At 66.6% G+C, this 57,671-nt stretch carries 48 protein-coding genes (1 of these 48 running past the window's edge); 28 read left to right on the top strand and 20 right to left on the bottom strand.

Annotated features, from left to right (window positions below):
* Window positions 1–29: 29 nt before the first annotated feature.
* Window positions 30–482: a hypothetical protein gene (locus tag AC13F7_RS05880; RefSeq protein WP_481468259.1), complete on the top strand. Its 453-nt coding sequence runs from the start codon at window positions 30–32 to the stop codon at window positions 480–482.
* Between the two features lie 132 nt (window positions 483–614).
* Here AC13F7_RS05880 and mtnC read toward each other — a convergent pair whose 3' ends face one another.
* From mtnC to AC13F7_RS05855, 5 genes are all read right to left on the bottom strand, one after another.
* Complete coding sequence (gene mtnC, locus AC13F7_RS05875; protein ID WP_482999553.1) at window positions 615–1,313, bottom strand: acireductone synthase; 699 nt, start codon at window positions 1,311–1,313, stop codon at window positions 615–617.
* A 3-nt stretch (window positions 1,314–1,316) separates the two neighbouring features.
* Window positions 1,317–1,880, bottom strand: coding sequence for a 1,2-dihydroxy-3-keto-5-methylthiopentene dioxygenase (locus AC13F7_RS05870; RefSeq protein ID WP_481468256.1), 564 nt, complete (start codon window positions 1,878–1,880; stop codon window positions 1,317–1,319).
* Between the two features lie 117 nt (window positions 1,881–1,997).
* Window positions 1,998–2,639, bottom strand: a complete 642-nt coding sequence (locus AC13F7_RS05865; protein ID WP_346468395.1) for a methylthioribulose 1-phosphate dehydratase — start codon at window positions 2,637–2,639, stop codon at window positions 1,998–2,000.
* A gap of 209 nt (window positions 2,640–2,848) precedes the next feature.
* Entirely contained in the window at window positions 2,849–4,276 is a 1,428-nt protein-coding gene (locus AC13F7_RS05860; RefSeq protein ID WP_482999552.1) for an amino acid permease, read from the bottom strand.
* Window positions 4,277–4,345: 69 nt separating this feature from the next.
* Complete coding sequence (locus AC13F7_RS05855; protein ID WP_482999551.1) at window positions 4,346–5,824, bottom strand: amino acid permease; 1,479 nt, start codon at window positions 5,822–5,824, stop codon at window positions 4,346–4,348.
* Window positions 5,825–6,010: 186 nt separating this feature from the next.
* Between AC13F7_RS05855 and AC13F7_RS05850 the strand changes: the two genes are divergently transcribed.
* Window positions 6,011–6,592, top strand: a complete 582-nt coding sequence (locus tag AC13F7_RS05850) for an NUDIX hydrolase (RefSeq protein WP_482999550.1) — start codon at window positions 6,011–6,013, stop codon at window positions 6,590–6,592.
* Between the two features lies 1 nt (window position 6,593).
* Here the strand turns inward: AC13F7_RS05850 and serA are convergent, their stop codons facing one another.
* The gene (gene serA / locus AC13F7_RS05845; protein WP_481468248.1) at window positions 6,594–7,835 is read right to left on the bottom strand and encodes a phosphoglycerate dehydrogenase; all 1,242 of its coding nucleotides are present in this window, start codon (window positions 7,833–7,835) and stop codon (window positions 6,594–6,596) included.
* A gap of 204 nt (window positions 7,836–8,039) precedes the next feature.
* Here serA and AC13F7_RS05840 point away from each other — a divergent pair, with 204 nt between their 5' ends.
* The 4 genes from AC13F7_RS05840 (at window position 8,040) to AC13F7_RS05825 (ending at window position 12,438) form a co-directional block, all read left to right on the top strand.
* The gene (locus AC13F7_RS05840) at window positions 8,040–9,428 is read left to right on the top strand and encodes an FAD-binding oxidoreductase (protein WP_482999549.1); all 1,389 of its coding nucleotides are present in this window, start codon (window positions 8,040–8,042) and stop codon (window positions 9,426–9,428) included.
* Between the two features lie 61 nt (window positions 9,429–9,489).
* Window positions 9,490–9,786 carry a DUF2388 domain-containing protein gene (locus AC13F7_RS05835; RefSeq protein ID WP_293982950.1) on the top strand — a complete coding sequence of 99 codons (297 nt, stop codon included), beginning with the start codon at window positions 9,490–9,492 and terminating at the stop codon, window positions 9,784–9,786.
* Window positions 9,786–11,600, top strand: a complete 1,815-nt coding sequence (locus AC13F7_RS05830; RefSeq protein ID WP_482999548.1) for a DUF7844 domain-containing protein — start codon at window positions 9,786–9,788, stop codon at window positions 11,598–11,600. The genes AC13F7_RS05835 and AC13F7_RS05830 overlap by 1 nt, the downstream gene beginning before the upstream one ends.
* A 103-nt stretch (window positions 11,601–11,703) precedes the next feature.
* Window positions 11,704–12,438 (top strand): MliC family protein, encoded by a 735-nt coding sequence (locus AC13F7_RS05825; RefSeq protein ID WP_482999547.1) that lies wholly within the window; start codon window positions 11,704–11,706, stop codon window positions 12,436–12,438.
* Window positions 12,439–12,483: 45 nt separating this feature from the next.
* Here the strand turns inward: AC13F7_RS05825 and AC13F7_RS05820 are convergent, their stop codons facing one another.
* From AC13F7_RS05820 to AC13F7_RS05790, 7 genes are all read right to left on the bottom strand, one after another.
* Entirely contained in the window at window positions 12,484–12,960 is a 477-nt protein-coding gene (locus AC13F7_RS05820; RefSeq protein ID WP_482999546.1) for a hypothetical protein, read from the bottom strand.
* The gene (yeiP, locus tag AC13F7_RS05815; protein WP_019182972.1) at window positions 12,935–13,501 is read right to left on the bottom strand and encodes an elongation factor P-like protein YeiP; all 567 of its coding nucleotides are present in this window, start codon (window positions 13,499–13,501) and stop codon (window positions 12,935–12,937) included. Before yeiP ends, AC13F7_RS05820 begins: the two co-directional genes overlap by 26 nt.
* Before the next feature lie 68 nt (window positions 13,502–13,569).
* Complete coding sequence (locus tag AC13F7_RS05810; RefSeq protein ID WP_482999545.1) at window positions 13,570–14,340, bottom strand: SDR family NAD(P)-dependent oxidoreductase; 771 nt, start codon at window positions 14,338–14,340, stop codon at window positions 13,570–13,572.
* A gap of 52 nt (window positions 14,341–14,392) precedes the next feature.
* Complete coding sequence (locus tag AC13F7_RS05805; RefSeq protein WP_482999544.1) at window positions 14,393–16,981, bottom strand: sensor domain-containing protein; 2,589 nt, start codon at window positions 16,979–16,981, stop codon at window positions 14,393–14,395.
* A complete protein-coding gene (locus AC13F7_RS05800; protein WP_482999543.1) occupies window positions 16,978–17,871 on the bottom strand; it encodes a hydroxymethylglutaryl-CoA lyase in 894 nt (297 codons plus the stop codon). The genes AC13F7_RS05805 and AC13F7_RS05800 overlap by 4 nt, the downstream gene beginning before the upstream one ends.
* A 168-nt stretch (window positions 17,872–18,039) precedes the next feature.
* Window positions 18,040–18,426: a VOC family protein gene (locus AC13F7_RS05795; protein WP_481468230.1), complete on the bottom strand. Its 387-nt coding sequence runs from the start codon at window positions 18,424–18,426 to the stop codon at window positions 18,040–18,042.
* A gap of 11 nt (window positions 18,427–18,437) precedes the next feature.
* Complete coding sequence (locus AC13F7_RS05790) at window positions 18,438–19,226, bottom strand: enoyl-CoA hydratase-related protein (protein ID WP_259260981.1); 789 nt, start codon at window positions 19,224–19,226, stop codon at window positions 18,438–18,440.
* A 114-nt stretch (window positions 19,227–19,340) separates the two neighbouring features.
* Here AC13F7_RS05790 and AC13F7_RS05785 point away from each other — a divergent pair, with 114 nt between their 5' ends.
* The 10 genes from AC13F7_RS05785 (at window position 19,341) to recJ (ending at window position 30,933) form a co-directional block, all read left to right on the top strand.
* Window positions 19,341–19,598: a FeoA family protein gene (locus AC13F7_RS05785; protein ID WP_481468228.1), complete on the top strand. Its 258-nt coding sequence runs from the start codon at window positions 19,341–19,343 to the stop codon at window positions 19,596–19,598.
* On the top strand, window positions 19,595–21,454 hold the full coding sequence (gene feoB / locus AC13F7_RS05780) for a ferrous iron transporter B (RefSeq protein ID WP_481468226.1): 1,860 nt from the start codon (window positions 19,595–19,597) through the stop codon (window positions 21,452–21,454). Before AC13F7_RS05785 ends, feoB begins: the two co-directional genes overlap by 4 nt.
* Complete coding sequence (locus AC13F7_RS05775; RefSeq protein WP_482999542.1) at window positions 21,454–21,708, top strand: DUF6587 family protein; 255 nt, start codon at window positions 21,454–21,456, stop codon at window positions 21,706–21,708. The genes feoB and AC13F7_RS05775 overlap by 1 nt, the downstream gene beginning before the upstream one ends.
* Window positions 21,709–21,760: 52 nt before the next feature.
* Window positions 21,761–22,501 carry a 4-hydroxy-tetrahydrodipicolinate reductase gene (gene dapB / locus AC13F7_RS05770; protein ID WP_482999541.1) on the top strand — a complete coding sequence of 247 codons (741 nt, stop codon included), beginning with the start codon at window positions 21,761–21,763 and terminating at the stop codon, window positions 22,499–22,501.
* 229 nt (window positions 22,502–22,730) lie between these two features.
* Entirely contained in the window at window positions 22,731–23,861 is a 1,131-nt protein-coding gene (gene carA / locus AC13F7_RS05765; protein ID WP_481468222.1) for a glutamine-hydrolyzing carbamoyl-phosphate synthase small subunit, read from the top strand.
* Complete coding sequence (locus AC13F7_RS05760) at window positions 23,858–24,415, top strand: hypothetical protein (protein ID WP_482999540.1); 558 nt, start codon at window positions 23,858–23,860, stop codon at window positions 24,413–24,415. The genes carA and AC13F7_RS05760 overlap by 4 nt, the downstream gene beginning before the upstream one ends.
* Window positions 24,416–24,469: 54 nt before the next feature.
* A complete protein-coding gene (carB, locus tag AC13F7_RS05755) occupies window positions 24,470–27,712 on the top strand; it encodes a carbamoyl-phosphate synthase large subunit (protein ID WP_482999539.1) in 3,243 nt (1,080 codons plus the stop codon).
* A gap of 8 nt (window positions 27,713–27,720) precedes the next feature.
* On the top strand, window positions 27,721–28,185 hold the full coding sequence (gene greA, locus AC13F7_RS05750; RefSeq protein WP_179459625.1) for a transcription elongation factor GreA: 465 nt from the start codon (window positions 27,721–27,723) through the stop codon (window positions 28,183–28,185).
* 5 nt (window positions 28,186–28,190) lie between these two features.
* The gene (locus AC13F7_RS05745; RefSeq protein WP_482999538.1) at window positions 28,191–29,111 is read left to right on the top strand and encodes a phosphoglycerate mutase; all 921 of its coding nucleotides are present in this window, start codon (window positions 28,191–28,193) and stop codon (window positions 29,109–29,111) included.
* A gap of 157 nt (window positions 29,112–29,268) precedes the next feature.
* Entirely contained in the window at window positions 29,269–30,933 is a 1,665-nt protein-coding gene (gene recJ / locus AC13F7_RS05740) for a single-stranded-DNA-specific exonuclease RecJ (protein ID WP_483000096.1), read from the top strand.
* A 15-nt stretch (window positions 30,934–30,948) separates the two neighbouring features.
* On the opposite strand, the gene AC13F7_RS05735 is transcribed toward recJ, so the two are convergent.
* A complete protein-coding gene (locus AC13F7_RS05735; protein WP_482999537.1) occupies window positions 30,949–31,995 on the bottom strand; it encodes a DUF1176 domain-containing protein in 1,047 nt (348 codons plus the stop codon).
* A 148-nt stretch (window positions 31,996–32,143) separates the two neighbouring features.
* On the opposite strand from AC13F7_RS05735, the gene AC13F7_RS05730 reads away from it, so the two are divergent.
* Complete coding sequence (locus AC13F7_RS05730; protein WP_482999536.1) at window positions 32,144–35,023, top strand: VIT domain-containing protein; 2,880 nt, start codon at window positions 32,144–32,146, stop codon at window positions 35,021–35,023.
* Window positions 35,024–35,095: 72 nt separating this feature from the next.
* Here the strand turns inward: AC13F7_RS05730 and AC13F7_RS05725 are convergent, their stop codons facing one another.
* Window positions 35,096–36,301: an acyltransferase family protein gene (locus AC13F7_RS05725; RefSeq protein WP_483000094.1), complete on the bottom strand. Its 1,206-nt coding sequence runs from the start codon at window positions 36,299–36,301 to the stop codon at window positions 35,096–35,098.
* 175 nt (window positions 36,302–36,476) lie between these two features.
* On the opposite strand from AC13F7_RS05725, the gene AC13F7_RS05720 reads away from it, so the two are divergent.
* The 5 genes from AC13F7_RS05720 (at window position 36,477) to AC13F7_RS05700 (ending at window position 43,730) form a co-directional block, all read left to right on the top strand.
* Window positions 36,477–37,346, top strand: coding sequence for a LytTR family DNA-binding domain-containing protein (locus AC13F7_RS05720; RefSeq protein WP_482999535.1), 870 nt, complete (start codon window positions 36,477–36,479; stop codon window positions 37,344–37,346).
* Between the two features lie 97 nt (window positions 37,347–37,443).
* Window positions 37,444–38,569 (top strand): peptide chain release factor 2 gene (prfB, locus tag AC13F7_RS05715; RefSeq protein WP_179459037.1). Its coding sequence is split into 2 segments (ribosomal slippage): window positions 37,444–37,518 and window positions 37,520–38,569, totalling 1,125 coding nucleotides; the frame shifts between segments, so codons are not numbered across the junction.
* A gap of 126 nt (window positions 38,570–38,695) precedes the next feature.
* Window positions 38,696–40,213, top strand: coding sequence for a lysine--tRNA ligase (gene lysS / locus AC13F7_RS05710; protein WP_121036697.1), 1,518 nt, complete (start codon window positions 38,696–38,698; stop codon window positions 40,211–40,213).
* Between the two features lie 201 nt (window positions 40,214–40,414).
* Complete coding sequence (gene rpfG, locus AC13F7_RS05705) at window positions 40,415–41,554, top strand: cyclic di-GMP phosphodiesterase response regulator RpfG (RefSeq protein ID WP_346470567.1); 1,140 nt, start codon at window positions 40,415–40,417, stop codon at window positions 41,552–41,554.
* A 1-nt stretch (window position 41,555) separates the two neighbouring features.
* Window positions 41,556–43,730 (top strand): ATP-binding protein, encoded by a 2,175-nt coding sequence (locus AC13F7_RS05700; RefSeq protein WP_482999534.1) that lies wholly within the window; start codon window positions 41,556–41,558, stop codon window positions 43,728–43,730.
* 62 nt (window positions 43,731–43,792) lie between these two features.
* On the opposite strand, the gene AC13F7_RS05695 is transcribed toward AC13F7_RS05700, so the two are convergent.
* The 3 genes from AC13F7_RS05695 to acnA all read right to left on the bottom strand — a co-directional run bounded on the left by AC13F7_RS05695 (window position 43,793) and on the right by acnA (window position 49,499).
* Window positions 43,793–44,662, bottom strand: coding sequence for a crotonase/enoyl-CoA hydratase family protein (locus AC13F7_RS05695; protein WP_482999533.1), 870 nt, complete (start codon window positions 44,660–44,662; stop codon window positions 43,793–43,795).
* A gap of 158 nt (window positions 44,663–44,820) precedes the next feature.
* The gene (locus AC13F7_RS05690) at window positions 44,821–46,497 is read right to left on the bottom strand and encodes a long-chain fatty acid--CoA ligase (RefSeq protein WP_346470570.1); all 1,677 of its coding nucleotides are present in this window, start codon (window positions 46,495–46,497) and stop codon (window positions 44,821–44,823) included.
* 245 nt (window positions 46,498–46,742) lie between these two features.
* Window positions 46,743–49,499, bottom strand: a complete 2,757-nt coding sequence (gene acnA, locus AC13F7_RS05685; RefSeq protein WP_482999532.1) for an aconitate hydratase AcnA — start codon at window positions 49,497–49,499, stop codon at window positions 46,743–46,745.
* 283 nt (window positions 49,500–49,782) lie between these two features.
* Between acnA and AC13F7_RS05680 the strand changes: the two genes are divergently transcribed.
* From AC13F7_RS05680 to acnB, 3 genes are read left to right on the top strand one after another with little or no spacing between them, the layout of a single operon-like run.
* Complete coding sequence (locus AC13F7_RS05680; protein ID WP_019182937.1) at window positions 49,783–50,007, top strand: AbrB/MazE/SpoVT family DNA-binding domain-containing protein; 225 nt, start codon at window positions 49,783–49,785, stop codon at window positions 50,005–50,007.
* A gap of 7 nt (window positions 50,008–50,014) precedes the next feature.
* Window positions 50,015–50,413 (top strand): type II toxin-antitoxin system VapC family toxin, encoded by a 399-nt coding sequence (locus AC13F7_RS05675; RefSeq protein ID WP_019182936.1) that lies wholly within the window; start codon window positions 50,015–50,017, stop codon window positions 50,411–50,413.
* Between the two features lie 49 nt (window positions 50,414–50,462).
* Entirely contained in the window at window positions 50,463–53,048 is a 2,586-nt protein-coding gene (gene acnB / locus AC13F7_RS05670; RefSeq protein WP_482999531.1) for a bifunctional aconitate hydratase 2/2-methylisocitrate dehydratase, read from the top strand.
* A 58-nt stretch (window positions 53,049–53,106) separates the two neighbouring features.
* Here the strand turns inward: acnB and AC13F7_RS05665 are convergent, their stop codons facing one another.
* Entirely contained in the window at window positions 53,107–53,475 is a 369-nt protein-coding gene (locus AC13F7_RS05665; protein ID WP_482999530.1) for a hypothetical protein, read from the bottom strand.
* A 145-nt stretch (window positions 53,476–53,620) separates the two neighbouring features.
* Window positions 53,621–54,877, bottom strand: coding sequence for a LysR family transcriptional regulator (locus AC13F7_RS05660; RefSeq protein ID WP_482999529.1), 1,257 nt, complete (start codon window positions 54,875–54,877; stop codon window positions 53,621–53,623).
* A gap of 101 nt (window positions 54,878–54,978) precedes the next feature.
* Here AC13F7_RS05660 and AC13F7_RS05655 point away from each other — a divergent pair, with 101 nt between their 5' ends.
* The 3 genes in view from AC13F7_RS05655 to dctA are tightly spaced (at most 42 nt apart) and all read left to right on the top strand, a layout consistent with a single transcriptional unit that may run on beyond the window.
* Window positions 54,979–55,650: a 4-carboxy-4-hydroxy-2-oxoadipate aldolase/oxaloacetate decarboxylase gene (locus tag AC13F7_RS05655; protein ID WP_482999528.1), complete on the top strand. Its 672-nt coding sequence runs from the start codon at window positions 54,979–54,981 to the stop codon at window positions 55,648–55,650.
* Window positions 55,643–56,698, top strand: a complete 1,056-nt coding sequence (locus tag AC13F7_RS05650; protein ID WP_482999527.1) for a 4-oxalomesaconate tautomerase — start codon at window positions 55,643–55,645, stop codon at window positions 56,696–56,698. Before AC13F7_RS05655 ends, AC13F7_RS05650 begins: the two co-directional genes overlap by 8 nt.
* A gap of 42 nt (window positions 56,699–56,740) precedes the next feature.
* Window positions 56,741–57,671 carry the 5' portion of a C4-dicarboxylate transporter DctA gene (dctA, locus tag AC13F7_RS05645; RefSeq protein WP_481475757.1) on the top strand. Its footprint extends 383 nt past the window's final position, so 931 of the gene's 1,314 nt are visible here — the first part of the coding sequence; the start codon lies at window positions 56,741–56,743; its stop codon lies off the right edge, out of view.

Genomic DNA, 57,671 nt, shown 5'->3' with positions numbered 1-57,671 from the left:
TCCAACGTATCGTTGAACAGGCCACGCACGTGTTTGCAGCAGACCAACGCATCATCCAGACCAGGTGGCAGGAAGAAGCGTATCCCCGTCGGGATTCACTTGCTTTCGCGAATGGATTTTACTGCCTGTTCGAAACGTCCGAGCATCACCCGGGGGTGATGGAGAAGACATGGATTCCAGCGTCGGATGCGTGGCAGGTGGGCGCCCATGGTTGTGAGGGGCTGGCAATACTGAGTGCCATCACGCTGTCGACAGACACGCTCATCACCTGTGGCGAGTGCTGCGCCGCAGGTGAAGATGGCTTTATCGCAGCGAGCGAGGCCGCGACCAATAGGCTGATCTGGCTGCTGGTGCTGAGCCGAACGGACCCGTTCGTCGCGCTGGCGCTGGAGGACGATCTCATCCGCGCCACCTCGTCGAGCGGCACAACGGTCCTCATCCCGTTGCACCGCCCGGACCAGCTATCCATCGCTTGGGGATGAAGAGGCTGGGTGCCGCAATCGCGCGGAAGGCATCCACGCATGAATCATGCTACGTGCCCGGCGGCAGCCGCTCTGCGCATGGCGATGCGTTCATTGGATTGGCGCCCCATGGAGCCGCGTGGATGTACCCGGTTACAGCGTGATCTGCTGGAAATTCTCGACGCGGTCGTGGCCGTGCGTGGCTTCACCACTGCGCGGCAACGGGTAATCCTCAAGCCGATCCAGCAGACGTGTCTGCAGGCCGGCCTCGCGCGCAGCATCCAGCTCTTCCACCACGTCGGACAGGAACACGATCTGGCTGGCCGGCACGCCGATCGCCTCGACGATCCGGCGGTAGCTGTCTGCCTCACGCTTGCCGCCGACTTCGGTGTCGAACCAGCCCGAGACCAGCCCGGTCAGGTCGCCCGCTTCGCTGAAGCCGAAGAACTGCTTCTGCGCCGGCACCGAGCCGGAGGAATACACGTACAGTGGCTTGCCCTCGGCATGCCAGCCCTTCAGCACGGCGGCCACTTCCGGGTAGAAGTGCGCTTTGTAGTCGCCATTGCGGTAGCCGGCTTCCCAGATCATGCCCTGCAGCGCCTTGAGCGCGGTGTGCTTGCGGTCCTGGTCGATCCAGCCCTGCAGTGTCTCCACGACCAGGCTGTCCTGGCAGGCCCCACCGATCTCGACCGCCACCGCGTCCAGCCAGCGACGCACCTGCGGCTCCTGGCCATGCGCGGCGACGAACGCCGGCAATGCCTTGCGCGCATACGGGAACAGCACGTTCTTGACGAACGAAATGCTGCTGGTGGTGCCCTCGATATCGGTGAGGATGACGGTCGGATGCGGCATGGATCAGTCGGCCTGGTGCTGTGCGGGGTGGTAACGCGGGAAGGTCTGGGCGATGTCGCTGCCGGTGAAATGGCCGACCCAGCCATCCGGCTCGGTGAAGAAGCGGATCGCCACGAAGCTCGGTTCCTCGCCCATGTCGAACCAATGGGTGATCCCATCGGGCACGGCGATCAGGTCGTTCTTGACGCACTCGATCTCGTAGACCTTGCCGTCCACGTGCAGGGTGAACAGCCCCGAGCCGGCGACGAAGAAACGGACTTCATCTTCCTTGTGGAAGTGCTCATCCAGGAACTTCTTGCGCAGTTCGGCGCGGTTGGGATTGTCCGGCGCGATCGACGCGACGTCCACGCTCTTGAAGCCGTGCGTAGCGACCAGGCGGTCGATATCGACCTTGTAGGCGGCGAAGACCTCGTCCTGGCTGGCGCCCGGCGCAACCTCGTGGGCCGCCTGCCAGCGCTCGAACGTGACGCCGATCTTCTTCAGTTCGGCAGCGATGGCCTCGCCATCCCGGCTGTCGAACAGCGGGACATCCGGGGCGGTGTCATCAAAGATACGGAGTCGGCTCATGGCGGCGGCATCGAGGCGAAGAGGGGAAGGAAAGGGTACCAGTGCGGCGCCGGAGTGGGGGCGACGCACTGATGCCGATGCGCGGAATACAGATTCTCTTCAGGAATCTGAGCGTGATCAGCCGCGCAGCTTGCGCAGTTCCAGCTCACAGTGGAGCAGGAACTCGAAGGCTTCCATGTGGCGGCGCGCCTCGGCCATGGTGCGGCCCCATGCGTACAGGCCGTGGCCGTCGATCAGATAGCCCCACAGCGGCTGGGTGTCGAGCAGGGCATCGACCTGTGCCGAGAGCACGTCCATGTCCTGGGTGTTGGCGAACACCGGCACATCGACCGCCATCTCGTGGGTGCTGTTGCCGTGGAAGGCCTTGAGCAGCTCATAACCCTCCAGGCGGATATGGCCCTGCGGCGCATACAGGCGCGAGGCGATGGTCTGCACCGGCGAATGGGTGTGCAGCACGCAGCCGATCTCCGGGAACCGGCGGTACAGCTGGGTGTGCAGCAGCGTCTCGGCGGAGGGGCGCAGCGGGCGGCCGACGGCCTGGCCGTCGAAATCCACCACCATGATGTCGTCCTCCACCAGCCGGCCCTTGTCCTTGCCGGACACGGTGATCGCCGCGTGGCGGTCATCCAGGCGGTGGGAGAAGTTGCTGCTGGTGGCCGGGGTCCAGCCGGCGTGGGCCAGCTCGCGGACGTTGTCGATCAGCAGCTGGGCCAGTTCGCTCAGGCGCGCGGTGTCGTACGGGAAGGTGGGGGTGCTCATGCCGGTCATTTTAGCTAGGTCAACGGCTAAAAGCAGGTTCTATGCTTGGCCGGACGGGGTGGGGTTTGCGGGGGGCGCCGCAAGTACGTCCTTGTAGGCTTATGTCTCCAGGGATGGATTCACGGCGTCCCCCGCGAACCCTCACCACCCCGCCAAACCTAGGTCAGCAGCAGAGCCGAGTCTTCTGCTCTTGATCTGAGACGCAGACCTTACTTCCCGCGCAAGCGGCTGTGGCGGTAGCCATAACAGAAGTAGATCGCGAAACCGCCCAGCGTCCAGAAGCCCATCAGCATCCAGTTGTGGGCCGTCATCGCCGTCAGCAGCGCGATGCAGCTGAGCACGCCCAGGCTGCAGATCAGCCATGCCATCGGCATCCGGAACGGACGCGGCAGGTCCGGTTGGGTGCGGCGCAGGATCAGTACGCCCGCGCAGACCGCCGCGAACGCGATCAGCGTGCCCATCGAGGTCAGCTCACCGAGAACGTCGAGCGGGAACACCGCCGCCAGCAGCGCGATGCCGATGCCGGTGATCACGGTGTTGATGTGGGGGGTGCGGTACTTCGGGTGGATTTTGGTGAACAGCGGCGGCAGCAGGCCGTCGCGGCCCATGATCATGAAGATGCGCGGCTGCGCGATCACCATCACCAGCACCACCGAGGACAGCCCGATCAGCGCGCCGATCTCCACGACCACGCGCAACCAGCCCAGCTGCGGATGCGCCGCTACCGCGGTCACCACCGGCTCGTCCGTGCCCAGCAGCTGGTACGGCACCAGCCCGGTCATCACTGCCGCCATGGCGATGTACAGCACGGTGCAGATCACCAGCGAGAGCAGCATGCCGATGGGCATGTCGCGCTGCGGCTTGTGCGATTCCTGCGCCGCGACCGAGACCGCCTCGAAACCGATATAGGCGAAGAACACCATCGCTGCGCCGCGCAGCACGCCGTCGAAGCCGTACTTGCCCGGGCCTTCGTTGTCCGGAATGAACGGCGTCCAGTTGGCCGGGTCCACATACTTCCAGCCCACCACGATCACCAGCAGGATCAGTGCGGTCTTGAGCACCACCATCGCCATGTTCATCGCGGAGGACTTGCTGATGCCCACGTAGCACAGCCAGGTCAGCAGCAGCACCAGCACGGCGGCCGGAATGTTGGCGATGGCGCCGGTCGGGCGCAGCTGGCCATCCAGTGGCGCACTGACCAGCGCCGCCGGTAGGTGGATATCGAAATGGCTGAGCAGGCTCAGGAAATAGCCGGTCCAGCTGACCGCCACGGCCGAGGCGGACACGCCGTATTCCAGCACCAGCATCCAGCCGATGAACCAGGCCGAGAGCTCGCCGAACGTGGCATAGGTATAGGTGTAGGCACTGCCGGAGACCGGGACCATCGCCGCGAACTCGGCATAGGCCATCGCGCAGAACGCGCAGCAGATCGCGGCCAGCACGAACGACAGCATGATCGCCGGGCCGGCGTGGTTGGCCGCGGCCTGGCCGGTGATCACGAAGATGCCGCCGCCGATCACCGCGCCGATGCCCAGCGCGGTCAGGCCCCAGGGGCCGAGGGTACGGCGCAGGCTCAGGCCGTTGGCGTCTTCATGGGCGGCGTGCGGATGCTTGGTGGCCCACAGTTGCTTGAACATGGTTTGGTTTTTCTTCTCAGGCGCGACGTATCAAACGACCGGGCCGGCACTGGGCCGGCCCGGCAGCACTCAGGCGTTCTTCTTGTTCAGCTTGCTGTGGCGGATGCCGTAGCCGAAGTAGATGCACAGGCCCAGCAGGGTCCAGGCCACGAACAGATGCCAATGCACCACGAACGCCTGGTAGAACAGGAACAGACAGGCCAGCGCGCCCAGTGGGCAGATCACCCACACCAACGGTACGCGGAACGGGCGCTCCAGCTCCGGACGGGTGTAACGCAGGATCAGCACGCCGATGCAGACCGTGGCGAAGGCGAGCAGGGTGCCCATCGAGACCAGCTCGCCGAGCACGTTCAGCGGCACGGTGCCAGCCAGGGTGGCGGCGATGGCACCGACGACGATCGTGCTCCAGTACGGGGTACGGAAGCGCTTGTGCACCTTGCCGAAGATCTTCGGCAGCAGGCCGTCGCGGGAGATCGTGTAGGCGATGCGGGTCTGGCCCATCATCATCACCAGCACCACCGAGGACAGGCCGGCGATCGCACCGATTTCCACGGCGGTCTTCAGCCAGGACAGCGTCGGATAGGGCTCCAGCGCGGTGGCGACCGGCTTGTCGGTGCCCAGCAGGTGGTACGGCATCATGCCGGTGAGCACGGCGCAGACGATGATGTAAACGATGGTGCACACCGCCAGCGACCCGAGCAGGCCGATCGGCATGTTGCGCTGCGGGTCCTTGGTTTCACCGGCGGCGGTGGAGACCGCATCGAAGCCGATGTAGGCGAAGAACACGATGGTCGCTGCACGGAACACGCCGCTCCAGCCGAACTCGCCGGGAACGCCGGTGTTTTCCGGAATGAACGGGGTCCAGTTGGCCGGATCCAGGTGTGCCGCACCAAAGCCGATGAACAGGCAGATCACGGTGACCTTGATCGCGACGATGATCGCGTTGACGAACGCCGACTGGGTCACACCGACATACAGCAGGCCGGAGACGGCCGCCACGATCAGTACCGCCGGCAGGTTGAACAGCTTGCCGGAGGCGATGAACTCATGGCCGGTCCAGGCAATGGGCGCGGCGCTGAGCGCATCGGGGAACGGCATGTTCAGCGTGGTGGTGATGAAGCTGATCAGGTACGCCGACCAACCCACCGCGACCGAGGCCGAGGCGAAGAGATACTCCAGCACCAGACACCAGCCGATGAACCAGGCCATGCCTTCGCCGAGGGTGGCGTAGGAGTACGAGTAGGCGCTGCCGGAGACCGGCATCATCGCCGCGAATTCGGCGTAGCACAGGCCGGCCAGTGCGCAGGCGAAACCGGCAAACACGAACGAGAGCATGACGGCAGGACCGGCATGGTTGGCCGCGGCCTGGCCGGTCAACACGAAGATGCCTGCACCAATCACCGCACCAATGCCGAGCAGGATGAGGTGTTTCGCTGTGAGGGTCCGTTTCAGTGTGGGCTCGCCGTCCAGGCTGCCTTCGATGGGCTCGCCGGCATCGACGTGCGGTGCCGGTGCGACCGGTTTGACCCTCAACAGAGACTTCAGCATGCAGTGCTTCCCTAAAATGAACAAAGGTGAGGCGCGCGGTACATTGCCGCACGCCCTGATGGCGACTGGGCGCCCCAGCGGTGCGGGGCCCGCTGTACCTTAGCCAAAGCTGAAGCCGCTGTACAAGCACAAATGCAGCATGGTCGAGCGATAATCGGCCAAATCCGCACGATGCCTGCACCTGCCATGTCGCTGAACCCTGAATCCGTTGCCGTTCCTGACGCTGCCCTGCGCAGTCAGCTTGACGATTACGCCCGCCGGCACCCCGCGCACGCGGCATTGGCTGACGAATTCAGCACAGTGCTGGACGCTCCCGAGAACCCGTTCCTGCGCGAGCGCCTGGCCGGGCATTTCACCGGCAGCGCGTGGCTGGTCAGCGCCGACGGGCAACGCGTGCTGCTGACCCACCACCGCAAGCTGGGCCGCTGGCTGCAACTGGGTGGGCACGCCGATGGCCAGCGTGATCTGGCCCAGGTCGCGCTCAAGGAGGCCGAGGAAGAATCCGGGCTGACCGCGCTGGTGCTGGAAGATGGCGAACTGTTCGACATCGACAAGCACTGGATCCCCGAACGCAAAGAAGTGCCAGGCCATTGGCACTACGACGCCCGCTACGTGGTGCGGGCGCTGGGCAGCGAGCAGTTCGCGATCAGTGAAGAATCGCTGGCCCTGGCGTGGCGCGAGATCCGTGACGTGGCCAACGCGGCGATCGAGAGCCCCGATGGAGATGACTCGTTGCCGCGCATGGCCAAGCGCTGGCTGGCGCGGTGATTCAATAAAGCACGCGAGTGCGCAGCGTGCCCGGGATGGCGGCCAGTTCGTCGCGCACGGCGCCGGCCTGGGCTTCGCTGGCGGTGATGTCGATCACCACGTAACCCACCTTTGGGTCGGTGCGCAGGAACTGGCCGTCGATGTTGACGTTGTGGCGCGAGAAGATCTCGTTGACCTTGGAGAGCACGCCCGGCACGTTCTGGTGGATGTGCAGCAGGCGCAGGCTCTCGGCGTGCTCGGGCAGCGTCACTTCCGGGAAGTTGACCGCCGACAGGGTGCTGCCGTTGTCGCTGTAGCGCACGAGTTTGGCCGCCACTTCCACACCGATGTTGTCCTGTGCTTCCAGTGTGCTGCCGCCCACGTGCGGGGTCAGGATCACGTTGTCGTGCGCGGTCAGCGGTGATACGAACGCATCGCCGTTGCCCTTGGGCTCGACCGGGAACACGTCCAGCGCCGCACCGCCCAGGTGGCCCGAACGCAGTGCTGCATCCAGGGCGTCGATGTCGACCACGGTGCCGCGTGCGGCGTTGATCAGGTGCGCGCCGGGGCGCATCCGGGCCAGTTCATCGGCACCGATCATCCATTGCGTGGCGGGGGTTTCCGGCACATGCACGGTCACGATATCGGCGCGCGACAGCAGGTCATCCAGGCTGATCGCCGCGCGGGCATTGCCCAGCGACAGCTTGGTTTCCACATCGTGGAAGATCACCTGCATGCCCATCGCTTCGGCCATCACGCCGACCTGGGTGCCGATGTGGCCATACCCGATGATGCCCAGCGTCTTGCCGCGCACCTCATGGCTGCCGGCGGCCGACTTGGACCAGCCGCCGCGATGGCATTCGGCGTTCTTCTGCGGGATGCCGCGGGTCAGCATGATCGCTTCTGCGATCACCAGCTCGGCCACGCTGCGGGTGTTGGAGTAGGGCGCGTTGAACACCGGGATGCCGGCAAGTTCCGCTGCCTCCAGGTCGACCTGGTTGGTACCGATGCAGAAGCAGCCGACCGCCATCAGGCGCTTGGCGTTGGCCAGCACGTCGGCGCTGAGCTGCGTGCGCGAGCGGATGCCGACGATGTGGGCTTCGGCGATGCGGGCTTTCAACTCGTCTTCCGGCAGCGCCTTGCTGTGCAGTTCGATCTGCGAATAGCCGGCCGCGGTGAACACGTCGATCGCGGTCTGGCTGACCCCCTCGAGCAACAGTACGCGGATATCCTGCTTCGGGAACGAGGTCTTCTTCGGCGACATGGGCGGCGTGCGACGTATGGCGGTGGAGCCCCCAACTATGCCAGAAGCGGGCGGCGATGGTGCGGTGCGCCAATCAACGTCCGAACGGTTTCAGATGCACCTATTTTCGTGAGTGCGTGTGGCCGTCACAGGCGCGCCTGCTACTGGACGCGGCCGGTAGCGGCTGGCAGGCTTGCGGGCTCCCCCGGCACCGCCAGACGCCCAATGACCGATCCGCGCCTCGATTCGCTGTTGCTCGCTTGCCCCGGGCTGCGCCTGAAGACCGATCCAGCCGATCTGGAGCACTACGGCCGCGACTGGACCCGGCGCTGGACCCCGGCGCCGCTGGCGATCGCTTTGCCGGGCACAGTCGAGGACGTCCAGGCGATCCTGCGCTGGGCGACCGCCCAGAGCGTGGCCGTGGTGCCTTCCGGTGGGCGTACCGGCCTCTCCGGCGGTGCGGTGGCCGCGCACGGCGAGCTGGTGCTCAGCCTGGAGCGGATGAACAAGCCGCTGGCCTTCGATGCGGTCGACCGCACGCTGACCGTGCAGGCCGGTATGGCACTGGAAGCGGTGCACAACACCGCACTCGAACACGGCCTGATCTATCCGGTGGATTTCGCCGCGCGCGGTTCGTGTTCGATCGGCGGCAACATCGCCACCAATGCCGGTGGCATCCGCGTGATCCGTTACGGCAACACCCGCGAGTGGATCGCCGGCCTTAAGGTGGTGACCATGGCCGGTGAACTGGTCGAGCTCAACAAGGGCCTGATCAAGAATTCCAGCGGCTATGACTTCCGCCAGCTGCTGATCGGCTCGGAAGGCACGCTCGGCGTGATCGTCGAAGCCACCTTGAAGCTCACCGATCCGCCGCCGGCCAGCAACGTGATGCTGCTGGCGCTGCCCTCGTTCGAGGTGCTGATGCAGGTGTTCGCCGCGTTCCGCGAGCGGTTGCAGCTGCAGGCGTTCGAATTCTTCACCGACCGCGCGCTTGAACATGTGCTGGCGCATGGCGCGCAGGCACCGTTCGACGAGGTTCATCCGTATTACGTGGTCACCGAATTCGCGGCCGGCGATGAGGTGCAGGAAGCAGCCGCCATGGCGGCGTTCGAAGATTGCATGGAGCATGGATGGGTCAGCGATGGCGTGGTCAGCCAGAGCGATGCGCAGGCCACGCAGCTGTGGCGGCTGCGCGAGGGCATCACCGAAGCGGTGGCGCGCTACAAGCCCTACAAGAACGATGTTTCGGTGCGGATCTCGGCGATGCCGGCCTTCCTTGCCGAAACCCAGGCGCTGATAGGGCAGGCGTACCCGCAGTTCGAGGTGGTCTGGTTCGGCCACATCGGCGACGGCAACCTGCACATCAACGTGCTCAAGCCGGACGATACCGCCGATGCGGAGTTCCTGACCCAGTGCGAGCACGTCACCAGACTGCTGGCCGGTGTGCTGGCCCGTTTTGACGGCAGCATCTCGGCTGAACACGGGATCGGTCTGGTCAAGAAGGGCTACCTGGACAGCACGCGCAGCGCGCCGGAAATCGCACTGATGAAGGCGGTCAAACGTGCGTTTGATCCCCAAGCGCTGCTGAATCCCGGCAAGGTGTTCGACCTCTGAGGCAAGACAGCGTTTCACGCAGCCTATACGCTCTGTCCTTTCCACCGTGAACAACACCCTGATGATGCGTCCGATCCTGCTTCTTGCCGTGCTCGCCCTGCCGTTGTCGGCGATGGCCTCCAGTTTTGCCGGCAGCTCTGCCGGTTCCGCCTCTGGCGCGTCGTCGGCCGGTTCGTCCAGCTCGGGCGATGACAAGATCGTGCTCGATGCGCGCGATGACGCCGCAGCCTTCGTGGCCAGCGACGGCGCGATCCGCGGTGCACGCCTGGAGGCGGCGCTGCTGCACCTGCGCGAGCAGAGCGTGGCACAGCAGCAGGCCAGTGACATGGCACTGGCCAGGACCCTGCTGGCCCGCTGATGCACGCAGTCGATCAGGTCCGCCGCTGGCGCTGGGCGGTCCTGATCGCGTGGTTCGCCGCGCCGTTCGCACATGCGGCGCTGCAGCTGGAGGTGCAGCCGCAGGGATTGAGCGCAGCGCAGATCGTGGCCGCCGAGCGCGTTCTGCAGCAGGTGACCACGCGTATTCCTGACGCGTGGCAGGCGCGCTTCCAGCGGCCGGTGCAGGTCCGTTGGTCGGATTCATTGCCATCGCATGTGCATGGCCGTGCCCGCAACGGCAGCATCACCCTGCAGCGCGCGTTGCTGGACACCGTGCAGGAGGGTCAGCCGCTGCCGCAGCCACTCGAAGCAGCGCTGATCCATGAACTGACCCATGTGCTGGACCGCTCGCCGCAAGGGGGCTGGTCGCGCGATGGGCGGTGGCGCGATCTGGCCGGCTGGCAGCGCCGGCCGTGGAAGCTGGGCCGCACCGGCAACGCGTTCAGTGGCCGTAGCCCGGATGCCTACGAGCGCGCAAGCCCGGCGGAGTTCCTGGCGGTCAATGCCGAGCACCTGCTGCTCGATCCCGATTACGCCTGCCGCCGGCCGGCCGTCGCTGCGTGGTTTACCGAGCACCTGGGCGCTACTGGGCGCACACCCGACTGCGATGCCCGCCTGCCGTTGATGCAGGCCGAAGAAGAGGCCGGTGCCGCGACCCTGCTCGAGCTGGATCCGGCCCGGGTCTACGCGGTCGACTACCTGCTCGCCGAAGGCAACGACCAGCTGATGAGCCGCTGGGGCCACAGCATGCTGCGGCTGGTGATCTGCGCGCCGGGGCGACCACGCGGGCCGGCCTGCCGGATGGACCTGTCCCATCATCGCGTGCTGTCCTACCGCGCCTTCGTGGGTGATGTGCAGATATCCAGCTGGCGCGGGCTGACCGGCTCCTATCCCTCCCGATTGTTCGTGCTGCCGCTCAACCAGGTCATCAACGAATACACCCAGGTGGAACTGCGTGGGCTCTCATCGGTCCCGCTGGCGCTGGATGCGCCGGACATCGCCAGCCTGCTGGAGCGTGTCGCGCAGGTGCATTGGAGCTATGACGGCCGCTATCTGTTCGTCAGCAACAACTGCGCGGTAGAGACCGGGAAGCTGCTGCAGGAAGGCGTGCCACGCCTGGCATCGCCCGGGTTGAACCGGCTCACGCCGCGCGGGCTGCTGTCCCGTCTGGAACGCTTGGGCGTGGCGGATGCCAGCGTGCTGGCCGATCGCGGGCAGGCGACGCGACAGGGCTATTACTTTGCCTCTGCCGAAGATCACTACCAGCAGCTGTTCGATGCGGCGCGCCAGCAGCTGCCACTTGGCACGGCAGACGTCGGCAACTGGTTGCGGCAACCGGCCAGCGAGCGGGCACGCTGGGTAGAGCAGGGCGATCTGCGCGCGACGGCCGCACTGCTGTTGCTGGAACAGGCAGCACTGCGCCGAGAGGAACTGCGTGCGCGCGATGTGCTGAAACGGCTGCTGGGCGATCCGGGCAACGCCGATGGCACGGCGCGCGACGCGCTGCGCGCACTGCTGGAAGACACCGGCCAGCTGATCAGTCCGGCCGCGCTTGTGCAGGGGGGCGGCTACGGGCTGCCTTCGGCGGACGAGCGGGTGCAGGCCAGCGCGGCGGCGGCGCAGCTCAGCGCCCGGGGTGTGCCGGCCTGGCAGGCGTTGCAGACACAGCTCAAACACCGCCTGCCACAGGCACAGCAACACGAACTGGCCCTGATCGACAGCAACCTGGCACGGCTTGGCGCGCGCATGCGTGCGCTGGCGCGAGAGGACGAAGGACGGGGCGCAGCGCACTGAACCGCGTGTTCAGCGATGCCCGGAAGGTCAGCGTTGCTTCACCTGCTCTCACGGCGCGGCAGGTACGATCACGTGTTGTTGACGTAATCGCAAGGAGTCCCTCATGCGCGCATCTCCCTGGTTGTTGAGTCTGGCCATTACCGGCGCACTCGCCGCCTGCCAGCCGGCCAGTCAGAGCGGCCCCGCCGCCGATGGCGGTGAAGCGCCCCCGCCGATCGATGCGTCCACCGCCGAAGAGCGCGCGTATGCGTTCCGCTGTGGCGAGCTGGAGGTGCATGCGACCTACCGCGGTCAGGATTCGGCAACAGTAGTGGTGGGCGACCGTACCTTCCCGATGTCTTCGCAGCCTGCAGCGTCCGGCGCGAAGTACGGCGATGGTCAGGGCAATGAGTTCTGGACCAAGGGCACCACCGAAGGCAGCCTGATCCTCAACGGCGAGCCGGAACGCACTTGCACCGGCACCGGCGAGCAGGGCGGCGAAGCACCGCCGGCCAACGCCACGGCTGATGCAGCTGATGCTGCAGGCGGCTTCCGTGCGACCGGCAACGAGCCGGGCTGGCTGGCCCAGGTAGCGGCGGGTGCCTCGCCGGCGCTGCACATCGAAATGGACTACGGCGAGCGCACGCTCGAGATTGCCAGCCCCACGCAGGGCCGAGACGGCTGGTCCGGCACTGCGGCCGATGGCACGCCGGTCAAGCTGACCTTCCAGCGCACGGTGTGCCAGGACGACATGAGCGGCCAGGCCTTCGGTGCCACGGCCATGCTCACCGTCGGCGCGCGCCAGTACCACGGCTGTGGTGATTTCGCCGGCGCGCCATCGTTGGCGGCCAAGCCCTGATCCAGTTGAAGACACCGGATGCGCGCGTGCGCGTCCGGTGAGCCGTTACATGCCGCGCGGGCACGGGTTGGGCAGCGCCCGACTGTCGGCATCAAGCACGAGTTCGTTGCGGGTGCCCAGCAGCATCAGCTCGGTGTGCACCAGGCAGTTGTCGGCATGACGCCGCAGAAGCGCATTGAACAGCCCGGCGCGGTCGTCGCAGTACTCGTGGATCGCATAGGCCAATTCGCGCGCACGGTCTTCGTCGTACGCTTCTTCGCCAGCAAAGTGCTGGCAGGCGCTTTCGCGCGTCAGGAAGGCCTGCACGTCGCCGGGCATTGCGCAGTACATGCGGATGTCCTCGGCCACGAACACCTGCGCGGGAACTTCGCAGCGGGCATCGCCGTCGCTGCTGTCGGAGATCGCATCCGTGGCCGACGCATCCAGCGTCTCACTCTCCACTGCCCGCGGCGAGCACGCCGCGAGCAGCAGGAGCAGGACGATCAGTACGGACCGCTTAGTCGGCACGGCCGGCGAATTCACCGGTGGTGGTGTTGACCAGTACGCGTTCGCCGTTGGCGATGTACTCCGGCACCATGATCTCGATGCCGGTGTTGAGCTTGGCCGGCTTCGGGCGCTTGGTGGCGGTGCCGCCCTTGAGCTCCGGCGGCGTCTCGACGACTTCCAGCACCACGCTGGTCGGCAACTGCACGCCCACCGGGGTTTCGTCGATCACCTGCACATAGATGCCGGTCAGGCCATCGGTGATGTAGCCGGCATCATCGCCGAGCACGTCCGCATCGACCATGTACGGGGTGTAGTCCTCGTCATCGAGGAAGACGAAAGCGTCGCCATCCATGTACGAATAGGTCGCCTGGCGGCGCAGCAGCTCGACTTCCGGCAGGTTGTCGTCGGCATCGAAGCTGGAATCAAGCTTGTTGCCGCCGGGCACGCTGTACATGATGAAACGGAAGCGGACATTGCCGCCGCGGCCCTGCGGGGAGCTGCGTTCGATGTCGCGGATCTGGTAGACGCCGTTGTTGAATTCGACGACGTTGCCTTTCTTGATGTCGCTGGCTTTCATGGGAATGAAGGTCGGTTCGTGGAGGTGGCGGGTGCCGGAACCGGGCACCCATCGGGTTGCGTGCTCGCTTACTTCGGCGCCAGACGCACGGCGCCGTCAAGGCGGATGGTCTCGCCGTTGAGGTAGGTGTTGCCCAGGATATAGGCGACCAGGCCGGCGAAATCCTCCGGCTTGCCCAGGCGGGGCGGGAACGGGATCGAGGCGGCCAGCGATTCCTGCACGGCCGGCGGCATGCCATCCACCATCGGGGTCCAGAAGATGCCCGGGGCGATGGTCATCACGCGGATGCCGAAGCGCGACAGTTCGCGGGCCATCGGCAGGGTCATGCTGACCACGCCGCCCTTGGAGGCGGCATACGCGGCTTGGCCGATCTGGCCCTCGTAGGCGGCCACGCTGGCCGTGTTGATGATCACGCCGCGCTCGCCGTCGTCACCGGGGGTGTTGTGCTGCATGCGGTTGGCGGCAGCCTTGGCGACGTTGAAGCTGCCGACCAGGTTGACCATCACCGTGCCCTGGAAGTTGGCCAGCGGCATCGGTGCTTCTTTGCCGAGCACGCGGCCGGCGCCGAGAATGCCGGCGCAGTTGATCGCGGTGTTCAGCCCGCCCAGGAAGTCGCAGGCGGCATCGATCTGCGCGGCGACGGCGGCTTCATCGCTGACGTTGGTGCGGTAGTAACGTGCATTGACCTCACCCAGCTCGGCCACGGCGGCCGCGCCCTTGTCGTCATTGAGATCGAACAGGGCCACCTTGGCGCCGTTGGCGACCAGGTGCTGGGCCACGGACAGGCCGAGGCCGGAGACACCGCCGGTGATGACGGCGCGGACAGAAGACAGCTGCATTGCACGATCCCGCTGGTTCAAGAACCGCCGATTCTAACGGAAGCGGCCGCGATCACCGTTGTGCACTGCCCACCGCGACCTTCGCGTGCAGGGCGAGGCGGCGGGCGAACTCATCCGGTGCCAGCCCCGGCGCGAACAGGAAGCCTTGGCCGACAGAGACCCCCAGCGTCTGCAGGAACTGTCGCTGCGACTCCGATTCCACGCCCTCGGCGACCAGCCCCAGCCCCAGGCTGCGGGCAATCCCGCAGACGGCCTCGCAGACCGCCACGTCCGAACGGTTGCCCGGCACGCCCTCCACGAACAGCTGGCTCAGTTTGAGCCCGTGGATCGGCAGCCGTCGCAGGTAGTTCAGCGCGCTGTAGCCTTCGCCGAAGTCGTCGATGGTGAGCAGTACACCCATCTCGCGCAGCCGGGCAAAGGTCTGCAGGGTGTCCGGGGCGTCCTCGATCAGCACCCGCTCGGTGAACTCCAGTTCCAGCGCGCTGCCGGGCAGGTGGAATTCGTCCAGCACGGCGCGCACATGCCGGGCCAGGTCTTCGCCGACGAATTGCCGGTAGGACACATTCACCGCCACCCGTACGATGCCCAGTCCCTCGTCCTGCCACTGGCGCACCTGACGGCAGGCCTCGCGCAGCACCCACAGGCCGATCCGGACGATGTCGCCGGTGCTTTCGGCATGGGCGATGAAGATATCCGGACGCAGCTCGCCCAGCTGCGTGTTGCGCCAGCGGATCAAGGCCTCGGCCGCGACCAGCTGGCCGCTGTGCAGGTTGACCTGGGGCTGGTAGACCAGATGGAACTCATCATCGTCCAGCGCGCGGTGCAGGCGGCTTTCGATCTGCAGGCGGTCATGCTGGCGCTGGGCCAGCTCGGGGGAGAACACCTGCCAGCCGTTGCGGGTGCGCCGCTTGCAGTCGTACATCGCGATGTCCGCGTTCTGGATCAGCTGCTGCGGGCGCAGACCGTCCTGCGGGGCCCGCGCAATGCCGATGCTGGTGGTCACCGGGAATTCGTCGGCACCGAAACGGAATGGGGTACTGAAGGCGCGGGTGATCGCAGCAGCCAGCCGCTCGGGCTGGTCGGCCTGGTCGCGGGTATCGCAGATCACCAGGAACTCGTCGCCGCCAAAACGGGCCAGCAGCCCCTCGGTACCGATTGCCGTGGCGATGCGGCGGGTGGCATCGATCAGCAGCTCGTCGCCGGCGTTATGACCGAGCAGGTCGTTGACGGTCTTGAACCGGTCCAGATCGATGTACAGCACCGCGACCCGGCAGTGCGTCGGGTTGGCCATGCGCGTGGCCAGGTCGTTGAGCACCGCATCGCGGTTCATGATGCCGGTCAGGGGATCGGTGCGCGCCTGGATGCGCAGCGTCTCCTCGGCCTGCTTGCGCGCGGTGATGTCCTGCACCGTGCCGGCAATTCGCGCGGCATCGACATCGCCGGCCTCGGCCTCGCCGATCATCCGCACCCAGAACGAGTGACCATCGCTGCGCTGGCCCTGCAGCTCCAGCTCGAAGGAGACCTGCTTGTCGATCACCTCCAGCAGTGCCTGCTGCAGCTGCGCGCGGTCATCCAGGCGCAGGCATTCCAGCAGCTCGGCCATGTCGCGCATCGGCAGCTCCTGGCCAAGGATGCGGGTCGCCTCGTCGGTCAGGTACAGGCGTTGCAGGCCGCGATCCCATTCCCAACCACCGATGTGCGCCAGCGACTGCGCGCGGTCGAAGAGGGTGTTGTTGCGCTTGAGTTCGGTGATGTCGCTGAACAAGCCGAACACGTGGTCCGGTGCATCGCGCCCATTGCCGTACACCGGCACGTTGGTGGTGGAGATCCAGATCATCCGGCCACGCGGGCGGTGGTACAGCCCGACGATGGTGCTGCGCACGATGCGGCCGGTCTGCAGCGAGACGGCGGCCGGCCACTGTTCGCGGGTGAGCGGGTGGCCGTGCTCGTCCACACTGATCCAGTCTTCCGGCGCCAGCATCGCCTGCAGGCTGCCCCCATTGCCGGCCGTGCCGAGAATGCGGTGCGCGGCCGGGTTGGCGGACACGACCCGCAACTGACGGTCGAACAGGATCACGCCCTTGTCGATCGACTCCATCAACAGCCGGTAGCGGGACTCGGCCTGCCAGCGACTGCTCAGGTCACGGGCCACGGCCACGATGCAGTGCTCGCCCTGGTGCTCGAAGCCGGCCGAATGCACTTCGACCGGGAAGCGGCTGCCATCGCCGCGCATGTTGGTGACTTCAATGACGTAGGTTTCGCCCTGGCGCAGTGCCTCCCAGACCGGATCCAGATGATCGTTCGGCAGGTCCGGGTTCAACAGCTCGATCGGCTGGCCGATGATCTCCTCGCGCGGGCGGCCGTACGCGCGCACCCCCGCCTTGTTGAGATCCAGCACCACGCCATCTTCGCTCAGGATGCTGACCGGGTCGGGCACGGCGTCGAACAGGGCAGCGTACCGGCGCAGCGCCAGCTGGCGCTCATCCATGGCTTCCTGCAGCGCCTGCTGGACCTCTTCCAGCAGGCCATGCAGCTCGCCGGGCGAGCGTGCCAGTGCGCGATCCAGGGCGGCCAGCGCGTGGACGTGGGCGGTGAGGTGATCACCGACCGCAGCGTCCTTGCGCGGGCCGCCCTGTTTCATGTCGCCGCCAGGGCCTTGCCGGTTTTGCTGCCGGTCTCGCGTCCCAGGCGTGCGGCCAGCCAGCGCCCGGTGGTGGCCAGCGCGGGCAGGTCGATGCCGGTACGCATGCCGATGCCGTGCAGCATGTAGACCACATCTTCGCTGGCGACGTTGCCGCTGGCACCCTTGGCGTACGGGCAGCCGCCGGCACCGGAGACGGCCGAATCGACCACGCGCACACCTTCTTCCAGACAGGCATCGATGTTGGCCAGTGCCTGGCCATAGGTGTCGTGGAAATGCACGGCCAGCGCGGCCATCGGCAGCTCGCTGGCGACGGCCTTGAGCATCGCGCGCGCTTTGCGTGGCGTGCCGACGCCGATGGTGTCGCCGAGCGAGATTTCGTAACAGCCCATCTCATGCAGCGCGCGGGCGACGCGGACCACCTCGCTCACCGCGACGTCGCCCTGATAGGGGCAGCCGAGCACGGTGGACACATAGCCACGTACCTTGACGCCATCGGCCTTGGCGCGTTTCAGAATCGGCGCGAAGCGCGCCAGCGATTCGTCGATGCCGGCGTTGGTGTTGGTGCGGTTGAAGGTCTCAGAGGCGGCGGTGAACACCGCCACTTCCTGCACTCCCACCGCAAGCGCACGGTCGTAACCCTGTTCGTTCGGCACCAGTACCGGGTAGGCGATGCCCGGCACACGGGTGATGCCGGTGTAGACCTCGGCGGCATCGGCCAGCTGCGGCACCCAGCGCGGGCTGACGAAGCTGGTGGCTTCGATGGTGCGCAGGCCGGTGAGCGAAAGCTGGCGGATCAGCTCGATCTTGTCGGCGGTGGCGACCGGCTGGGCCTCGTTCTGCAGCCCGTCGCGCGGGCCGACCTCGACGATGCGGACGAAATCATCCATGTGCCAGCGCTCCACGAACGGAGCAGCGGACGACCAGCAGGGGGCGGGGTGGGGTAGAGATCACGGAGAGTCCTGTCAGACGAAAGGCGGCCCACGGTCCCCGGCGGGCCACGAAAGGGGGATACGCGGGATGGGCGGCAAAGCGGCCATCCCTGCAGCGGTGGGCGGTCAGCCCGGGTGGTGGCAGACCACCTCGATGTTGTTGCCATCCGGGTCGAGTACGAACGCCCCGTAATAGTTCGGGTGGTAATGCTCGCGAATGCCGGGGGCACCGTTGTCGGTGCCCCCCGCTGCCAGTGCGGCGCGGTGAAAGGCATCCACGTCGGCCCGGCTGGCGGCGCTGAAGGCGATGTGCACGCCGCCATGGGCGCCCGGGGCGTTGCCGATCCAGAAGTCCGGCTTGCCGGTACGGCCGAAGCCAGCATGGTCATGGTCGCCGGTCTGGGCGGCCGATACCTGCATCACCACCGAGATGCCCAGCGGGGCCAGGGCCTGCTGGAAGAACGCCAGGCTGCGCGGAAAATCGGCGCAGCGGATGCCCACATGGTCGAGCATGACCTCTCTCCTCAGTCCTGGGTGACCCAATGGGGGGACCGCTTGTCGAGGAAGGCGCCGAGGCCCTCCTGGCCTTCGGCCGAGACCCGCAGGCGGGCGATCAGTGCCGCGTTGTCGCGGTCGGTGGCGTCGCGGTCGCGACCCAGCGCCACGCGCCGGACCAGATCCTTGGCCGAGGACGAGGCCACCGGCCCGGCCTTGTCGAGCAGGCCCAGCTGGCGCTGCACAGCCTCGTCGATGCGTTCGGGCTCGATCAGCTGGTGGACCAGGCCGATGCGCAGCGCGGTCTCGGCGTCGAAATGCTCTCCGGTAGCGAACCAGCGGCGGGCCTGGCGCGGGCCGATCGCGTCGATCACGTACGGTGAAATAACCGCTGGGAGCAGGCCCAGGCGGCTTTCGGTCAGGCCGAAGCGGGCGCTGGTGCTGGCGATGGCGATGTCGCAGCAGGCCACCAGACCGACCCCGCCACCGAACGCGGCACCCTGCACGCGGGCGATGGTCGGCTTGGGCAGCTCGTCCAGGGTCCGCATCAGGCGGGCCAGAGCGAGCGAGTCCTGGCGGTTGTCCTCCTCGCTGGCGGCCGCCATGCCGCGCATCCACTGCATGTCCGCGCCCGCCGAGAACGAGGCGCCTTCGCCGGCCAGCACCACCGCGCGGACGTGGTCATCGCGCCCGGCGGCCTCCAGGGCGGCGGTGAGCTGGGCGATCAACGAGGCGTCGAAGGCGTTGTGCAGAGCGGGGCGGTTCAACCACAGGGTCAGTACCGAGGCGCTGCGTTCAATCCGTAGTGCATCACTCATGGGTCGGCTTGCTCCATAACATGTACAGATCATAGCGGGCCATCGGTCACGGGCAATGACGCGGCGCGGCGATGGTAGAATTGATAACCATTCCTATCATCGAGAAGGCGCTCCGTGACGTTGTCCGATCTGGCGCTGTACGACTCCGCCCTGGTGGAGTCCGTGCAGGAACTACACGCAAACGATGCGATCGCCCGCCGACTGAAGGAGCTTGGCTTCGTCAAAGGGGAAGAGGTGCGTCTGGTAGCCCGTGGTCCAGTGGGCGCCGAGCCGCTGCTGGTGCAGGTCGGGTTCACGCGCTTCGCGCTGCGCCGCAGTGAGGCGGCCCGCATCGTGGTGACCGCGCTGACGGCCCAGGAGGCCCGCGCATGAGCGCTGTGACCAACGCGCTGCGCATCGCCCTGGTGGGCAACCCCAACAGCGGCAAGACCGCGCTGTTCAACCAGCTCACCGGCAGCCGCCAGAAGGTAGCCAACTACACCGGCGTGACCGTCGAGCGTAAAGAGGGTCGCCTGCGCGCGCCGTCCGGCCGTGAGTTCGCCGTGCTGGATCTGCCGGGCGCCTACAGCCTGCAGCCGGCCAGCCTGGACGAGGCGATCACCCGCGACCTGTGCCGGGGCTTCTACCCGGGCGAGGCCGCGCCGGACGTGCTGTTGTGCGTGATCGATGCGACCAACCTGCGCCTGCACCTGCGCTTCGCGCTGGAACTGCGCGAGCTGGGCAAGCCGATGATCGTGGCGCTGAACATGGTGGATGCGGCAGAGCGCCGCGGCATCAAGATCGATGTGCCCGCGCTGGAACAGGCGCTGGGCGTGCCCGTGGTGGAAACCGTGGCGGTGCGCCGCAACGGCGCGGCCAAGCTGGTCGAGCGCCTGGATGCGATGGTGCCGCACCTGCAGGCCCCGGTGGCGGTGCCCGCTGCCGAGACCGACTACCACGCCCGGGTGCGCGACATTCTTGGCAGCGCGGTGAGCATGCCCACGCGCACGGCCAAGATCGATGACGCGCTGGACCGCTGGCTGCTGCACCCGGTGTTCGGGCTGCTGACCCTGGCCGTGGTGATGTTCCTGATCTTCCAGGCCGTCTACGCCTGGGCGACGCCGGTCATGGACCTGATCGAGGCCGGCACCGGTGCGCTCGGTGAGTGGGTGGGTGGCGCGTTGCCGGAAGGCCCACTCAACAGCCTGCTGACCGACGGCATCATCGCCGGCGTCGGCGGGGTGATCATTTTCCTGCCGCAGATCCTGATCCTGTTCGCCTTCATCCTGGCCCTGGAGGAGTCTGGCTACCTGCCGCGTGCCGCCTTCCTGCTGGACCGCATGATGGCCGCGGCCGGTCTGTCCGGGCGTTCCTTCATCCCGCTGCTGTCCAGCTTCGCCTGCGCGGTGCCGGGCATCATGTCCACCCGCAGCATCCAGGACCCGCGCGACCGGCTTGCCACCATTCTGGTCGCGCCGCTGATGACCTGTTCGGCGCGCCTGCCGGTGTACGCGCTGCTGATCGGCGCTTTCATCCCGCAGAAGCAGATCTGGGGCGTGTTCAACCAGCAGGGCCTGGTGCTGTTCGGCCTGTATGCCGCCGGCATCCTCAGCGCGCTGCTGATGTCCTGGACCATGAAGAAATGGCGCCGCGACAAGAGCGAGCACCCGCTGATGCTGGAATTGCCGTCCTACCGCATTCCGCACCCGCGCGATCTGGCGGTCGGGCTGTACGAGCGCGGCATGATCTTCCTCAAGCGCGTCGGCGGCATCATCCTGGCGCTGACCATCCTGCTGTGGTTCCTGCTGTCCTTCCCGGGCGCCCCCGAGAACGCGACCATGCCGGCGATCGACTACAGCTTCGCCGGGCAGATCGGTCACGCCATGGCCGTGTTCTTCGCGCCGCTGGGCTTCAACTGGCAGATCTGCATCGCGCTGATCCCGGGTCTGGCCGCGCGTGAAGTGGCGGTGGCCTCGCTGGCCACCGTGTATGCGCTGTCCGCCGCCGATGACGACGCCGCCAGCCAGGCGCTGACCCCGCTGATCAGCGATGGCTGGTCGCTGGCCACCGCGCTGTCGCTGCTGGTCTGGTACATCTACGCCCCGATGTGCATCTCCACGCTGGCCACGATCAAACGTGAGACCAACTCGTGGAAGCAGATGGGCTTTGCCACGTTTTACCTGTTCGCGGCTGCCTACATCGCCTCGCTGATCACCTACCAGGTGACCGTGGCCCTGGGCGGCGGCTGATGGAGACCGGGCTGCTGCTGCAGTACGCCGTGATCGCGCTGGCCGTGGTGGTCAGCGCGTGGGTGGTGATGAAGAAGCAGTTCCCGGGCACCGTGCGCAGGCTGCGCGGGGCGATCGCGCTGGGGCTGGTGAAGCCGCAGCGCGCCGCCTGGTTGCAGGCGCTGGGCCGGAAGATCGCGCCACCGGTCACCGGTGGCGGCGGGGCGTGTGGTGGATGCGACAGTTGCGGGCCGAGCCCGCCAAAGCAGCACTGAGCCGTACCAAAACCGCTTGTGCAGCCGCGCCACCACCCGCTAGCCTGCAGGCATGACTACCTCTCCCCTACGTTTGCTCATCCACGGTGCCTCCGGCCGCATGGGCCAGGCGCTGCTCCGGCTTGCCGCTGACAGCCCCGCCCTGCAGGTTGTCGCTGCCGTGAACCGCCGCTCACCCGCCCAGCGCGTGGTTGAGGGCGTGCCGCATTTCGCCAGCAGTGAGCTGGCCGGTGCCCCCCAATTCGATGTCGCCATTGATTTCAGCCTGCCCGAGGGCTTCGACCGGGTATTGGCACTGTGTGTGGAGCGGGGCGCGGGTTTCGTGTCGGGTACCACCGGCATCAGCGAGGCGCAGCGCCAGGCGCTGATCCAGGCCGCGGGCCGGATTCCGCTGGTCTGGGCTTCCAACTTCAGCCTCGGCGTGGCGGTGCTGGATGAACTGGTCGAGCGGGCGGCAGCGGCGCTGGCCGGCTGGGACTGCGACATCGTCGAATCCCACCACACCCAGAAGAAGGACGCGCCCTCCGGCACGGCCCTCACGCTGGGCGCGGCGGCGGAGAAGGGTGGGGCGCAGCCGCACTACGCCAGCCTCCGTGCGGGCGACATCGTTGGCGAGCACCTGGTCCAGTTCACTGGCCTGGGCGAGCGTATCGAGCTGACCCACCGTGCGACCAACCGGGACATCTTTGCCCGTGGGGCCCTGTTTGCGGCCAGCCAATTGCCGGGCCGTGCGCCGGGCAGTTACCGGGTCCGTGATCTGCTGGACGGGGCCACGCCGCCGCCTGCCGTCTGAATGGGCAGGAAGGCGCGCGCCTGAACCGGCGCTGCGCCTTCTGTCAGGCTGAACAGGGCAATTGCACGCGGATACTGGCGTCGCACCCGGCTTCCCTTTACAATTCCCGCTCGCCGAATCACGACAGCCGGACCGGTCCAGAACCGCAGTCCGCGCTTTTTTGCAGCCGCTTTTTCGTGAAGCGCAGGCGTGACTTCGGTGACCCCTCGGTAGCCAAAGTGAGATTTCCGTGACCCAAGCCGCAATCCTCGTCCTCGAAGACGGCACCGTATTCGAGGGCGAATCCGTAGGCGCGCCCGGCCTGTCCGTCGGTGAGGTGGTGTTCAACACCGCCATGACCGGTTATCAGGAAGTGTTGACCGATCCTTCCTACGCCCGGCAGATGGTCACGCTGACCTACCCGCATATCGGCAACACCGGCATGACCGACCAGGACGATGAAGCGGCCAAGGTGTGGTCGGCCGGTCTGATCGTGCGCGATGTGCCGCGCCGCCCGAGCAACTGGCGCAGCCAGGTGTCGCTGCAGGATTGGCTGATCCAGCGCGGCGTGGTGGCCATCTCCGGCATCGATACCCGCAAGCTGACCCGCATCCTGCGCGAGCGCGGCGCCCAGAACGGTGCGCTGATGGCCGGCGAAGGGCTGAACGTGGAGACGGCGCTGGAAGCGGCGCGTAAGTTCCCTGGCCTGAAGGGCATGGATCTGGCCAAGGTGGTCAGCACCGACAAGCGTTACACCTGGAGCGAGGGCCAGCTGGATCTGGACAGCAACGCCTTCGTCAACGCCGCACCGCGCTTCAAGGTGGTGGCCTATGACTTCGGCGCGAAGCTGAACATCCTGCGCATGTTGGCCGAACGCGGCTGTGAGCTGACCGTGGTACCGGCGCAGACCCCGGCGGCCGAAGTGCTGGCGATGAACCCGGACGGCGTGTTCCTGTCCAACGGCCCGGGCGATCCGGAACCGTGCGACTACGCCATCGCCGCGATCAAGACCTTCCTCGAGAAGAAGGTGCCGGTCTTCGGCATCTGCCTGGGCCATCAGCTGCTGGCGCTGGCCTCCGGTGCGAAGACGGTCAAGATGGGCCATGGCCACCACGGCGCCAACCATCCGGTCCAGGACCTGGACGGTGGCCGCGTCATGATCACCTCGCAGAACCATGGTTTTGCGGTCGATGAGGCCTCGCTGCCGTCCACCCTGCGCGTGACCCACCGCTCGCTGTTCGACGGCACCAACCAGGGCATCGCCCGCACCGATGTGCCGGCGTTCTCGTTCCAGGGCCACCCGGAAGCGTCGCCGGGACCGCACGATGTCGGTCCGCTGTTCGACCGTTTCGTGACCCTGATGGCCGAGGCCAAGGCGTGATGCGCAGCCCCGCGCTGCTGCTCTCGCTGTTGTGCTTCACCGGCGTGGCCCAGGCCGCGCCGGCTACGGATGCGCAGGTGCAGGCGGTGGTCCAGTCGCTGGGCCTGGGCACGCTGGGCACGGACATGGCCAAGCTGATGGTCGACGACGTGCCCGCGCTCAACGCGCTGCCCGAGACCGATCGGCAGTGCGCCCATGCGCCGATCAAGCGCCTGCTCGACGCGCAGTTCCGTCGCTCGGTGATCTCCGGCCTTGGCAACGACGGCGACCAGGTGATTGCGGAGTGGTCGCGTTTCCTGGGGACCCCCGGGGGCAAGAGTCTCTCCTCGGCCTTCGCTGCTGCCAATCCATCGACGATCGCCGAAAAGACCAACGCGGATCTGAGTGAAACCGAGCGCGCCGAGGTGGCTGCGTTCCTGGGCAGCCCGGCCTACACCCGCTTCATCGCCACGCTCGACATCGAATCGGAGCTGCCCGACGACATCGGCGTGCAGCTGGCGAAAGGACTGCAGGACCAGTGCCGGATCGCGCTGAACCCCGACGATATTTCCTGATCGACAGCGTGCGATCACCCCCATCTGCCTCGCTGTCCAGACTTAGAGAAGACAATGCCCAAGCGCACTGACCTTAAAACCATCCTCATCATCGGTGCTGGCCCGATCGTCATCGGCCAGGCCTGTGAGTTCGACTACTCTGGCGCGCAGGCCTGCAAGGCACTGCGCGACGAGGGTTACCGCGTGGTGCTGGTCAACAGCAATCCGGCCACCATCATGACCGACCCGGAGATGGCCGACGCCGTCTACATCGAGCCTATCAACTGGCAGACGGTCGAGAAGATCATCGCCAAGGAAAAGCCCGATGCGCTGCTGCCGACCATGGGTGGCCAGACCGCGCTGAACTGCGCGCTGGACCTGGCCGACAACGGCGTGCTGGAGAAGTACAACGTCGAACTGATCGGCGCCAAGCGCGATGCGATCCGCATGGCTGAAGACCGCGAGCTGTTCCGCGTGGCCATGGGCGAGATCGGCCTGGAGTGCCCGTCGGCTGCGGTCGCGCACACGCTGGAAGAGGCGATCGAGATCCAGACCCGCGTCGGCTACCCGACCATCATCCGCCCCAGCTTCACCCTGGGCGGCAGCGGTGGCGGCATCGCCTACAACCGCGAAGAGCTGGTCGAGATCGTGACCCGCGGCCTGGAACTGTCGCCGACCACCGAAGTGCTGGTGGAAGAATCGGTGCTGGGCTGGAAGGAATTCGAGATGGAGGTGGTGCGCGACACCGCCGACAACTGCATCATCGTCTGCTCGATCGAAAACCTGGACCCGATGGGCGTGCATACCGGTGACTCGATCACCGTGGCCCCCGCCCAGACCCTGACCGACAAGGAATACCAGCGCCTGCGCGATGCCTCCATCGCCGTGCTGCGCAAGATCGGCGTGGATACCGGCGGCTCGAACGTGCAGTTCGGCATCAGCCCGACCACCGGCCGCGTGGTCGTGATCGAAATGAACCCGCGCGTGTCGCGGTCCTCGGCGCTGGCCTCCAAGGCCACCGGCTTCCCGATCGCCAAGGTCGCGGCCAAGCTGGCCGTCGGCTACACCCTGGACGAGTTGAAGAACGAAATCACCGGCGGCCTGACCCCGGCCTCGTTCGAGCCGTCGATCGATTACGTCGTCACCAAGATCCCGCGCTTCGCCTTCGAGAAGTTCCCGGCGGCGGATGCACGCCTGACCACCCAGATGAAATCGGTGGGCGAGGTGATGGCGATGGGCCGCACCTTCCAGGAGTCGCTGCAGAAGGCGCTGCGTGGCCTGGAAACCGGCAAGATCGGCCTGGACCCGACCGGTCTGGACCTGTCCAACGAGGATGACATCACCACGCTCAAGCGCGAGCTCAAGGCCCCGGGCCCGGAGCGTCTGTTCTTCGTCGGTGACGCGTTCCGCGCCGGTTTCAGCGTGGAAGAGGTGTTCGCGCTGTCGCACATCGACCCGTGGTTCCTGGACCAGATCGAAGAGATCATCCAGGCCGAGGCCGAGGTGGCCGCCGATGGCATCGACGCGCTGGACGCCGTGCGCCTGCGCAAGCTCAAGCGCGCCGGCTTCTCCGACGCCCGCCTGGCCGAGCTGACCGGCACCAACGAAGCGGCCGTGCGCGCGCTGCGCCGTGCCCACAAGGTGCGCCCGGTGTACAAGCGCGTGGATTCCTGCGCTGCCGAGTTCGCCACCAGCACCGCGTATCTGTACTCGACCTACGAGGACGAGTGCGAAGCGGCACCGAGCAACCGCGACAAGATCATGATCCTGGGCGGCGGTCCGAACCGTATCGGCCAGGGCATCGAGTTCGACTACTGCTGTGTGCACGCCGCGCTGGCGCTGCGCGATGATGGCTTTGAAACCATCATGGTCAACTGCAACCCGGAAACCGTCTCCACCGACTACGACACCTCCGACCGCCTGTACTTCGAGCCGCTGACGCTGGAAGACGTGCTGGAGATCGTCGAGCTGGAACAGCCCAAGGGCGTGATCGTGCAGTACGGCGGCCAGACCCCGCTGAAGCTGGCGCGCGCGCTGGAAGCCAACGGCGTGCCGGTGATCGGCACCTCGCCGGACTCCATTGATCTGGCCGAAGATCGCGAGCGCTTCCAGCAGCTGGTCGACAAGCTCGGCCTGAAGCAGCCGCCGAACCGCATCGCCCGCAACGACCAGGAAGCGCTGCTGCTGGCCCGCGAAATCGGCTACCCGCTGGTGGTGCGCCCGAGCTACGTGCTGGGCGGCCGTGCGATGGAAATCGTCTACGGTGAATCCGATCTGGCGCGCTACGTCCGCGACGCGGTGAAGGTCTCCAACGATTCGCCCGTGCTGCTGGACCGCTTCCTGGACAACGCCGTGGAAGTGGACGTGGACATCATTGCCGACAAGGACGGCAACGTGCTGATCGGCGGCGTGATGGAGCACATCGAAGAAGCCGGCGTGCATTCGGGCGATTCGTCCTGCTCGCTGCCGCCGTACTCGCTGTCGGCTGAAACCCAGGCCGAGCTGCGTCGCCAGGTGGTGGAGCTGGCCAAGGCCCTGAACGTGGTCGGCCTGATGAACACCCAGTTCGCGATCCAGGCCGGCGAGAACGGCGAAGACATCGTGTACCTGCTGGAAGTGAACCCGCGTGCCTCGCGCACTGTGCCGTTCGTCTCCAAGGCCACCGGCATGCCGCTGGCCAAGATCGCCGCGCGCTGCATGGCCGGCAAGACGCTGGCCGAGCAGGGCGCGACCAAGGAAATCGTGCCGGGCTACTACTCGGTCAAGGAAGCGATCTTCCCGTTCGCCAAGTTCCAGGGCGTCGATCCGATCCTCGGGCCGGAGATGCGCTCCACCGGTGAGGTGATGGGCGTGGGCCGCAGCTTCAGCGCCGCCTTCGCGCGTGCGCAGGAAGCTGGTGGTATCAAGGCGCCGCCGCTGGGCAAGGCGTTCGTGTCGGTCCGTGATCCGGACAAGAAGCGCGTGCTGCCGGTCGCCAAGGCACTGGTCGAGCGCGGCTACACCCTGGTCGCCACCCGTGGCACCGGCGCATGGCTGCAGGAGCACGGCATGACCTGCGAAATCGTCAACAAGGTGGTCGAAGGCCGTCCGCACATCGTCGATTCGATCAAGAACGGCGAGATCGTCTACATCGTCAACACGACCGAAGGTCGCGCGGCGATCAACGACTCGTTCTCGATCCGTCGCGAAGCGCTGCAGCATCGCGTGACCTATTCGACCACCATCGCCGGCGCCATGGCGCTGGTGCAATCACTGGAATTCCGCGGTACCGGCCCGGTCTGGTCGCTGCAGGAACTGCACAAGGAGTTGAACGCATGAGAGCACCGATCACCCTGAAGGGCGCGCAGCGTCTGCGCGAAGAGCTTGACCACCTGAAGTCGGTCAAGCGCCCGAAGGTCATCGCGGCGATCGCCGAGGCGCGCGAACACGGCGATCTCAAAGAGAACGCCGAGTACCACGCCGCGCGCGAAGAGCAGGGCTTCATCGAAGGCCGCATCAAGCAGCTGGAAGGTGAGCTCTCGCATGCCGAGATCATCGACATCACCAAGCTCAACGCCGGCAGCAAGGTGGTGTTCGGCGCCACCGTCGAGCTGTCGGACGTGGAGAGCGAGGAAGAGAAGCGCTACCAGATCGTGGGCGACCTGGAAGCGGACATCAAGCTGGGCCTGATCGCGATCTCCTCGCCGCTGGCCCGTGCCTTGATCGGCAAGCTGGAAGGCGATGCGGTCACCATCGACGCGCCGGCCGGCCAGCGCGAGTACGAAATCGTCAGCGTCCAGTACCTGGACTGACGGCGATGGCCACGGCGACGTTGTTGCTGCCGGCGCGCAGCCGGTTTCCGGCGGCGCCGTTGCCCGATGACGTCGCCAAGGCGCTGGGGCGTGCGCAGCGCCGCAGCGCCGAGGCAGGCGAACGCGCCCAGCTGCGTCGGCATTTCCAGACGCAGCCGGACGCGTGGTCTGCCGCAGCCCTGACCCGCCAGCTGGATGTCGGCGATGCCGACCAATCCGTGTGGCTGCGGGCCGATCCGGCCAATGTGGTGCCGGACATGCATGGCGCACGCCTGATGGGGCACGGGGATACCCTGCGCCCCGATCTGGCCGATGTGATGCATCTGCTGCCCGCGTTGCAGCCGTTGTTTGCCGGCTACGGTTTCGTGCTGGATGCACCGGTGCCGTCGCGCTGGTATCTGCGCCTGCCGCCAGGCACCACGCTGCCCGTCTTCGCCGAGCCCGATGAAGTGCTCGGCGATGATCTGTTTGCCCATCTGCCCGAAGGCGATGCAGGCCGCCGTTGGCGCGCCCTGCTGACCGAAGCGCAGGTGGTGTTGCACCAGCACGAGTGGAACCAGCAGCGCGTGGCCGACGGCAAACGTGCGATCAACTCGCTGTGGTTCTGGGGTGGCGGTGAGCTGCCCGAACGCGTGACCACCGCGCATGCCCAGGTCCGCAGCCGCGATGCACTGCTGCAGGCGCTGGCCAAGGCTGCGGGTCTGCAGGCCGATGGCGAGCAGACCGTGGATGCCCTGGTGGACCTGCGTCAGCTGCGTTCGCTGGAACAGCTGGGCAATGAGGCGATCCGCCCGTTGCTGGCGGCGATCGCGCGCGGGGAATTGAAGCGGCTGGTGCTGGATTTCGAGGATGGCGCCCGCGTGGAGATCGACAAGACCCAACGCTGGCGGTTCTGGAAGAAGCCGGTGCAGCTGCACGACCTCTGAGTGCGCCGCGAAGGACAGCCGGCCAGCGGCCTGCTCTACCGGTAGCGGGGCGGTATCATGCTCGCGAACGTCATCGATCGAGCCTGTTTTGACCCAGTCTGAAGCACCCCGTATCCAGCGCCGCCCTGCCGCCGCCGTCGGCGAGTGGCCGTCCTCCATGTTGCCGTTGCTGCAGCGGTTGTACGCCGCGCGCGGGGTGACCGATGCCGCGCAGGCCCAGCCGAAGCTGGCCCAGCTGCATGCGCCGGATCTGCTGGGCAGCATGCAGGCCGCGGTAACGCTGCTGGCCGATGCGATCGCCAACAACGAACGCATCCTGATCGTCGGCGATTTCGACTGCGATGGTGCCACCGCCTGTGCGGTCGGGGTGCGCGGTCTGCGCATGCTCGGCGCGCGCGATGTGGTACACGCGGTGCCCAACCGCATGCTGCATGGCTATGGGCTGTCGCCATCGCTGGTGGCCGAGCTGGCCCCGCTCAATCCGGGCCTGCTGGTCACGGTCGACCATGGCATCGCCTGCCATGCCGGCGTCAACGCGGCCAAGGCGCTGGGCTGGAAGGTGCTGGTCACCGATCACCATCTGCCGGGCGAACATCTGCCGCCGGCCGATGCCATCGTCGACCCCAACATCAGCGGCGATGCGTTCCCCAGCAAGGCACTGGCCGGCGTCGGGGTGATCTTCTATGTACTGATGGCGCTGCGCCGCCACCTGCGCGATCAGGGCGCGTATGCCACGGCACCAGAGCCGGATCTGCTGACCCTGCTGGACCTGGTCGCGGTGGGCACCGTCGCCGATCTGGTCGCGCTGGATGACAACAACCGTGCCCTGGTCTCGGCCGGCCTGCGCCGGCTGCGCAGCGGTAAGGGCTGCGTCGGCCTTCAGGCGCTGATCGAGGCCAGTGGGCGTGACGCCTCGCGGCTGACCGGCAGTGACATCGGTTTCGCGCTCGGGCCACGGTTGAACGCCGCTGGCCGGCTGGAAGACATGGCGCTGGGCATCGAGCTGCTGCTCACCGAAGACCGCGCCCACGCGCGTGAGATCGCCACGACGCTGGAGTCGATCAACACCGAGCGCCGTGCGGTCCAGCAGCTGATGACCGACGACGCAGAACTGGCGGTGTCCCGTGCGGTGCTCAGCGCCGAGGGCGTGCGCCCGGTTGCGGCGTGCCTGTTCGATGCCGAATGGCATCCCGGCGTGGTCGGGCTGGTGGCGTCCAAGATGAAGGATCGGCTGCACCGGCCGGTGATCGCGTTCGCACCTTCAGAGCCCGGCGGCGATTCGCTGCGTGGCTCGGCGCGCTCGATTCCCGGCTTCCATATCCGCGACGCGTTGGCCTTGGTCAACGCGGCGCACCCTGGCCTGATCGACAAATTCGGTGGCCACGCCATGGCTGCGGGCCTGAGCCTGCCGCACGCGCAGCTGGCCGCGTTCGAGCAGGCCTTCGTGGAGGTGGTGGAGCGCACGCTGGATCCACTGTCGCTGCAACAGCTGCTGCTGACCGACGGCGAGCTGTTGCCGCAGGAGCTGGATTTCGCCCATGCCGAGGCGCTGCGCCTGGCCGGGCCGTGGGGACAGGGCTTCCCGGAACCGTTGTTCGATGGTCACTTCCAGGTCGCGCGCTGGCAGGTGCTCAAGGAGAAGCACCTGAAACTGAGCCTGCGCGTGCCGGGCCGTGCCGAACCGGTCAGCGCCATCCACTTCAGCGGCTGGACCGGCAATGCGCCGGCCAACCATGTCCATATCGCGTACCGGCTGGTCAGCGATGACTACCGTGGCGGCGGCGCGATCCAGCTGATCGTGGAGCACTGCGCCGACGCGTGACCGAGCGGGTTCGGCTTACTCGCGTACCTGCGTCACCAGTGTCGGCATCTCCCAGGCGCCGCCAGCGGCGACCAGGCGGCACAGCCCGGTGCTGCTCTCTTCCGTCCTGACGAACTGCGTGCCGGTCCAGCCCCAGGTGGTGGAGTACCAGCAATCGCCAAGGCCACGGCCCTTGTGCGCCTCCTGGATGGTGCGGACCTCATCACTGACCGCTGCCGTGGTGACCAGCCGCGGCTGGTACGGCGCGCGGTCGTTGATCACCCAATAGCCGTCACCGGTGTTGTACGCGCCGCGCCAGCAGCTCAGCGAGACCAGCAGTTTGTCGGCGCTGAGCCGCTGCACCGTCAGCGCTTCGGGTTCCTCGCCGGGTGACAGGCTGCCGCTGGGTCCAAGCGCTTCGCAATCGTCGGCTGACGTCACTGCTGTGAGGGCGGCACGCAGCGCCGGCGATGCGGCCAGCGCAGTGTCCGCCGGGCGTGTTGCCACCGGCTTGCCCAGCTGCACGACCGGCACCGGCAGTGCGGGCGGCACCGAGGATTCGGCGAGGGTGCCCTTGCGCATCAACGCGCCGGGTGTGCCAAGGCGACCCTGGAACGCATCCATCTTCAACAGCACGGCCGAGGCGCCCTGATCGGAGACCGTCCAGCGCGCGCCATCGTCGCCGATCAGCTCGATGCGGCTGTTGCGCGTCAGTGAGCCGAGCAGGGCGGTGAGCTGCTTCGCGGAAAAAGTGGCGGTGCCCTCGGCGGCATCGAACTGCATCGGGCCCAGCGAGGTGCCATTGATCTGCAGGCTGAGCCGCTGGGTGGCGGTGTTGTCGTCGTACTGGCCGAGCATCAGTTCCGCCTGCACGGGCTGGTTCGGTCCGCCCGCGCGGGTGAGCAGGATCGAGACCGGATCGCCGCCATTGTCATCGGCCTGATAACCGGCGGCGCGGCAGGTACGGGTGTTGTCGCAGGCCAGCGTCCAATCGTGGTGGGTGAACGTCACGCCCTCGATGGGGGCGGCGTAACCGGGCAGGGTGAGCCCCATCAACAGCGGGGCGGTCAACAACAGGCGCATGCAGCATCCTTGGTCCATCAATCCGTGGAGGGCGATCTTGGCCCAGCACGGATGAGGCGTCCATGACCGGAACAGGCGATTGCCGCCGCTCAACCCCGTTCTCGTGCGCCGTGCGTTCAATGAGGTGTCATCGAATCAGGAGCGTCACATGGGACTCGCACTGCGCAGTATCGGTCTGCTCGCGCTGCTGTGCTGGCAGCTGCCCAGCGTGCACGCCCAGCCGCGGCGGTTGCCGCCGCCACGACCACCGATCCTGCAGGTGGCCGGCGCCGAGGTGCCGGTGCGGCTGACCGAGGCCCGTATCGACAGTCGTGTCATGGCGGGGCTGGGTGAAACCACGATTGAGTTGACCTTCCACAATCCCAACGCGCGGGTGCTGGAAGGGCGGCTGGCATTTCCGCTGGCCGCGGGCCAACAGGTGGCCGGGTTCGCACTGGATATCGACGGTGAGCTGCGCGACGCGGTGCCGGTCCCCAAGGCGCAGGGCCGCCAGGTGTTCGAGGCGATCGAGCGCCGCCAGGTGGATCCGGGGCTGCTGGAACAGACCGCCGGCAATCAGTTCCGGCTGCGGCTCTATCCCATCCCGGCGCGTGGTGAGCGTCGCGTCCGTCTGGTGTTGCGCGACAGCCTGCCGACCGTCCCGCAGGGCCTGCAGTGGTCACTGCCCGTGTTCTTTGCACGCCAGGCCGAGCAGGTAACGGTGAAGCTCGAGGCCAGCGGGACGGGCAAGCCGGTCGCCGTTGGCGCCAATCCACTGGGATTCACAGTGAAGACTGGCGCCTATGCGGCGCAGTGGCAGGGGCGGGGCGCGGATCTGCCTGCACAGCTGCAGTGGAACCTTCCGCTCGCGCGCAGCACTGACGTGGTCACCGGTCTGCATGAGGGGCAGCGCTATCTGCTGGCCAGCGTGCCGGTTCGCACGTCCACCGCGCCGCGCGTTCTGCCTCGGCGCATCGGCCTGCTCTGGGATGCATCGGGCTCGGCAGGTTTACGCGACCGCGCGGCCGAACTGGCGGTACTGGATCGCTACTTCCAGGCCCTCGGCACCGGCCAGGTCCAGTTGACCGTGCTGCGTGACCGCAGCGAAACGCCGCGGGAGTTCACCGTCAGCAAGGGCGACTGGTCAGCACTGCGCGAGTATCTGCAGGCACTGCCCAACGATGGCGCCAGTGCACTGGGCGACTGGACCCCCAACCCCGCCATCGGCGAGTACCTGCTGGTCAGCGACGGCCTGGCCAACTACGGCAGCCAGACGTTGCCCACGCTGTCGCCCGATCAACGCCTGTATGCGCTGAGCGGCGCTGGTGCGAAGACCGATACCCCGCGCCTGCGCGCCTGGGCCGGCGCCCATCATGGTCAGCTGCTGCAGGTGAGCAATGAGGCGGACGTGGCTGGCGTGATGCCGCTGCTGCTCCAGCAGCCGGTTGAGGTGGCCGAGGTCGTGGCGCGTGGCGTGGAGGACGTGAACGTGGATGCCGCCAGCGCCACACAAGGTTGGATCCGCATCACCGGCCGCGTGCTGCGTCCCGATGCGACGGTGCTGCTGTCTCTGCGCGGTGGCGGAAGTGATCCACAACCGATCACGCTCAGCCTCGCGAACGCACGGGGGATGGACGGCGGCCTGGTCGCGCACGCTTGGGCGAATGCCCGCTTGGCCACGCTCGCCGCTGACCCGGCCGGGACGCCAGCGTCCAAGCTGCTGGCCCAGCAGTTCGGTGTGGTGACCGCCGATACCTCGCTGCTGGTTCTTGAAACGTTGGACGACTACCTGCGTTACGGGATCCGTCCGCCGGCACCCCTGCGCGCCGCCTACGACCAGCGCCATGCAGTGACGGTGGCCGACGCGGCGACCGAGCGGAAGCGCCGCCTGGATGGCATCGCCCGCCAGTTCGCCGAGCGCGAGCAGTGGTGGAATACCCGCTGGCCCAAGAATGCGCCACCGCGACCCAAGCCGGAATCGCGGTCCGACGCCGCACCGGTCGCCATGGCGATGGCGCCGCCACCGCCGGCACCTGCGGCGCCGATGGCGCTGGATCGGGTTGAGCTCACCGCCTCGGCGGTTGCCGATGAGGCGGAGGCCACCACCGAGCGCCGCGCCAAATTGGCACCGAAGACCAACAGCGGCCAGATCACCCTGACCCTGGCGCCGTGGGCGCCGGATTCGGCCTATGCCCGCCGCCTGCGCGACGCCACGCCCGCCCAGCTGTATCCGCTGTACCTGCAGGAGCGCGAACAACACGCCGGCAGCAGTGCGTTCTATCTGGACGTGGCCGATCTGCTGCTGGCCAGCGGACAACGTGATCTCGCCCTGCGGGTGCTGTCCAACCTGGCTGAGATGCAGCTGGAGAACCGTCACGTGCTGCGCGTGCTCGGCTACCGGCTGATGCAGGCCAAGGCGCCGGCGCTGGCCGTGCCGTTGTTCCGGCAGGTGCTGGCGATGGGCGAGGAGGAGCCACAGAGTTTCCGTGATCTCGGCCTGGCGCTGGAAGCGGCGGGGGAGTACCAGGCGGCGGTGGCATCCCTGTATGAAGTGGTGGTGCGGCCGTGGGATGGCCGCTTCGACGGCATCTCGTTGATCGCGCTGGATGAACTGACCCGGCTCATCTTGCGCGAGCGCGTCGATGCCTCGGCCATCGACCCGCGCCTGCGCCGGGCGATGCCGTTGGACCTGCGCGTGGTGCTGAGCTGGGACAGCGACAACAGCGACATGGACCTGTGGGTCACCGACCCCAACGGCGAGCGCGCCTACTACGGCAACCGGCTGACCTACCAGGGCGGGCAGATGTCGCAGGACTTCACCGGCGGCTATGGCCCGGAGCAGTTCTCGTTGCGTGATGCCAAGCCGGGCACCTACAAGATCGAAGCGAACTACTTCGGCAGCCGCGAGCAGGTGGTCACGGGTGCCACCACCTTGATGCTGCGCCTGAGCACCAAGTGGGGCAGCCGCGACCAGCGCGACCAGCAGGTCACGCTGCGCTTGAAGGACCGGGCGGAGACGGTGCTGGTCGGGGAGTTCGAGGTGAAGTGAGCGCCGGCGTGGTGCAGGAGGACGTCGCGCCGTGTGCCGCCAGCGGCCAATACCCCGCCAAGGCGATAATCCTCAGTCCTGGGGCACTGCCTGCGTGACCGACAACGCTCGCCGCTGCTGGCGCAGTCCGAAAAGAGGACGCAGCCAGCCGATGCGCCGGATCAGCACTTCGTGCAGCAGCAGGCAGCCCGCGACCGTCCCGGCCAAGACCAGCAGCGGCTCCCACCACGGCCCAAGATGCAGCGGCTTTAGCCAGAACAGCAGCGCGATGATCAGGCTCTGGTGCAGGATGTACCAGGGATACACCGCCTCGGTGCAGTACGGCAGCCAGCGGAATGGGCGATCCAGGTACACCTTGGCCCAGCCGAGCAGGGTCAGCAGCACGGCCCACAGGTAGAGCGACTGGCTGGCCATCACCTGCACCGTCCAGATGCTGTCCGGCCACTGCCGCAACAGGGAATCGGCCGGCAACACCCGCCCCAGGATGCGGATGCCGAAGTACCAGCACGCCGCAAAGACCGCCACCCCCAGGGTGAGCCGGCGCAGCTCGACCACGCGTGCCCAGAACGGGGTTGCGCGGGCGAGCAGATAGCCGGCCAGGAATACCGTGCCGTACTTGGCGTGCTGGTACCAATCGCCGAACAGCAGGTTGGTGGAGGGAAACCGGGGATCGAGCCAGGCCACCCAGCCGAAGGAGAGCAGCGAGGGCAATCCGATCAGCATCGGCGCCGGCGCCCGGGCGTAGCGCTCCACCGCGCGGCGCACCGCAGGGGTCTCCAGCACCGGCATCAGCAGCGCCAGCAGCAGTGTGTACACCCACAGGTAGGCCAGATACCACAGGTGGTTCCAGGTGATGCGCAGTTGCCACCCGGCGAACGTGTCCTGGGGCCAGGCAGGCATCTGCCAGTAGCGCAGCAGGAAGGCGCCGAAGCCGGGTTCGATACGTCCGTTGGTGAGCGCCTCGGCGTAAGGCTGGATCGGCACCACGACGAACATTCCGAACAGCAGCGGCAGCAGCAACCGCCACGTGCGCAGCACGGCAAAGCGCGCGATGTGCACCTCTGGGCGCATCAAGGCGATGGCGATACCCGAAAGCAGGAACAGCAGCTGCATCCGCCATCGGTTGACCAGCAGCATCGGCCATTGCAGCCACTCGGCGGTGTAGTCGCTCTTGAGATGGAAGCCCCAGCCATCCACGTAGGCCATGGCGGTGTGATAGAGGATGAGCAGGGCGAAGGCGAGCACGCGCAGGGCGTCGATGTCGTGGCGGCGTGGCATGGTCGGGACAGCGAAGGAAGGAGCGTCCACGTTGCGCAGTCGCTGCGCGGTCCGCCATGCCAAAGGGAGCTGCCGTCGGCGCCAAGTGACGAATGGCGGTCGCCAAGGGACGGGTGGGGCGCACTACCATGCGGGGATGAGACACCCTGACGACCCTTTGCAAATGGATGATTCAATGGCGAACGGACGTGCTGCGCGGTGGCGGCCGGGTGCGCGGATGCTGGTGTGGTCGGTGATCCTGTTGACCAGTGCGGTGGCCAATGCGCTGGTCGACGTCATGGACGCGGCTCGCCGTGGTGACGATCTCGGCCTGTGGCAACCGATGATCTGGGAGCTGAGCAGCGTCACGATGATCCTGCTGACGCTGCCGGTCCTGTGGTGGGGCTGCCAGCGCTGGCCGCTGCATGCCGATACCTGGAGGCGGCGCCTGCCGCTGTACCTGCTGGCCAGCGTGGCGTGGTCGCTGGTGCATGTCACCGGGATGATGGGGTTGCGCCATCTGGCCTATGCCGCGCTGGGCCATCACTACCAGGACGATGCCACCTGGCCGGTACGTCTGTTGTACGAGTACCTCAAGGATGTCCGGGCCTTCTTCACCTTCGTGGCGATCGAGCACTTTTTTAGCTGGTTCGGGCGGCGCCGGCAGGGCGAAGCGCATCTGCTGGCCGCGCCGGACGATGCTCCCCCGGTGGACGCCGTGGAGCGTCCGGAGCGGTTCCTGGTGCGCAAGCTGGGGCGCGACTTCCTGGTCGCCACCGGTGATATCGAGTACGCCCAGGCCGCGGGCAACTACGTCAATCTGCGGGTGCGCGGGCACGATTACCCGCTGCGCAGCACCATGGCCGCGCTGGAAGAGCGATTGGATCCGGGGATTTTCGTGCGTGCCCACCGCAGCTGGCTGGTGAACGTGCGTCACCTGGTCTCGATCGAGCCGCTGGACGGGGGTGAGGCCCTGCTGCACATGGACGATGGCGGCCGGGTGCCGTGCAGCCGCCGCCAGCTGCCCTCGTTCCGGCAGGCGCTGGCCGTGCAGGGGGCGGCGTGAGGCCAATGCGCACGGGGGGCGGCACCCTGCAGGCTTGGCCGGGCAGGCCCCGGATAGGCTATGATGGACAGTCTTTTCGCACGCATTAATCGCCGACATGATCGAGCTCAATCCTGTCCGCCAGCGCATCACCGATCTCACTGATCGCGTGCTCTCGCTCAGGGGGTATCTTTGACTACGACGCCAAGAAAGAGCGTCTGGAAGAAGTAACCCGGGAACTGGAAAACCCGGATATCTGGAACAACGCCGAGTACGCCCAGAATCTTGGCCGCGAACGCGCCAATCTGGACAAGACCGTCGGCGGCATCGCCACGATCCTCGACGGCTTGACCGAGTCGGGTGAATTGCTGGAGCTGGCCGAAAGCGAGCAGGACGAAGAAACCGCCCTGGCCGTGGTCAGCGACCTGGACAAGTACCAGAAGCACGTGGAACAGCTGGAGTTCCAGCGCATGTTCTCCGGGCAGATGGATACCGCGGCGGCCTTCGTCGACATCCAGGCCGGTGCCGGCGGTACCGAAGCCCAGGATTGGGCCGAAATCCTGTTGCGCATGTACCTGCGCTGGTGCGAATCGCGCGGCTGGAAGACCGAGCTGATGGAAGTCTCCGGCGGCGACGTCGCGGGCATCAAGTCGGCCACGTTGCGCGTGGAAGGCGATTACGCCTACGGCTGGCTGAAGACCGAGACCGGCGTCCATCGCCTGGTGCGCAAGTCGCCGTTCGATTCGGACAACCGCCGCCACACCAGTTTCACCTCGGTGTTCGTGTCGCCGGAAGTCGATGACAACATCGAGATCGACATCAATCCGGCCGACCTGCGTACCGATGTGTACCGTTCCTCCGGCGCGGGTGGTCAGCACGTCAACAAGACCGAATCGGCGGTGCGTATCACGCACATCCCGACCAACACGGTCGTGGCCTGCCAGACCGGCCGCAGCCAGCACCAGAACCGCGACAACGCGATGAAGATGCTGGCCGCCAAGCTGTACGAGCTGGAAATCCAGAAGCGCAACGCCGAGCGCGATGCGGTGGAAGCCACCAAGTCCGATATCGGCTGGGGCAGCCAGATCCGCAACTACGTGCTCGACCAGAGCCGCATCAAGGACCTGCGCACCGGCATCGAGCGCTCCGATACGCAGAAGGTGCTGGACGGCGACCTCGACGAATTCGTCGAAGCCAGCCTGAAGTCCGGCCTGGCCGTGGGTGCCAAACGCACCGACGCCTGACCGTCGGGGCCGCCACGCGCGGCCCCGATCCGTTGTGCCCGGGCCACGCCCGGTTTCGCATTCCGCCCCGACCATCGGCATGATGGCGGGGACCGTACCTCCCCCCGACATACATAGACCCACGCCATGAACGATCAGACCGCCGCGCCGCAGCCCCCCGTCGACGAGAACAGCCTCATCGCCGAGCGCCGCGCGAAACTGACCGCCCTGCGCGGGCAGGGCATCGCCTACCCGAACGATTTCCGCCGCGAGCATTTCGCCGGCACCCTGCAGGCCGAGTTCGCCGATGCCGAACAGTGGACCGCCGAAGCACTGGAAGCCAGTGACCGCCAGGTCAAGATGGCCGGCCGCCTGATGGCCAAGCGCGTGATGGGCAAGGCCAGCTTCGCCCAGATCCAGGACGAATCCGGCCGTATCCAGCTGTTTCTGCAGGGCAGCACCCTGGGCGATGCCTACACCGCCTTCAAGGGCTGGGACGTGGGCGACATCATCGCCGTGGAGGGTGGGCTGACCCGCACCAAGACCGGTGAACTGTCGGTCAAGGCCACCAGCATCCGCCTGCTGACCAAGTCGCTGCGCCCGCTGCCGGACAAGTGGCACGGCCTGGCCGACGTGGAGCAGCGCTACCGCCAGCGCTACGTGGACCTGATCGTGACCCCGGAGTCGCGCGAGGTGTTCATCAAGCGCTCGCGGATCATCCGCGCCATGCGCGCCTGGCTGGACAACCGCGACTTCCTGGAAGTCGAAACGCCGATGATGCATTACATCCCCGGCGGCGCCACGGCCAAGCCGTTCACTACCCACCACAACGCGCTGGATCTGGACCTGTACCTGCGCGTGGCCCCGGAGCTGTACCTCAAGCGCCTGGTGGTGGGTGGGCTGGAGCGCGTGTACGAGATCAACCGCAACTTCCGCAATGAAGGCGTCAGCACCCGCCACAACCCGGAATTCACCATGATGGAGCTGTACGAGGCCTACGCCACGTACACCGAAGTGATGGACCTGACCGAGGGTGTGATCCGTGACGTGGCCAGCAAGGTACTGGGCACCACCACGGTGGAATGGGACGGCGCCACGATCGATCTGGCCCCGGCGTTCCGCCGCTGGCGCATGGACGAGGCGGTCCGTCACCACAACCCGGAGATCAGTGCGGCTGACTGCACCGATCGTGATGCGCTGGTGGCCCACTGCGAGCGCCTGAAGATCCGCATCAAGCCGTCCTATGGCTGGGGCAAGCTGTTGCTGGAGATCTTCGAGGCCACGGTGGAGCACACGCTGATCCAGCCGACCTTCATCACCGATCACCCCGTGGAAGTCTCGCCGCTGGCCCGTGCCAACGATGACCAGCCGGGCTATACCGACCGCTTCGAGCTGTTCATCAACGGCAAGGAGCTGGCCAACGGCTTCTCCGAGCTGAATGACCCGGAAGACCAGGCGGCCCGTTTCCAGGCCCAGGTCACGGCGAAGGAGGGCGGTGATGACGAGGCCATGCATTACGACGCCGATTACATCCGCGCGCTGGAGTACGGCATGGCGCCGACCGGCGGCCTGGGCATCGGTATCGACCGGCTGGTGATGCTGCTCACCGGCAGCAGCTCGATCCGTGACGTGCTGCTGTTCCCGTATATGCGTCCGGAAAACTGAGACGTAGGTCCGGGCGTGCTTGGGGCACGTCCGGATGGGGGTTCCGCTCCCGTGGCCGCGCGAGTATGGTTTCTGCGTGGCCTCAGCGAGGTGCCAGGGCGTGATGGCCACGGACCATGACGGGTCGCAGGAGGTGCCTACATTGGCATCACACTGTGACGACGATCATGAACTGGGGTGTTCATGACGGGAGGCGGACCCATGCAAGGTGCCAGTGTCCAGAGCGGCGGAGTATCCTCTCCGCAGCATGTTCCAGTGTGGTCAAGGAAGAAGGCAGAAGCAGCCTTGAATATTGTCATCGTTGACGATCAGACGTCCGCGCGTACCATGCTGCGCCATGTCATCGAGGACATCGCGCCGGAACTGTCCGTGCACGACTTCGGCGATCCACTCACAGCGCTCGCCTGGTGCGAGTCGCATGCCGTGGATCTGCTGCTGCTCGACTACCGCATGCCGGAGATGGACGGGCTGGAGTTCGCCCGCCGTTTCCGACGCCTGCCCAAGCACCGCGACATCCCGGTGATCCTGATCACTGTGGTCGGCGACGAGCCGATCCGCCAGGCCGCGCTGGAAGCCGGGGTCATCGATTTCCTGGTCAAGCCGATCCGCCCGCGCGAACTGCGCGCGCGTTGCTACAACCTGCTGCAGCTGCGCCAGCAGTCGGAGAACGTCAAGCAGCGCGCGCTGTCGCTGGAACAGCGCCTGCTGGCCAGCATGCACGAGGTGGAAGAGCGCGAGCGCGAGACGCTCTCGCGGCTGGCGCGTGCCATCGAATTCCGTGATGCCGGCACCAGCGCCTACCTGGAACGCATGGCCCATGTGGCCGGCCTGATCGCCGAGCAGCTTGGGCTGCCGGAGGAAGAGGTCAAGCTGATCGAGATGGCCGCGCCCCTGCACGACATGGGCAAGATCGCCATTCCCGACGCGGTGCTGCTCAAGCAGGGCAAGCTGAGCGATGAGGAGCAGGCGATCATGCGCCGGCACCCGCGCATCGGCTACGAACTGCTCAGTGGCAGCCAGAACCGTTTCATCCAGGTGGGCGCGCTGATCGCGCTGCGCCACCACGAGCGTTACGACGGCAGCGGCTACCCGGATGGGCTGGTCGGTGACGCCATTCCGCTGGAAGCGCGCATCGTGGCCGTGGCCGATGTGTTCGATGCCCTTATATCACCGCGTCCGTACAAGGAAGCATGGACCATGGAAGCCACGCTGGCCTATCTGTACGCCCAGCGTGGACGGTTGTTCGATCCGCGCTGCGTCGATGCCCTGATGCGCGGCCGTCTCCAGCTTGAGGACATCTGCGCACAGCACTCCACTGCGTCATCCCGCCCGGGGATGTGATATGCGCCGTCTGTACCCGCGCCTGAAACAACGTCTGGCGCAACGCCCGGATTCCGAACACGGCCAGGCGATCGTGCGGATAGCGCTGATCACGCTGATCCTGATGTATGTGCTCATGCCTGGCCCGCGCCACGATCTGCCGCCGGCGCAGTACCACGGCGTACTGGCGATCGTCCTGACCGGGCTGACCCTGTCGCTGGGGCTGTTCGGGTGGCTGCTATGGCGCCCCGGGCGATCGGACGCGCGCCGGGTGGCCGGCATGCTGGCCGACTATGGCTTGATCGCGGCCGGCATGGTGCAGATGGGCGAGCCGCTGGCCTGGGTCTACATCGTGGTGATGTGGGTCACGGTCGGCAACGGCATGCGGTTCGGCAACAACTATCTTTACGTGGCCGTGGCGATGGCCATGGTGAGCTTTGGCAGCACCGCGCTGCTGACGCCGTACTGGGGGCAGAACGCGCGGCTGGCATTTGGCCTCTGGCTGGGCCTGGCCGCGGTGCCGCTGTACTTCTCCACGCTGCTGCGCCAGTTGACCCGGACCATGGCCGAGGCACGCCGTGCCAACGAAGCCAAAAGCCGTTTCCTGGCCAACATGAGCCACGAGTTCCGCACGCCGCTCAATGGTCTGTCCGGCATGACCGAAGTGTTGGCCACCACCAAACTGGATGAAGAGCAGCGCGAGTGCGTCAATACCATCCAGGCCTCCTCGCGCAGCCTGCTGGCGCTGGTGGAGGAGGTGCTGGATATCTCGGCCATCGAAGCGGGCAAGCTGCGCGTCAACGCCGAGGATTTCGCGCTGGCCGATGTGATCCAGGCCATCGGGCTGATCCTGCTGCCACAGGCGAAAGGCAAGCGGCTGGATTACCGGGTCAAGGTGGCCGAGACCGTACCGCCGCTGCTGCGTGGTGACGTCGGGCATCTGCGCCAGATCCTGCTCAACCTGGCCGGCAACGCAGTCAAGTTCACCGACCATGGCCGCGTGGAAATCCGTGTCGGCGTGCTCAATGCTGAATCCAACGGCGGCGTGCGGCTGCGCTTCGACATTCTGGACACCGGGATCGGTGTCGCGCCGGAGATGCGGCCGCGCCTGTTCGAGGCGTTCGAGCAGGCCGATGTCAGCATGGCCCGTCGCCACGAAGGCACTGGCCTGGGTACGACCATCGCCAAGGGCCTGGTCGAGGCGATGGGCGGGGAGATCGGCTACGACGACAACCCGCCGCAGGGCAGCCGTTTCTGGGTCGAACTGCCGTTCGCGCCGCCGCGCGTGCCGTTGGGCACCGTGACCCCGGCCCTGGTGGGGGATGGGCTGCCGGACAGCAACGGCAACGTCATCGCGTTCGCCGATCCGTTCCTGCGCCACCGCGCGCGCGTGCGCAGCATGCACATTTTGGTGGCCGACGACCATGAGGCCAACCGCATGGTGCTCCAGCGGCTGCTGCAGAAGGCCGGCCACAAGGTGTTGTGCGTCAATGGCGGCGAAGCGGTGCTTGATGCAATGGCCGAGAGCGATTTTGATGCGGCGATCGTGGACCTGCACATGCCCGGCATGAGCGGCCTGGACATGCTCAAGGAACTGCGGGTGATGCAGGCCGGCGGTGGGCCACGCACGCCGGTGCTGGTGCTCAGCGCCGATGTGACCCCCGAGGCGATCCAGCGCTGTACCCAGGCCGGCGCCCACACGTTCCTGGCCAAGCCGGTGGTCGCGGTGCGGCTGCTGGACGTACTGGCCGACATCGCCTCCAACGGCCAGCTCAAGGCCAGCGCACCGATCGTGCGCACCGCCACCGCCCTGGATGGCGTGCTGGATCCTGGTGTACTGGACGAGCTCGCCTCGCTGGGCATGGGCGATGGCTTCGAACGGGAGTTCATCCGCCAATGCCTGGCCGACGCCGAACAGTGCATGGGGGTGGCGCTGGCCGATGGCGAGCGCGGCGACTGGGTGCACTTCCGCGAGCAGGCGCATGCGATCAAGGGCGTGGCCAGCAACCTGGGCCTGGTCCGCGTGGCGAACCGTGCGGGCGATCTGATGCGGATGGCTGACTGGCAGCTCAAGAGCGAATGGCGCCAGCGCATGACCCTGCTCCAGACCGGTATCAAGGAAGGGCGACAGGCGTTGGACGCGCGTGCGCAGCGCAAGGGGCAGGGTCAAGCCGACGACGGCGGCGACATGCGCTGAGCGGGGAGCATAAAAAAAGCCCGGCGGCCGCCGGGCTTGAACAACACAGGGGAGGGGAGGACTCAGGCGACGTCGAGGGTCGCGCGGCGGGTCTGGGCCTTGATCAGGCGGTCCATCGTGCGCAGCGACTTGTCGCCCAGGGCGAGTGCGGAATCCACCCACACCTTGGTGATCTCCAGCAGTTCGTCATAGCGCACGGCCTGGGCCAGGTTGCGCGCGGCATTCATCGCCAGGTACGAGTGCGGAATGCGCTGATGCTGGCGGATCAGATCCTCCACGGCCTTGATGCCCTGACCCTTGGGCACCAGCACGTCGACCACGCCCATGGCGTACATCTCGTCGGAGGAATACACGCGGCCGTCCAGGATGATCTTCTCGGCCTGCTGCGGGGCCACGCGCTTGCACAGGAACGAGTAGGCGCCCATGCCCGGGAACAGGCCGAACAGCACTTCCGGCAGGCCCATGCCGCAGCCTTCCTCGGCCACGATGGTGTGGCAGGCCAGTGCCATTTCCAGGCCACCGCCGAGCGCGTCACCCTGGATCAGCGCGATCGAGCGTACGTCACCCCCGAAGCCGGTGTGCAGGTGGTGCACGCCTTCCACGCAGCGCTGTGCGTAGGTCAGCAGGCGGTCGCGGTTGCCCTCGCGGATGAGCCGGGTGAACAGGTCCAGATCGCCGCCCAGATTGTAGGCATTCGCATCGGAGGCCAGCACGAAGTGGCGCAGCTTGCCGCTGTTGCGTTCGGCCGGGGTGCGGGTGATCGCGCTCATGAAATTCCACATCTCATCGAGCATGTCCTTGCGGCAGCACGGGCGGATGCCGCTGGAGGCATCGGCGTGCATGTAGAGCCAATGGGCATCGTCGTTGCCGGTGGTCGCGGTGCGGATGGTGGCGTAGCGATGATTGACGGGCAGCTTTTCAATGGTGCTCATGGCAGTTTCCTCGGAGGCTGGCCCGCTGGGAGGACGGTGGGCGGCGGGCCTGACGGGTCCACACGCCGCGATCCTACACCCCCGGCATCTCACACCATGCAAAAGGCCCCCGCCGTTGCCGGCAGGGGCCCTGTGGACAGGCAACGGTTGGGCAGCCGTTACGGCGCGGGCGTATCGCGCAGTTCGCGGCGCAGGATCTTGCCGACGTTGGTCTTCGGCAGTTCCTTGCGGAACTCCACGATGCGCGGGTGCTTGTAGCCGGTCAGATTGGCACGCGCGTGTTCCTTGACCATCTCCGCGGTGAGGTTGGGGTCCTTCTTGACGATGACCACTTTGACCACTTCGCCGGACTTGTCATCGGGCACGCCGACCGCAGCGACTTCGAGCACGCCGGGCATCATCGCGATGACGTCTTCGACCTCATTGGGGTACACGTTGAAGCCGGACACCAGGATCATGTCCTTCTTGCGGTCCACGATGTAGAAGAAGCCCTGTTCGTCCATCCGCGCCATGTCGCCGGTGTGCAGCCAGCCCTCGGCATCCACCGCTGCGGCGGTGTCTTCCGGGCGCTGCCAATAGCCCTTCATCACCTGCGGGCCCTTGATGCACAGCTCGCCGACGTCGCCGGCGGGCAGGGTCTGACCGTTATCGTCCTTGACGCAGGCGTCGGTGGACGGAATCGGCAGGCCGATCGCGCCGTTGTACTCGGCCAGGCTGAGCGGATTGATGCAGGCGGCCGGCGAGGTCTCGGTCAGGCCGTAGGCCTCGACCAGGGTCACGCCGGTGACCTTCTTCCAGCGCTCGGCAACGGCACGCTGCACCGCCATGCCGCCACCCAGGGTGACCTTCAGCGAGGAGAAATCGATCTCGTCGAAGCCAGGGGTGTTGAGCAGGCCGTTGAACAGCGTGTTGACGCCGGTGATCGCGGTGAAGCGAGTGGCCTTGAGCTCCTTGACGAAGCCCTTCATGTCGCGCGGATTGGTGATCAGATAATTGCAGCCACCGAACTTCATGAAGACCAGGCCGTTCGCCGTCAACGCGAAGATGTGGTACAGCGGCAGGGCGGTGATGATCACCTCCTTGCCCATCTCGATCCCCGAGGCCGAGATCCACGCCGAGGCCTGCTGCATGTTGGCGACCAGGTTGCGGTTGGTCAGCATCGCGCCCTTGGCCACGCCGGTGGTGCCGCCGGTGTACTGCAGGAAGGCGACATCGTCGTGATCGATCTCGACCTTGGGCAGGGTGTGGCGGCTGCCGAGCTTGAGCGCCTGGTTGAAGCGGATCGCGCCGCGCAGGCTGTAGTTGGGCACCATCTTCTTGATGTACTTCAGTACGAAGTTCACCACGATGCCCTTGGCACCGAGCATGTCGCCCAGGCCGGTGGTCACCACCTGCTTGATCGGGGTATCGGCAATGACCTGCTGCACGGTGTCGCAGAAGTTGTCGACCACCACCAGCACGGCCGCGCCGGAATCCACCAGCTGGTGCTTGAGCTCGCGGGCGGTGTACAGCGGGTTGACGTTGACCACGGTCAGACCGGCACGCAGCACGCCGAAGGTCGCGATCGGGTACTGCAGGCAGTTGGGCATCATCAGGGCAACGCGGTCACCCTTCTTGAGCTGCAGTTCACCGAGCAGGTAGGCGGCGAACTGTTCGACCAGTGCGTCCGTTTCCCCGTAGGTCAGAACCTTGCCGAAACTGGAGTAGGCGGGGCGGTCGCGGAACTTGGCCACCGAGGTGTCGAAGACGGCCGAGACCGAATGGAACTCGTTGACGTCGATCTCGGCGGGTACGCCTTTGGGATAACTCTGCAGCCAGGGTCGTTCCAGACTCATATTCCCCCTCCAGGAAACGTGGATGATGTGATGCGATGACGGAGAGTATCCGTCGTTTCATGCCTCGGCAGCATACCGTCCCGAATGGAAAACGCGAAGGGCCCGTGAAGAACGGCCGCAGAGTGACTGCGGGGCGCGTTGTTTGCGACATGCGCGGTTCCTGCCCACGACCGTTGGTCGTGGGCTACCGGAAGGTCACGGCCGCAGGGGCGTGGCCCGGTATCGCCGGCACCGTGCCGGCTGGCTTACTTCTTCCCCGCCAGCTGACGCAGCACGTACTGCAGCAGGCCGCCGTGCTTGAAGTACTCCACTTCCTTCGGGGTCAGCAGCATCACATGCGCCTCGAAGGTCTTCCTCGTGCCATCGGCCTTGGTGGCGGTAAGGGTGGCCGACTTGCTGGCGCCATCCTCCAGGCCGGTGATGTCGACCACTTCCGAGCCGTCCAGGCCCAGGCTCTGCGCGTTCTCGCCGTTCTTGAACTGCAGCGGCAGCACGCCCATGCCGACCAGGTTGGAACGGTGGATACGCTCGAAGCTCTCGGCGATCACCGCTTTGACACCCAGCAGGTTGGTGCCCTTGGCCGCCCAGTCGCGCGAGGAGCCGGTGCCGTATTCCTTCCCGGCGAAGACCACCAGCGGGACGCCTTCAGCCTTATACTTGACGGCCGCATCGTAGATCGCCAGCTTCTGCGGCTCGCCGCCATCGTTCGGGAAGTACAACGTGTTGCCGCCTTCTTCACCGCCGAACATCAGGTTCTTGATCCGGATGTTGGCGAAGGTGCCGCGCACCATGACGTCATCATTGCCGCGGCGGCTGCCGTAGCTGTTGAAGTCGGCCGGCTGCACGCCGCGCTCCTGCAGGAAGCGGCCCGCCGGGGAATCCTTTTTGATGTTGCCGGCCGGCGAGATGTGGTCGGTGGTGATCGAATCGCCGAACAGACCCATCACCCGCGCGCCGTGCACGTCGTCGATGTGGCCGACGTCCATCGTCATGCCTTCGAAGTAGGGCGGGTTCTTGATGTAGGTCGAGCTGCCGTCCCACTCGTACAGATCGCCATCGGGGGATTTGATGGTGTTCCAGCGGGTGTCGCCCTTGAACACGTCGGCATAGTTCTTCTTGAACATCTCCGGCCCGATGGTCGCGGCGATCACGTCGCCGATTTCCTTGTTGCTCGGCCAGATATCGCGCAGGTACACCGGCTGGCCATCGCTGCCCGTGCCCAGCGGCTCGGTGGTCAGATCAATATCGGTGGTGCCGGCGATGGCGTAGGCGACGACCAGCGGCGGGCTGGCCAGGTAATTCATCTTCACTTCCGGGTGCACACGGCCTTCGAAGTTGCGGTTGCCCGACAACACCGAGGCCACCACCAGGTCACCGGCGGCGATGCCCGCGCTGACTTCGGTGGGCAGGGGGCCGGAGTTGCCGATGCAGGTGGTGCAGCCATAGCCGACCACGTAGAACCCGACCTTCTCCAGCTCGGTGAGCACACCGGCTTTTTCCAGGTAATCGGTGACCACGCGCGAGCCTGGGCCGAGCGAGGTCTTGACCCACGGCTTGCGGTCCAGGCCCTTGGCCGCGGCGTTGCGCGCGAGCAGGCCGGCACCGATCATCACCGCCGGGTTGGAGGTGTTGGTGCACGAGGTGATCGCGGCGATCACCACCGCGCCATCCTTCAGGCGGACCTTCTGGCCATCCAGCTCGACATCGCTGTAACCCTTGGCCAGCTGTTCGTTGCCGACCGCCGCGCCACCGCCTTCGTTGACGAACGTGGAGACGTCGTCGTTGCGCTTGTCACGGTTGGTGGTCAGGCCAACCAGGTTCTCGCGGTAGTTCTGCTTGACGTCTTCCAGCAGCACGCGGTCCTGCGGGCGCTTGGGGCCGGCCAGCGAGGGCTTGACCTCGCCCATGTCCAGCTCCAGCGTGGCGCTGTAACTGGCGTGCGCGGTGTTGGCGTCGTGCCACAGGCCTTGGGCCTTGGCATAGGCCTCCACCAGCGCGATCTGTTCCTCGCTGCGGCCGGACAGGCGCAGGTAGGTCAGCGATTCCTCATCGATCGGGAAGATGCCGCAGGTCGCGCCGTACTCCGGCGCCATGTTGCCGATCGTGGCACGGTCGGCCAGCGGCAGGTGCTGCAGGCCCTCACCGAAGAACTCCACGAACTTGCCGACCACGCCGTGCTTGCGCAGCATCTGGGTAACGGTCAGCACCAGATCGGTGGCGGTGGCGCCTTCAGGCATGCGGCCGGTCAGCTTGAAGCCGACCACCTGCGGGATCAGCATTGACGACGGCTGGCCAAGCATCGCGGCCTCCGCTTCGATACCGCCCACGCCCCAGCCCAGCACGCCGATGCCATTGATCATCGTGGTGTGGCTGTCGGTCCCGAACACGGTGTCCGGATAGGCCACCGCCTTGCCGCCCTTGTCCGCGGTCATCACCACGCGGGCCAGGTTTTCCAGATTCACCTGGTGGACGATGCCGGTGTTGGGCGGCACCACCTTGAAGTTGTCGAAGGCCTTCTGGCCCCAGCGCAGGAAGCCATAGCGTTCCTGGTTGCGCTGGAATTCGATCTTGCCGTTGAGGTCCAGCGCATCGGGTGTACCGAACACATCGACCTGCACCGAGTGATCGATCACCAGCTCGGAGGGAATCTGCGGATTGATCTGCTCCGGCCGGCCGCCGAGCTTGACCACCGCATCGCGCATCGCGGCCAGATCGACCACACACGGCACACCGGTGAAATCCTGCAGCACCACGCGGGCGGGCATGAAGGCGATCTCGATGTCCGGCTCGGCCTTGGGATCCCACTGGGCCACAGCCTGGATGTGGTCCTTGCCGACGGTCACGCCGCCATCCTCGTGCCGGAGCAGATTCTCCAGCAGGATCTTCATCGAGTAGGGCAGGTGGGAGATGTCGTATGTCTGTCCCAGCTTGGGCAGGCTGAAGTAGTCGTAGGTCGTGCCGCCGACGTCCAGCTGGCTGCGGGTGGAGAACGAATCGCTCATTGCAGAAACTCCTCTTGCGGATGGCTTGCGTTGGCCCGCCCGAGGCAGACCTGCTTGCGTTCGCCGCTGACCGGCAGGCCGGCGATCGTCCCGAGTATGAACGATTCAGCGCGGCGCCCACCTGCGGCAGTTGGTCTCAGGCTACACGGAGATGTGTATCCCTCGTGTCATGGATGAGACAGATCCTTTCTGTGCCAAGGGCCTTGGCGGACAGATCGGGACTCCGGTGGAAGTATGCCCACGGAAGTATGTATAATTTGTGCATACTTTGGAGGGCGTACCGATGGAAGCTACCGTTGCAGAACGCGGGCAGATCACCTTGCCCAAGGCGGTCCGTGATGCGCTTGGCCTGACCAAGGGCACCCAGCTGAAGGTGGAGCTCGAGGGCAGCCGCATCATCCTGCGCAAGAGCGTGGACGATGCGATCTCCCGTGCCCGCGGCAAATTCGCGCTCGATGGTTTCGATTCGGCCGAAGCGGCCGTGCGCGCGGTCCGCGACGAGGAATGAGCGCGTGATGATCGCCGTCGATTCACCGGTGCTGATCGAGCTGCTCAGCAATGGTCCGCAGGCCGATGCGGTCGAAGCGGGCCTGCGCCAGAGCCTGGTCGGCGGCCGCGTGGTGATCTGCGGAGTGACCCTGGCCGAGATCTGCGCGTCGCTGCGCGGCGGCGCCGAAGTGCAGGAGGCGCTGGAGGAAATGGGCGTCCACTTCAGTCCGCTGGAGGCCAAGTCCGCATTGCGCGCCGGTGAGATGCACCGCCGCCACCGGCAGCGGGGTGCCAAGCCACGCGGGCTGGATGAATTCATGGTCGGGTCGCATGCACTGCTGCAGTGCGATGGCCTGATCACCTGGAACGATACGTTTTACCGCGACTACTTCAAGGGCCTGAAGCTGATCGTGCCGCACGCCTGAGCCCATACTTTTAAACCGCATTCTTTCAAAGAATCACCCGGGAGTTGTCATGTTGGAAGCCTACCGCCACCACGTAGCCGAGCGCGCCGCGCTTGGCATCCCGCCGCTGCCGCTGAGCGCCCAGCAGACGGCCGACGTCATCGAACTGCTGAAGAACCCGCCGGCCGGCGAAGCCGAGTTCCTGCTGGAACTGCTGACCCACCGCGTGCCGGCCGGCGTCGATGACGCTGCCAAGGTCAAGGCCTCGTACCTGGCCGCGATCGCGCTGGGCAGCGAAGTCAATCCGCTGATCACGCGCGAGCGCGCCACCGAACTGCTGGGCACCATGCTTGGCGGTTACAACGTCGCGCCGCTGGTCCAGCTGCTGGACGACGCCACCGTTGGTGCGATTGCCGCCGATGCACTGAAGAACACCCTGCTGGTGTTCGATGCCTTCCACGACGTGCAGGAAAAGGCCAAGGCCGGCAACGCGAACGCACAGGGCGTGCTGCAGAGCTGGGCCGATGCCGAGTGGTTCACCAGCCGTCCGCAGGTGCCGGAAAGCCTGACCATCACCGTGCTCAAGGTGACCGGCGAAACCAACACCGATGACCTGTCGCCGGCGCCGGACGCCACCACCCGCCCGGACATCCCGCTGCACGCCCTGGCGATGCTGAAGAACAAGCGTGATGGCATCGAGCCGGAAGAAGACGGCAAGCGCGGCCCGGTCAAGTTCATCGAATCGCTGAAGGACAAGGGTCACCTGGTCGCCTACGTGGGCGACGTGGTCGGTACCGGTTCCAGCCGCAAGTCGGCCACCAACTCGGTGCTGTGGTTCACCGGCGAAGATATTCCGTTCATCCCGAACAAGCGCTTCGGCGGCGTGTGCCTGGGCTCGAAGATCGCGCCGATCTTCTACAACACGATGGAAGACGCCGGCGCGCTGCCGATCGAACTCGACGTGTCGCAGATGAACATGGGCGATGTGATCGAGCTGCGTCCGTACGACGGCAAGGCCCTGAAGGACGGCGCCGTCATCGCCGAGTTCAAGGTCAAGTCCGACGTGCTGTTCGACGAAGTGCGCGCCGGTGGCCGCATTCCGCTGATCATCGGCCGCGGCCTGACCGCCAAGGCGCGTGAAGCGCTGGGCCTGGCCCCGACCGATCTGTTCCGCCTGCCGATGGACCCGCCCGATACCGGAAAGGGCTTCTCGCTGGCGCAGAAGATGGTCGGCCGCGCCTGTGGCCTGCCGGAAGGCCAGGGCATGCGCCCGGGCACCTACTGCGAACCGAAGATGACCTCGGTGGGCTCGCAGGACACCACCGGCCCGATGACCCGTGACGAGCTGAAGGATCTGGCCTGCCTGGGCTTCTCGGCCGACCTGGTGATGCAGTCGTTCTGCCACACCGCGGCGTACCCGAAGCCGGTGGACGTCAAGACCCACCACACGCTGCCGGAGTTCATCTCCACCCGTGGCGGCATCTCGCTGCGGCCGGGCGATGGCGTGATCCACAGCTGGCTCAACCGCATGCTGCTGCCCGACACCGTCGGCACCGGTGGCGACTCGCACACCCGGTTCCCGGTGGGCATTTCGTTCCCGGCCGGCTCGGGCCTGGTCGCCTTCGCCGCGGCCACCGGCGTGATGCCGCTGGACATGCCCGAATCGGTGCTGGTCCGCTTCAAGGGCACGATGCAGCCGGGCGTGACCCTGCGTGATCTGGTCAACGCGATCCCGCTGTATGCGATCAAGTCCGGTCTGCTGACCGTGGCCAAGGCGGGCAAGAAGAACATCTTCTCCGGCCGCATCCTGGAAATCGAAGGCCTGCCGGACCTGAAGGTCGAGCAGGCGTTCGAACTGTCCGATGCCTCGGCCGAACGTTCGGCCGCCGGTTGCTCGGTGCACCTGAACAAGGAGCCGATCATCGAGTACCTCACCAGCAACATTACGCTGCTGAAGTGGATGATCGCCGAGGGTTACCAGGACGCCCGTTCGCTGGCACGCCGCATCGAGAAGATGGAAGCCTGGCTGGCCAACCCGGAGCTGCTGGCCCCGGATGCCGACGCCGAATACGCCGCCGTCATCGAGATCGACCTGGCCGACATCCACGAGCCGATCGTCGCCTGCCCGAACGATCCGGATGACGTCAAGACACTGTCCGACGTGGCCGGTGCGGCTATCGACGAAGTGTTCATCGGTTCGTGCATGACCAACATCGGTCACTTCCGTGCGGCCGCCAAGCTGCTGGAAGGCAAGCGCGACATCCCGACCAAGCTGTGGGTGGCCCCGCCGACCAAGATGGATGCTTCGGAGCTGACCAAGGAAGGCCATTACGGCACCTTCGGCACCGCCGGCGCCCGCATGGAAATGCCGGGCTGCTCGCTGTGCATGGGCAACCAGGCGCAGGTGCGCGAGGGCGCAACGGTGTTCTCGACCTCGACCCGCAACTTCCCGAACCGCCTGGGCCGCAATTCGAACGTGTACCTGGGTTCGGCCGAGCTGGCCGCGATCTGCTCGCGCCTGGGTCGCATCCCGACCAAGGAAGAGTACATGGCCGACATCGGTGTGCTCGATGCCAGCAGCAAGGACATCTACCGCTACATGAACTTCGACCAGATCGAGGATTACCAGGACGTGGCCGGTACGGTTGCTGCCTGAGCGTGACCGCTTGATGTGTTGAACGAAAACCCCCGGCCAGCGCCGGGGGTTTTTCGTTTCAGTCGTCCCAGACCTCGGGCGTCCAGTCGGCCGTGCCCTGCACCCGCCGGCCCTCGTAGAGCAGTACACCGGTGTTGCCCACCACATCGACCTCGAACCACGGCAGCCCTTCGCGCTTGCGCGGACGTATGTAGGCCCGCTTCTGGGCACGGTTGAATTCGACGTAATAGGTGCGCTGCGGCATGTAGCTCTTGAACTGGCTCGACATGATCTGGATGGCGCCGACGTCCTGCCGACCGGTCATTTCCAGCGAAAAATGGAATGCGCCCTGTGACGCGCTGAAATAGAAAAGGCTGCCACTCGCGGCCAGAGGTGAAGGCAGGCAGCACAGCGCGGCGAGCAGCAAGGCGCTGATGGTCGATCGCAAAGGCCCTTCCATGGCATTTCTTACCTTCCTCTGGACGCCCATCTCACCACAGGGTGAACAGTCGGACCGCTACGGCCGTCACAGACGGGGCAGGAATGAAGTACCCAACGCCGGGGCTCCAGGTCCTCCCAGGAGGGAGGGCGGATCATCTTTCCGGTGGATAGCGGAAGGGCCACGCGTTTTCCGCATCGCTGCTGCGTTCTGCGCAGACAGCGCGGAAGGTTTCCACGAATGCCTGCTGCAGGCGGGTCGGGTGCCAGTCGGCGCGGGTGGTGAGGCCGATGCGGCGGCGCAGGTCGTCGCCGGCGCTGCCGATCTCACAGAGCAGGCCGGCGCGGCGTTCGATCACGAACTGATCGCGTGACATCAGGGTCAACCAGTCGTCTTCCAGCAGCAGGCCGCGGGTGATCAGCACCGAGCCGCATTCGATGCGCAGGCGCGGCGGTTCGTGTCCGTGCTGGCGGAACATGCGCTCCCAGCGCGCACGCACGGGCGCACCGGTCGCCGCGATCACCCAGGGGAAGTCGAGCAGCTGCGCGAAGGTGAATCCGCCCGCACGCGCCAACGGATGCCCGCTGCGCGCCACGATCACCGGGTCGTCGTCGAACAGGCCTTCCTGGGCGATGTCGCGTACCGGCAGCGTGTCGCGCATCGCGCCGATCAGGAGATCCAGGCTGCCTTCGCGCAGATCGCCCAGCAGTTCGGCGTACGGACCTTCGATCACATTCACCGCCGCACCCGGATGGGCGCGGGCAAAGCGCGCCAGCACCTGCGGCAGCAGGATGGCGCGTGCCAGCGGCATCACGCCGAGGGTGACCCGTCCGCCGCGTTCGCTGCGCAGCGACGCAAGCTCGTCCACCCCGGCCGCCAGCTCGGACAGGGCCAGGCGGACCAGCCGCAGCATCCGGGTCGCCGCCGGGGTGGGCTGCACCGTCTTGCCGCGACGGACCGTCAGCGGGATCTCGATCGCAGCGGCCAGCTCATGGACGGCGCGGTAGATTGCCGGCTGTGAAAGCCCGGCCCGCGTTGCTGCCAGGGTGAAACTGCCGGCGCTGTCGACAGCGGCCAGCGCGCGCAGCTGCGGCAGGGTCACGTGGCGCTCCACGGCCGGCATCGCCGGCAGGCGCTGGCCGCGGCGGGCGACCCGCACCCCGTGGGTGATGTAGGCCAGTGCACGCTCGATGCGCGGCACCAGCAGGCGCGCCGCTTCGGTGGGCGCCATGCCGCCGGGCTGGCGATCGAACAGCGGTGCGTCGAGTTGCGCTTCCAGCCGCGCGATGGCCTGGGTCAGCGCGGGCTGGGACAGGTTGACGTGCGGCGCAGCGGCGCTGATGCCGCCATGGTGATGCACGGCCACCAGTGCGTGCAGGTGCTTGAGGTTCAGTTCCGGATGCGTCGCCATGCATCAACTATAACCAAACCCAATGGCACTTTCGAAAAACGATCTTGAGGTGCCGAACGCCCGCGGCACAGACTGCGCCATCGTCAACGAAGGATGGATGGATGTCCCGCGTAGTCACCTCGATCGAGCGCGCCGAAACCGGCGCTGTCCAGGCGCTGGCCCAGGCCGGTGTCGCCACCGCCCATGAGGCGCAGGGCCGCAGCGGTCTGCTGCACCCCCGGCTGCGCCCGATCTACAGCGGCGCCCGCATCGCCGGCAGCGCCATCACCGTCTCGGTGCCGCCGGGCGACAACTGGATGATGCACGTGGCCATCGAGCAGCTGCGCGAGGGCGACGTGCTGGTGGTGGCGCCCACCAGCGACTGCACCGATGGGTACTTCGGTGACCTGCTGGCGACATCGGCCCAGGTCCGCGGTTGCCGCGGCCTGGTCATCGATGCCGGTGTCCGTGACGTGCGCGACCTGACCGCGATGGGCTTTCCGGTCTGGAGCCGGGCGATCCACGCGCAGGGCACGGTGAAGGAGACGCTGGGCGCGGTGAACGTGCCGGTGGTCTGCGGCGGCGCATGGGTGCAGCCGGGCGACGTGGTGATCGCCGACGATGACGGCGTCTGCATCGTGCCGCGTACCGAGGCGGCGCGGGTGGCCCGCGAGGCGCAGGCACGCGAGGCCCGGGAAGCGGAGAAGCGCGAGCGCCTGGCCAACGGCGAACTGGGCCTGGACATCTATGCCATGCGCAAGCGCCTGGCGGCCAAGGGGCTGCGCTATGAGTAAGGGCGTGCCCGCCATGTGGATGCGCGGTGGCACGTCCAAGGGCGGTTTCTTCCTCGCCTCGGACCTGCCTGCCGAGGCAGGCGCACGCGACGCCTTCCTGCTGCGCGCCTACGGATCGCCCGATGCGCGGCAGATCGATGGCATGGGGGGCGCGGATCCGCTGACTTCCAAGGTCGCGATCGTGTCGCCCTCGCAGCGCCAGGACGCGGATGTGGCGTACCTGTTCCTGCAGGTGTTCGTGGACCAGGCGCTGGTCAGCGATACGCAGAACTGCGGCAACATGCTGGCCGGTGTCGGCCCGTTCGCAATTGAACGGGGGCTGGTCCATGCAACGGCGACGCAGACCGACGTGCGCATCTTCATGCGCAATACCGGCACGCTGGCGGTGGCGACGGTGCAGACGCCCGGCGGGCAGGTCGCCTACGACGGCGATGCCCGCATCGATGGCGTGCCCGGCAGCGCCGCCCCGGTGCCGCTGGCGTTCGCCGATATCGCCGGTTCCAGCTGCGGCGCGCTGCTGCCGACGGGCCAGGCGCAGGATGTGATCGATGGCGTGGAGGCGACCCTGATCGACAACGGCATGCCGTGCGTGGTGTTGCGGGCGGCCGACCTGGGCATCAGCGGCTATGAGGATCGGCAGACGCTGGATGCCGACGACGCGCTGAAGGCGCGGCTGGAGGCGATCCGGTTGCAGGCGGGCCCGCTGATGCGGCTGGGTGACGTGGCCACGCAGTCGGTGCCGAAGATGATGCTGGTGGCCGCGCCCCGCGAAGGCGGTGCGATCAGCGTGCGCTCGTTCATTCCCCACCGCTGCCATGCCTCGGTCGGTGTGCTGGGGGCGGTCACGGTCGCCACCGCCTGCCTGATCGAAGGCTCGACCGCGCACGCACTTGCGGTGCTGCCGGGCGGCACGCAGCAGACCCTGGCGGTGGAGCACCCCAGCGGCAGTACCGGCTGCGTCCTGGACGTGGATGCGGCCGGGCAGGTGGTACGTGCCGCCGTCCTGCGCACCGCGCGAAAACTCTTTGATGGCGTCCTGTTCGACTGAATACGAGCGGCGTCCCTATTCTTGCGACCTGGGAGGGTTGATATGACTGTTGTGGAGAAGCGGCCGGGCCGCTTCGGCGTTCTTGGCCAACTGTGGTTCCAGGTTCTGGCCGGCACCGTGATCGGTGTCGTGCTGGGGTGGCTGCAGCCGGATATCGGCTCGGCGATGAAGCCCTTCGGCGATGCGTTCATCAAGCTGATCCGGATGATGATCGGGCCGATCATCTTCGTGACGGTGGTGCACGGGATCGCCGGCATGCGCGACATGCGCAGCGTCGGTCGGCTGGCACTGAAATCGCTGATCTATTTCGAAGTCATCACGATCCTGGCGCTGATCGTCGGCCTGGTCGCGGTGGATCTGTGGCAGCCCGGCGCGGGCATGAACATCGACCCGGCCACCATCGACATGGCCAGCATCCAGGGCTACGTGCACAGCGCGCATGACCAGTCGATCGTGTCCTACGTCATGGCGATCATTCCCAACACCCTGGTCAGTGCCTTCACCGAGGCGCATGTGCTGCAGGTGCTGTTCGTGGCGGTGCTGTTCGGCGTGGCGCTGGCCTCGGTCGGCGAACGCGGCGAACCGGTGATGAAGGTGATCGAGGCCACCTCCAGCGCGCTGTTCAAGATCATCGGCTACATCATGTACTTCGCGCCGATCGGTGCGTTCGGTGCGATCGCCTTCACGGTGGGGCAGTTTGGCGCCGGCTCGCTGCTGTCTCTGGGCGAGCTGATCATCGAGTTCTTCGTGGTCTGCGGGGTGTTCACCGTCGTGGTGCTGGGCAGTGTGTGCTGGTGGACCGGTGCCAGCCTGTGGCGCCTGCTGGCCTACCTGCGCGATGAAATCGTGATCGTGGCGGCCACCACGTCCACCGAAACGGTGCTGCCGCGCCTGATCGAGAAGATGAAGAAGCTGGGCTGCGAGGAAGGCGTGGTGGGGTTCGTGATTCCCGCCGGCTATTCGTTCAATCTCG

This window comes from Stenotrophomonas sp. K-6 (assembly GCF_056861555.1).
Note: the sequence above shows the minus strand (reverse complement) of the source record. Positions and strands in the feature narration are given on the sequence as shown.

Excerpts from the sequence above, each read along its gene's own strand:
- mtnC (WP_482999553.1), bottom strand. The coding sequence starts at position 1,313 with ATGCCGCATCCGACCGTCATCCTCACCGATATCGAGGGCACCACCAGC.
- AC13F7_RS05870 (WP_481468256.1), bottom strand. The coding sequence starts at position 1,880 with ATGAGCCGACTCCGTATCTTTGATGACACCGCCCCGGATGTCCCGCTG.
- AC13F7_RS05865 (WP_346468395.1), bottom strand. The coding sequence starts at position 2,639 with ATGAGCACCCCCACCTTCCCGTACGACACCGCGCGCCTGAGCGAACTG.
- AC13F7_RS05860 (WP_482999552.1), bottom strand. The coding sequence starts at position 4,276 with ATGTTCAAGCAACTGTGGGCCACCAAGCATCCGCACGCCGCCCATGAA.
- AC13F7_RS05855 (WP_482999551.1), bottom strand. The coding sequence starts at position 5,824 with ATGCTGAAGTCTCTGTTGAGGGTCAAACCGGTCGCACCGGCACCGCAC.
- AC13F7_RS05850 (WP_482999550.1), top strand. The coding sequence starts at position 6,011 with ATGTCGCTGAACCCTGAATCCGTTGCCGTTCCTGACGCTGCCCTGCGC.
- serA (WP_481468248.1), bottom strand. The coding sequence starts at position 7,835 with ATGTCGCCGAAGAAGACCTCGTTCCCGAAGCAGGATATCCGCGTACTG.
- AC13F7_RS05840 (WP_482999549.1), top strand. The coding sequence starts at position 8,040 with ATGACCGATCCGCGCCTCGATTCGCTGTTGCTCGCTTGCCCCGGGCTG.
- AC13F7_RS05835 (WP_293982950.1), top strand. The coding sequence starts at position 9,490 with ATGATGCGTCCGATCCTGCTTCTTGCCGTGCTCGCCCTGCCGTTGTCG.
- AC13F7_RS05830 (WP_482999548.1), top strand. The coding sequence starts at position 9,786 with ATGCACGCAGTCGATCAGGTCCGCCGCTGGCGCTGGGCGGTCCTGATC.
- AC13F7_RS05825 (WP_482999547.1), top strand. The coding sequence starts at position 11,704 with ATGCGCGCATCTCCCTGGTTGTTGAGTCTGGCCATTACCGGCGCACTC.
- yeiP (WP_019182972.1), bottom strand. The coding sequence starts at position 13,501 with ATGAAAGCCAGCGACATCAAGAAAGGCAACGTCGTCGAATTCAACAAC.
- AC13F7_RS05810 (WP_482999545.1), bottom strand. The coding sequence starts at position 14,340 with ATGCAGCTGTCTTCTGTCCGCGCCGTCATCACCGGCGGTGTCTCCGGC.
- AC13F7_RS05805 (WP_482999544.1), bottom strand. The coding sequence starts at position 16,981 with ATGAAACAGGGCGGCCCGCGCAAGGACGCTGCGGTCGGTGATCACCTC.
- AC13F7_RS05800 (WP_482999543.1), bottom strand. The coding sequence starts at position 17,871 with ATGGATGATTTCGTCCGCATCGTCGAGGTCGGCCCGCGCGACGGGCTG.
- AC13F7_RS05795 (WP_481468230.1), bottom strand. The coding sequence starts at position 18,426 with ATGCTCGACCATGTGGGCATCCGCTGCGCCGATTTTCCGCGCAGCCTG.
- AC13F7_RS05790 (WP_259260981.1), bottom strand. The coding sequence starts at position 19,226 with ATGAGTGATGCACTACGGATTGAACGCAGCGCCTCGGTACTGACCCTG.
- feoB (WP_481468226.1), top strand. The coding sequence starts at position 19,595 with ATGAGCGCTGTGACCAACGCGCTGCGCATCGCCCTGGTGGGCAACCCC.
- AC13F7_RS05775 (WP_482999542.1), top strand. The coding sequence starts at position 21,454 with ATGGAGACCGGGCTGCTGCTGCAGTACGCCGTGATCGCGCTGGCCGTG.
- dapB (WP_482999541.1), top strand. The coding sequence starts at position 21,761 with ATGACTACCTCTCCCCTACGTTTGCTCATCCACGGTGCCTCCGGCCGC.
- carB (WP_482999539.1), top strand. The coding sequence starts at position 24,470 with ATGCCCAAGCGCACTGACCTTAAAACCATCCTCATCATCGGTGCTGGC.
- AC13F7_RS05745 (WP_482999538.1), top strand. The coding sequence starts at position 28,191 with ATGGCCACGGCGACGTTGTTGCTGCCGGCGCGCAGCCGGTTTCCGGCG.
- recJ (WP_483000096.1), top strand. The coding sequence starts at position 29,269 with ATGTTGCCGTTGCTGCAGCGGTTGTACGCCGCGCGCGGGGTGACCGAT.
- AC13F7_RS05735 (WP_482999537.1), bottom strand. The coding sequence starts at position 31,995 with ATGCGCCTGTTGTTGACCGCCCCGCTGTTGATGGGGCTCACCCTGCCC.
- AC13F7_RS05730 (WP_482999536.1), top strand. The coding sequence starts at position 32,144 with ATGGGACTCGCACTGCGCAGTATCGGTCTGCTCGCGCTGCTGTGCTGG.
- AC13F7_RS05725 (WP_483000094.1), bottom strand. The coding sequence starts at position 36,301 with ATGCCACGCCGCCACGACATCGACGCCCTGCGCGTGCTCGCCTTCGCC.
- AC13F7_RS05720 (WP_482999535.1), top strand. The coding sequence starts at position 36,477 with ATGGCGAACGGACGTGCTGCGCGGTGGCGGCCGGGTGCGCGGATGCTG.
- lysS (WP_121036697.1), top strand. The coding sequence starts at position 38,696 with ATGAACGATCAGACCGCCGCGCCGCAGCCCCCCGTCGACGAGAACAGC.
- rpfG (WP_346470567.1), top strand. The coding sequence starts at position 40,415 with ATGCAAGGTGCCAGTGTCCAGAGCGGCGGAGTATCCTCTCCGCAGCAT.
- AC13F7_RS05700 (WP_482999534.1), top strand. The coding sequence starts at position 41,556 with ATGCGCCGTCTGTACCCGCGCCTGAAACAACGTCTGGCGCAACGCCCG.
- AC13F7_RS05695 (WP_482999533.1), bottom strand. The coding sequence starts at position 44,662 with ATGAGCACCATTGAAAAGCTGCCCGTCAATCATCGCTACGCCACCATC.
- AC13F7_RS05690 (WP_346470570.1), bottom strand. The coding sequence starts at position 46,497 with ATGAGTCTGGAACGACCCTGGCTGCAGAGTTATCCCAAAGGCGTACCC.
- acnA (WP_482999532.1), bottom strand. The coding sequence starts at position 49,499 with ATGAGCGATTCGTTCTCCACCCGCAGCCAGCTGGACGTCGGCGGCACG.
- AC13F7_RS05680 (WP_019182937.1), top strand. The coding sequence starts at position 49,783 with ATGGAAGCTACCGTTGCAGAACGCGGGCAGATCACCTTGCCCAAGGCG.
- AC13F7_RS05675 (WP_019182936.1), top strand. The coding sequence starts at position 50,015 with ATGATCGCCGTCGATTCACCGGTGCTGATCGAGCTGCTCAGCAATGGT.
- acnB (WP_482999531.1), top strand. The coding sequence starts at position 50,463 with ATGTTGGAAGCCTACCGCCACCACGTAGCCGAGCGCGCCGCGCTTGGC.
- AC13F7_RS05660 (WP_482999529.1), bottom strand. The coding sequence starts at position 54,877 with ATGGCGACGCATCCGGAACTGAACCTCAAGCACCTGCACGCACTGGTG.
- AC13F7_RS05655 (WP_482999528.1), top strand. The coding sequence starts at position 54,979 with ATGTCCCGCGTAGTCACCTCGATCGAGCGCGCCGAAACCGGCGCTGTC.
- AC13F7_RS05650 (WP_482999527.1), top strand. The coding sequence starts at position 55,643 with ATGAGTAAGGGCGTGCCCGCCATGTGGATGCGCGGTGGCACGTCCAAG.